The organism is Acidimicrobiales bacterium, from assembly GCA_036491125.1.
GTDB lineage: Bacteria > Actinomycetota > Acidimicrobiia > Acidimicrobiales > AC-9 > AC-9.
In genome coordinates this window covers 1-56,294 of sequence record DASXCO010000017.1, presented here as the reverse complement: position 1 = coordinate 56,294, position 56,294 = coordinate 1, and the positions used below count along the sequence as shown (strand labels likewise).

Annotated in this window: 56 protein-coding genes (1 of these 56 running past the window's edge); 31 read left to right on the top strand and 25 right to left on the bottom strand. The window is 70.4% G+C overall.

Annotated elements, in window-relative coordinates:
• The 5 genes from VGF64_01310 to ugpC form a co-directional block, all read left to right on the top strand.
• Positions 1-2,510, top strand: the 3' portion of a protein-coding gene (locus VGF64_01310; GenBank protein ID HEY1633368.1) for an error-prone DNA polymerase. 940 nt of this gene lie to the left of the window's left edge; 2,510 of the gene's 3,450 nt are visible here — the last part of the coding sequence; its start codon lies off the left edge, out of view; its stop codon occupies positions 2,508-2,510.
• 227 nt (positions 2,511-2,737) lie between these two features.
• Positions 2,738-4,015 (top strand): extracellular solute-binding protein, encoded by a 1,278-nt coding sequence (locus tag VGF64_01305; GenBank protein ID HEY1633367.1) that lies wholly within the window; start codon positions 2,738-2,740, stop codon positions 4,013-4,015.
• Positions 4,016-4,039: 24 nt separating this feature from the next.
• Positions 4,040-4,990 carry a sugar ABC transporter permease gene (locus VGF64_01300; GenBank protein HEY1633366.1) on the top strand — a complete coding sequence of 317 codons (951 nt, stop codon included), beginning with the start codon at positions 4,040-4,042 and terminating at the stop codon, positions 4,988-4,990.
• 18 nt (positions 4,991-5,008) lie between these two features.
• Positions 5,009-5,920 carry a carbohydrate ABC transporter permease gene (locus VGF64_01295; protein ID HEY1633365.1) on the top strand — a complete coding sequence of 304 codons (912 nt, stop codon included), beginning with the start codon at positions 5,009-5,011 and terminating at the stop codon, positions 5,918-5,920.
• Between the two features lie 37 nt (positions 5,921-5,957).
• On the top strand, positions 5,958-7,145 hold the full coding sequence (gene ugpC / locus VGF64_01290; GenBank protein HEY1633364.1) for a sn-glycerol-3-phosphate ABC transporter ATP-binding protein UgpC: 1,188 nt from the start codon (positions 5,958-5,960) through the stop codon (positions 7,143-7,145).
• Positions 7,146-7,193: 48 nt separating this feature from the next.
• Here ugpC and VGF64_01285 read toward each other — a convergent pair whose 3' ends face one another.
• From VGF64_01285 to VGF64_01265, 5 genes are all read right to left on the bottom strand, one after another.
• Positions 7,194-8,507 carry an ABC transporter substrate-binding protein gene (locus tag VGF64_01285; GenBank protein ID HEY1633363.1) on the bottom strand — a complete coding sequence of 438 codons (1,314 nt, stop codon included), beginning with the start codon at positions 8,505-8,507 and terminating at the stop codon, positions 7,194-7,196.
• Positions 8,508-8,593: 86 nt separating this feature from the next.
• The gene (locus VGF64_01280) at positions 8,594-9,655 is read right to left on the bottom strand and encodes a branched-chain amino acid ABC transporter permease (protein HEY1633362.1); all 1,062 of its coding nucleotides are present in this window, start codon (positions 9,653-9,655) and stop codon (positions 8,594-8,596) included.
• A 3-nt stretch (positions 9,656-9,658) separates the two neighbouring features.
• Positions 9,659-10,537: a branched-chain amino acid ABC transporter permease gene (locus VGF64_01275; protein HEY1633361.1), complete on the bottom strand. Its 879-nt coding sequence runs from the start codon at positions 10,535-10,537 to the stop codon at positions 9,659-9,661.
• A 48-nt stretch (positions 10,538-10,585) separates the two neighbouring features.
• A complete protein-coding gene (locus VGF64_01270) occupies positions 10,586-11,293 on the bottom strand; it encodes an ABC transporter ATP-binding protein (GenBank protein HEY1633360.1) in 708 nt (235 codons plus the stop codon).
• Positions 11,286-12,098 (bottom strand): ABC transporter ATP-binding protein, encoded by an 813-nt coding sequence (locus VGF64_01265; GenBank protein HEY1633359.1) that lies wholly within the window; start codon positions 12,096-12,098, stop codon positions 11,286-11,288. The genes VGF64_01270 and VGF64_01265 overlap by 8 nt, the downstream gene beginning before the upstream one ends.
• Positions 12,099-12,345: 247 nt before the next feature.
• Between VGF64_01265 and VGF64_01260 the strand changes: the two genes are divergently transcribed.
• The 6 genes from VGF64_01260 to VGF64_01235 all read left to right on the top strand — a co-directional run bounded on the left by VGF64_01260 (position 12,346) and on the right by VGF64_01235 (position 18,969).
• Entirely contained in the window at positions 12,346-15,171 is a 2,826-nt protein-coding gene (locus tag VGF64_01260) for an AAA family ATPase (protein HEY1633358.1), read from the top strand.
• Between the two features lie 92 nt (positions 15,172-15,263).
• The gene (locus tag VGF64_01255; protein HEY1633357.1) at positions 15,264-16,562 is read left to right on the top strand and encodes an acyl-CoA dehydrogenase family protein; all 1,299 of its coding nucleotides are present in this window, start codon (positions 15,264-15,266) and stop codon (positions 16,560-16,562) included.
• A 14-nt stretch (positions 16,563-16,576) separates the two neighbouring features.
• On the top strand, positions 16,577-16,846 hold the full coding sequence (locus VGF64_01250; GenBank protein ID HEY1633356.1) for an acylphosphatase: 270 nt from the start codon (positions 16,577-16,579) through the stop codon (positions 16,844-16,846).
• A gap of 51 nt (positions 16,847-16,897) precedes the next feature.
• A complete protein-coding gene (locus VGF64_01245; protein HEY1633355.1) occupies positions 16,898-17,179 on the top strand; it encodes a 4a-hydroxytetrahydrobiopterin dehydratase in 282 nt (93 codons plus the stop codon).
• Between the two features lie 3 nt (positions 17,180-17,182).
• Positions 17,183-18,187 (top strand): DUF6687 family protein, encoded by a 1,005-nt coding sequence (locus VGF64_01240; protein ID HEY1633354.1) that lies wholly within the window; start codon positions 17,183-17,185, stop codon positions 18,185-18,187.
• Positions 18,188-18,207: 20 nt separating this feature from the next.
• Positions 18,208-18,969 carry a gamma-glutamyl-gamma-aminobutyrate hydrolase family protein gene (locus tag VGF64_01235; GenBank protein ID HEY1633353.1) on the top strand — a complete coding sequence of 254 codons (762 nt, stop codon included), beginning with the start codon at positions 18,208-18,210 and terminating at the stop codon, positions 18,967-18,969.
• A gap of 58 nt (positions 18,970-19,027) precedes the next feature.
• Here the strand turns inward: VGF64_01235 and VGF64_01230 are convergent, their stop codons facing one another.
• The gene (locus tag VGF64_01230) at positions 19,028-19,816 is read right to left on the bottom strand and encodes a thioesterase family protein (protein ID HEY1633352.1); all 789 of its coding nucleotides are present in this window, start codon (positions 19,814-19,816) and stop codon (positions 19,028-19,030) included.
• Positions 19,817-19,874: 58 nt separating this feature from the next.
• On the opposite strand from VGF64_01230, the gene VGF64_01225 reads away from it, so the two are divergent.
• Both VGF64_01225 and VGF64_01220 read left to right on the top strand, forming a co-directional pair.
• Positions 19,875-21,119 carry an acyl-CoA dehydrogenase family protein gene (locus tag VGF64_01225; GenBank protein HEY1633351.1) on the top strand — a complete coding sequence of 415 codons (1,245 nt, stop codon included), beginning with the start codon at positions 19,875-19,877 and terminating at the stop codon, positions 21,117-21,119.
• Positions 21,120-21,264: 145 nt separating this feature from the next.
• The gene (locus VGF64_01220) at positions 21,265-21,669 is read left to right on the top strand and encodes an SHOCT domain-containing protein (protein HEY1633350.1); all 405 of its coding nucleotides are present in this window, start codon (positions 21,265-21,267) and stop codon (positions 21,667-21,669) included.
• Here the strand turns inward: VGF64_01220 and VGF64_01215 are convergent.
• The gene (locus tag VGF64_01215; protein ID HEY1633349.1) at positions 21,659-22,657 is read right to left on the bottom strand and encodes an alpha/beta hydrolase; all 999 of its coding nucleotides are present in this window, start codon (positions 22,655-22,657) and stop codon (positions 21,659-21,661) included. The two genes, VGF64_01220 and VGF64_01215, sit on opposite strands and share 11 nt — an antisense overlap.
• A 72-nt stretch (positions 22,658-22,729) precedes the next feature.
• The gene (locus tag VGF64_01210) at positions 22,730-24,670 is read right to left on the bottom strand and encodes a peptidoglycan-binding domain-containing protein (protein ID HEY1633348.1); all 1,941 of its coding nucleotides are present in this window, start codon (positions 24,668-24,670) and stop codon (positions 22,730-22,732) included.
• Positions 24,671-24,879: 209 nt separating this feature from the next.
• Between VGF64_01210 and VGF64_01205 the strand changes: the two genes are divergently transcribed.
• Both VGF64_01205 and VGF64_01200 read left to right on the top strand, forming a co-directional pair.
• On the top strand, positions 24,880-25,080 hold the full coding sequence (locus tag VGF64_01205; GenBank protein ID HEY1633347.1) for a DUF3185 family protein: 201 nt from the start codon (positions 24,880-24,882) through the stop codon (positions 25,078-25,080).
• An 83-nt stretch (positions 25,081-25,163) separates the two neighbouring features.
• Positions 25,164-25,352 carry a hypothetical protein gene (locus VGF64_01200; protein HEY1633346.1) on the top strand — a complete coding sequence of 63 codons (189 nt, stop codon included), beginning with the start codon at positions 25,164-25,166 and terminating at the stop codon, positions 25,350-25,352.
• A gap of 48 nt (positions 25,353-25,400) precedes the next feature.
• Here VGF64_01200 and VGF64_01195 read toward each other — a convergent pair whose 3' ends face one another.
• Positions 25,401-26,912, bottom strand: a complete 1,512-nt coding sequence (locus VGF64_01195) for an AMP-binding protein (protein HEY1633345.1) — start codon at positions 26,910-26,912, stop codon at positions 25,401-25,403.
• A 107-nt stretch (positions 26,913-27,019) separates the two neighbouring features.
• Between VGF64_01195 and mca the strand changes: the two genes are divergently transcribed.
• Positions 27,020-27,907: a mycothiol conjugate amidase Mca gene (mca, locus tag VGF64_01190; GenBank protein ID HEY1633344.1), complete on the top strand. Its 888-nt coding sequence runs from the start codon at positions 27,020-27,022 to the stop codon at positions 27,905-27,907.
• Positions 27,908-27,958: 51 nt separating this feature from the next.
• Entirely contained in the window at positions 27,959-28,345 is a 387-nt protein-coding gene (locus VGF64_01185) for an SCP2 sterol-binding domain-containing protein (GenBank protein ID HEY1633343.1), read from the top strand.
• 58 nt (positions 28,346-28,403) lie between these two features.
• On the opposite strand, the gene VGF64_01180 is transcribed toward VGF64_01185, so the two are convergent.
• Complete coding sequence (locus tag VGF64_01180) at positions 28,404-28,604, bottom strand: cupredoxin domain-containing protein (GenBank protein HEY1633342.1); 201 nt, start codon at positions 28,602-28,604, stop codon at positions 28,404-28,406.
• Here VGF64_01180 and VGF64_01175 point away from each other — a divergent pair.
• The 3 genes from VGF64_01175 to VGF64_01165 are packed head-to-tail and all read left to right on the top strand — an operon-like array spanning position 28,576 to position 30,301.
• Positions 28,576-28,965, top strand: a complete 390-nt coding sequence (locus VGF64_01175) for a hypothetical protein (GenBank protein HEY1633341.1) — start codon at positions 28,576-28,578, stop codon at positions 28,963-28,965. The two genes, VGF64_01180 and VGF64_01175, sit on opposite strands and share 29 nt — an antisense overlap.
• Positions 28,962-29,522 (top strand): sigma-70 family RNA polymerase sigma factor, encoded by a 561-nt coding sequence (locus tag VGF64_01170; protein ID HEY1633340.1) that lies wholly within the window; start codon positions 28,962-28,964, stop codon positions 29,520-29,522. The genes VGF64_01175 and VGF64_01170 overlap by 4 nt, the downstream gene beginning before the upstream one ends.
• On the top strand, positions 29,519-30,301 hold the full coding sequence (locus VGF64_01165; GenBank protein HEY1633339.1) for an anti-sigma factor: 783 nt from the start codon (positions 29,519-29,521) through the stop codon (positions 30,299-30,301). The genes VGF64_01170 and VGF64_01165 overlap by 4 nt, the downstream gene beginning before the upstream one ends.
• 29 nt (positions 30,302-30,330) lie before the next feature.
• On the opposite strand, the gene VGF64_01160 is transcribed toward VGF64_01165, so the two are convergent.
• The 3 genes from VGF64_01160 to VGF64_01150 form a co-directional block, all read right to left on the bottom strand.
• Positions 30,331-31,161, bottom strand: a complete 831-nt coding sequence (locus tag VGF64_01160) for a polysaccharide deacetylase family protein (protein HEY1633338.1) — start codon at positions 31,159-31,161, stop codon at positions 30,331-30,333.
• Between the two features lie 106 nt (positions 31,162-31,267).
• Positions 31,268-32,440, bottom strand: coding sequence for a steroid 3-ketoacyl-CoA thiolase (locus VGF64_01155; protein ID HEY1633337.1), 1,173 nt, complete (start codon positions 32,438-32,440; stop codon positions 31,268-31,270).
• A gap of 56 nt (positions 32,441-32,496) precedes the next feature.
• Positions 32,497-32,634 (bottom strand): hypothetical protein, encoded by a 138-nt coding sequence (locus VGF64_01150; GenBank protein ID HEY1633336.1) that lies wholly within the window; start codon positions 32,632-32,634, stop codon positions 32,497-32,499.
• Between the two features lie 37 nt (positions 32,635-32,671).
• On the opposite strand from VGF64_01150, the gene VGF64_01145 reads away from it, so the two are divergent.
• Genes VGF64_01145 through VGF64_01130 form a run of 4 tightly spaced genes read left to right on the top strand, consistent with a single transcriptional unit; the run spans position 32,672 to position 36,780 of the window.
• Positions 32,672-33,628: an LLM class F420-dependent oxidoreductase gene (locus tag VGF64_01145; GenBank protein HEY1633335.1), complete on the top strand. Its 957-nt coding sequence runs from the start codon at positions 32,672-32,674 to the stop codon at positions 33,626-33,628.
• A gap of 44 nt (positions 33,629-33,672) precedes the next feature.
• Positions 33,673-34,467: a slipin family protein gene (locus VGF64_01140; GenBank protein ID HEY1633334.1), complete on the top strand. Its 795-nt coding sequence runs from the start codon at positions 33,673-33,675 to the stop codon at positions 34,465-34,467.
• Between the two features lie 18 nt (positions 34,468-34,485).
• The gene (locus VGF64_01135) at positions 34,486-35,751 is read left to right on the top strand and encodes an MFS transporter (GenBank protein HEY1633333.1); all 1,266 of its coding nucleotides are present in this window, start codon (positions 34,486-34,488) and stop codon (positions 35,749-35,751) included.
• A 9-nt stretch (positions 35,752-35,760) separates the two neighbouring features.
• Positions 35,761-36,780: a PHP domain-containing protein gene (locus VGF64_01130; GenBank protein ID HEY1633332.1), complete on the top strand. Its 1,020-nt coding sequence runs from the start codon at positions 35,761-35,763 to the stop codon at positions 36,778-36,780.
• Here the strand turns inward: VGF64_01130 and VGF64_01125 are convergent.
• Entirely contained in the window at positions 36,769-37,512 is a 744-nt protein-coding gene (locus VGF64_01125) for a pyrimidine reductase family protein (protein HEY1633331.1), read from the bottom strand. The two genes, VGF64_01130 and VGF64_01125, sit on opposite strands and share 12 nt — an antisense overlap.
• A 15-nt stretch (positions 37,513-37,527) precedes the next feature.
• Positions 37,528-38,478, bottom strand: a complete 951-nt coding sequence (gene ligD, locus VGF64_01120; GenBank protein ID HEY1633330.1) for a non-homologous end-joining DNA ligase — start codon at positions 38,476-38,478, stop codon at positions 37,528-37,530.
• A gap of 41 nt (positions 38,479-38,519) precedes the next feature.
• On the opposite strand from ligD (VGF64_01120), the gene ligD (VGF64_01115) reads away from it, so the two are divergent.
• Positions 38,520-39,986, top strand: a complete 1,467-nt coding sequence (ligD, locus tag VGF64_01115; protein ID HEY1633329.1) for a non-homologous end-joining DNA ligase — start codon at positions 38,520-38,522, stop codon at positions 39,984-39,986.
• On the top strand, positions 39,983-40,630 hold the full coding sequence (locus VGF64_01110) for a hypothetical protein (protein ID HEY1633328.1): 648 nt from the start codon (positions 39,983-39,985) through the stop codon (positions 40,628-40,630). The genes ligD (VGF64_01115) and VGF64_01110 overlap by 4 nt, the downstream gene beginning before the upstream one ends.
• A 13-nt stretch (positions 40,631-40,643) precedes the next feature.
• Here the strand turns inward: VGF64_01110 and VGF64_01105 are convergent, their stop codons facing one another.
• The 6 genes from VGF64_01105 to VGF64_01080 form a co-directional block, all read right to left on the bottom strand.
• Positions 40,644-41,483, bottom strand: coding sequence for an SDR family oxidoreductase (locus VGF64_01105; GenBank protein HEY1633327.1), 840 nt, complete (start codon positions 41,481-41,483; stop codon positions 40,644-40,646).
• 73 nt (positions 41,484-41,556) lie between these two features.
• Positions 41,557-42,957 carry a wax ester/triacylglycerol synthase family O-acyltransferase gene (locus tag VGF64_01100; GenBank protein HEY1633326.1) on the bottom strand — a complete coding sequence of 467 codons (1,401 nt, stop codon included), beginning with the start codon at positions 42,955-42,957 and terminating at the stop codon, positions 41,557-41,559.
• A 45-nt stretch (positions 42,958-43,002) separates the two neighbouring features.
• On the bottom strand, positions 43,003-43,608 hold the full coding sequence (locus VGF64_01095) for a DsbA family protein (GenBank protein ID HEY1633325.1): 606 nt from the start codon (positions 43,606-43,608) through the stop codon (positions 43,003-43,005).
• Between the two features lie 7 nt (positions 43,609-43,615).
• Complete coding sequence (locus tag VGF64_01090) at positions 43,616-44,167, bottom strand: phosphatase PAP2 family protein (protein ID HEY1633324.1); 552 nt, start codon at positions 44,165-44,167, stop codon at positions 43,616-43,618.
• A 1-nt stretch (position 44,168) separates the two neighbouring features.
• Positions 44,169-44,978, bottom strand: a complete 810-nt coding sequence (locus tag VGF64_01085) for a PD-(D/E)XK nuclease family protein (GenBank protein ID HEY1633323.1) — start codon at positions 44,976-44,978, stop codon at positions 44,169-44,171.
• A gap of 42 nt (positions 44,979-45,020) precedes the next feature.
• Positions 45,021-45,878 (bottom strand): alpha/beta hydrolase, encoded by an 858-nt coding sequence (locus VGF64_01080; protein HEY1633322.1) that lies wholly within the window; start codon positions 45,876-45,878, stop codon positions 45,021-45,023.
• Positions 45,879-45,920: 42 nt separating this feature from the next.
• Between VGF64_01080 and malQ the strand changes: the two genes are divergently transcribed.
• Positions 45,921-47,789 (top strand): 4-alpha-glucanotransferase, encoded by a 1,869-nt coding sequence (malQ, locus tag VGF64_01075; GenBank protein HEY1633321.1) that lies wholly within the window; start codon positions 45,921-45,923, stop codon positions 47,787-47,789.
• On the opposite strand, the gene VGF64_01070 is transcribed toward malQ, so the two are convergent.
• The gene (locus VGF64_01070; GenBank protein HEY1633320.1) at positions 47,782-49,341 is read right to left on the bottom strand and encodes an AMP-binding protein; all 1,560 of its coding nucleotides are present in this window, start codon (positions 49,339-49,341) and stop codon (positions 47,782-47,784) included. The genes malQ and VGF64_01070 overlap by 8 nt on opposite strands.
• Before the next feature lie 415 nt (positions 49,342-49,756).
• Between VGF64_01070 and VGF64_01065 the strand changes: the two genes are divergently transcribed.
• The 3 genes from VGF64_01065 to VGF64_01055 all read left to right on the top strand — a co-directional run bounded on the left by VGF64_01065 (position 49,757) and on the right by VGF64_01055 (position 52,620).
• Complete coding sequence (locus VGF64_01065) at positions 49,757-50,575, top strand: hypothetical protein (GenBank protein ID HEY1633319.1); 819 nt, start codon at positions 49,757-49,759, stop codon at positions 50,573-50,575.
• A gap of 31 nt (positions 50,576-50,606) precedes the next feature.
• A complete protein-coding gene (locus VGF64_01060; GenBank protein HEY1633318.1) occupies positions 50,607-51,797 on the top strand; it encodes an FAD-binding oxidoreductase in 1,191 nt (396 codons plus the stop codon).
• A 67-nt stretch (positions 51,798-51,864) separates the two neighbouring features.
• Entirely contained in the window at positions 51,865-52,620 is a 756-nt protein-coding gene (locus tag VGF64_01055) for a class I SAM-dependent methyltransferase (GenBank protein ID HEY1633317.1), read from the top strand.
• Between the two features lie 14 nt (positions 52,621-52,634).
• Here the strand turns inward: VGF64_01055 and VGF64_01050 are convergent, their stop codons facing one another.
• The 3 genes from VGF64_01050 to VGF64_01040 form a co-directional block, all read right to left on the bottom strand.
• The gene (locus VGF64_01050) at positions 52,635-53,765 is read right to left on the bottom strand and encodes an HNH endonuclease (protein HEY1633316.1); all 1,131 of its coding nucleotides are present in this window, start codon (positions 53,763-53,765) and stop codon (positions 52,635-52,637) included.
• Positions 53,766-53,892: 127 nt separating this feature from the next.
• Positions 53,893-55,185, bottom strand: a complete 1,293-nt coding sequence (locus VGF64_01045) for a sigma-70 family RNA polymerase sigma factor (GenBank protein HEY1633315.1) — start codon at positions 55,183-55,185, stop codon at positions 53,893-53,895.
• Complete coding sequence (locus VGF64_01040; protein ID HEY1633314.1) at positions 55,160-55,522, bottom strand: YciI family protein; 363 nt, start codon at positions 55,520-55,522, stop codon at positions 55,160-55,162. The genes VGF64_01045 and VGF64_01040 overlap by 26 nt, the downstream gene beginning before the upstream one ends.
• A 176-nt stretch (positions 55,523-55,698) precedes the next feature.
• Here VGF64_01040 and VGF64_01035 point away from each other — a divergent pair, with 176 nt between their 5' ends.
• Positions 55,699-55,983: a YciI family protein gene (locus VGF64_01035; protein HEY1633313.1), complete on the top strand. Its 285-nt coding sequence runs from the start codon at positions 55,699-55,701 to the stop codon at positions 55,981-55,983.
• Positions 55,984-56,294 lie beyond the last annotated feature (311 nt).

The window sequence follows — 56,294 nt, the reverse complement described above, 5'->3', positions numbered from 1 at the left end:
TGCGGGCCCGGCGATCGCTGGACGAGATCGAGGGATGGCTGCCGGCGGCAGCCGGCGCCCACCTGCGCTCGGGGAGGGAGCAGGCCCGGCGGTTCGCCCGCTATCCCGGCGTGGTGGAGCGGGCCGCCGAGCTGGGAAGGGAGTGCGCGTTCGACCTGCGGCTGGTCGCCCCCCGATTGCCCGACTTCCCGGTGCCGCCGGGTCATTCCGAGATGAGCTGGCTGGTCGAGCTGACCGAGCGGGGAGCGGCGCGTCGTTACGGTCCTCGGGGCGCCGAGCGGGTGCCGGGTGCCTACGCGCAGCTGGATCGCGAGCTGTCGGTCATCGAGGGGCTGGGTTTTCCCGGCTACTTCCTCGTGGTGTGGGACATCGTGGAGTTCTGCCGGCGGCGGGGCATCCTCTGTCAAGGGCGGGGGTCGGCTGCCAACTCGGCGGTCTGCTACGCCCTCGGCATCACCAACGCCGACGCCGTCTCGCTGGGCCTGCTGTTCGAGCGCTTCCTCTCCCCCGAACGCGACGGTCCTCCGGACATCGACATCGACATCGAGAGCGATCGGCGCGAGGAGGCCATCCAGCACGTGTACGAGCGCTACGGCCGCCACAACGCCGCCCAGGTCGCCAACGTCATCACCTACCGGGCCCGCTCGGCCGTGCGCGACATGGGCAAGGCCCTTGGCCACGCGTCCGGCCAGCTGGACGCCTGGTCCAAGCAGATCGAACGGTGGGGTCCACTCGAGGCCACGGCCGGCGCCGTGGGTCCGGACGGCCGGTCGGCCCACGACATCCCCGAGCCGGTCATGGGGCTGGCTGCTCAGGTGGAGAACTTCCCCCGCCACCTCGGCATCCACTCGGGCGGCATGGTCATCTGCGACCGGCCCGTGGTCGAGGTGTGCCCGGTGGAATGGGCGCGCATGGAAGGCCGCAGCGTCCTGCAGTGGGACAAGGACGACTGCGCCGCCGTCGGCCTGGTGAAGTTCGACCTGCTGGGTCTGGGGATGCTCAACGCCATCCACCGGGCCATCGACCTGGTCCGCGACCACCACGGGGTGGAGGTCGACCTGGCCGAGCTCCCCCAGGAGGACGCGGTCTACGACATGCTGTGCCGGGCCGACACCGTGGGTGTCTTCCAGGTCGAGAGTCGGGCCCAGATGGCCACCCTGCCCAGGCTCAAGCCCCGCCACTTCTACGACCTCGTGGTGGAGGTGGCCCTCATCAGGCCGGGTCCCATCCAGGGTGGATCGGTTCATCCCTATATCCGCCGGCGCAACGGGCTCGAGCCGGCGACCTACCTGCATCCGCTGCTCGAGCCGTCGTTGGAGAAGACCCTCGGGGTGCCCCTGTTCCAGGAGCAGCTCATGCAGATGGCCATCGACGTGGCCGGTTTCACCGGCGCCGAGTCGGACCAGCTGCGCCAGGCCATGGGCTCGAAGCGCTCCGGCGAGCGCATGGAACGGCTGCGGGCCCGACTCTACGAGGGGATGGCGGCGCGGGGCATCACCGGAGACGTCGCCGACGCCATCTACGAGAAGCTGGCCGCCTTCGCCAACTTCGGCTTCCCCGAGAGCCACTCGGTGTCCTTCGCCTACCTGGTCTATGCCAGCGCGTGGATCAAGCACCACTTTCCGGCAGCCTTTTGTGCCGCCTTGCTCAATGCCCAGCCCATGGGCTTCTGGTCGCCCAAGACGTTGGTGGCCGACGCCCGCCGCCACGGCGTGGAGGTGCGGCGGGCCGATGTCAACGCCAGCCCGGCCCAGGCCACGTTGGAGCCGGCCCGGGAGGCGGGCTTGGGGACGGAGCGGCTTGCTGTCGAGCCGGATCGACCGGCCGTGCGGCTCGGTCTCGAGTACGTGCGCACCATCGGGCTGGAGATGGCGGAGCGCATCGCCGCCGGCCGGCCCTATGCCGACATGGAGGACCTGGTGCGGCGCACGGGCGTGTCCCGGGCGCAGCTGGAGGCGTTGGCGACTGCGGGTGCCCTCCCCGATCGAACGCGCCGGGAGGGGCTGTGGGCCGCGGGGGCCGTGTCTCAGGCCACCCCCGATCGCCTTGATGGGGTGGTGGTCGGAGCCCGGGCTCCCGCCCTGCCCGACATGACGACGGCGGAGGAGATGGCCGCCGACCTGTGGGCCACGGGGATGTCACCCACCGGCGATCCCATCGAGCTCGTCCGCGACCAGCTCGACGCGTGGGGCGCGACGACGGCAGCGGGGCTCGCCCGTGCCGAGCCCGACAGCCGGGTCCTGGTCGGCGGCGTGGTCACCCACCGCCAACGCCCGGCGACGGCCGGGGGCACGACCTTCTTGAACCTGGAGGACGAGACCGGTCTCATCAACGTCGTCTGCTCGAAAGGCGCCTGGAGCCGTTACCGCCAGGCGGCCCGGTCGGCGCCCGCCCTGCTCGTCCGTGGCCGCCTGGAGCGTGTCGAAGGGGTCGTCAACGTGGTCGCCGACCGCATCTCCCCTCTGTCGCTCATCGTCGGCTCGTCGACCCCGTCACGGGATTTTCGTTGACGGCGGGCGACGGCGCCCCGGGCCCCGGTGGCATAGTGCGAGACGCCACGGGGTAGTTATCCGGCGTTCACCATACGGACCGCGTCCTCCAGGGGCAGCGGGAGACAAGTGAGTGGCGAGATGGGACAGGCCGACGACGGCCGGACCTGTGATCGCAACTCGATCGAAAAACAAGGATCCGCGGTGTCTGGGGGAAGAGCACGGCGGTGCTCAACAAGGGGGTTGAGATGAACGCATCTCCCGCGCCAGCTCGCCGAGCACGGCGGTGGCGGCTCGGCGGGGCAGTGGCCGGACTAGCCCTCGTGGCCGCTGCCTGCGGCAGTGGAAGCTCCAGCGGCGCGCAGAGCCCGGCGAACGCGAACCAGACCGTGGTGTTCGCCTCTGCGGGATTGGGGACCGAAGGACAGGCCACACAGGCCGCCGCCAACGACTTCCAGAAGCTCCACCCCAACATCCACATCCAGCTCCTGGCCCTGTCTTCCAATTCGACGCAGTTCCTACAGCAGATCCAGCAGCGCTTCATCGCCGGGTCGAGCACCCCTGACGTGATCGAGTCCGACGTCACCTACCCGGCTACCTTCGCCAAGGCGGGTTGGATCGCCCCTCTCGACAAGTACGGGACGGACCTGTCCGCCTTCTTTCCCGGCCAGGTCAAGGCGGGCCAGTACCAGGGCAAGACCTACGCCATCCCCTGGTTCATCAATCCCGAGGGCCTCTTCTACCGCACCGATCTGATACCGACGCCCCCGACCACGCCCGCCCAGCTCGTTCAGATGGCTCAGGCGGCCACACAGAGAGACCCCTCGCTCAAGGAGGGACTGGCCTTCCCGGCCGACAAGTTCGAAGGCGCGATCACCGCATACATGGTGTTCCAGGGCGGCTTCGGCGGCCAGCTCAACCCCAGCAACCTCAACACCCCGCAGAACCAGCAGGCCCTGCAGTTCGAGCACGACACGATCTACTCCAGCAAGATCGCCCCTCAGGCGGTGACGGGCTGGCAGGAGGGCGAAGTCCAGCAGGCCTTCACCTCGGGGCAGACGCCCTTCGCCATCAACTACCCGTTCGTCTTCGGGGCCGCCGCCAAGGCCGGCTCAGCAGTACCGGTCAGCAAGATCGGCTTCACGGCCTTCCCCTCCTCGACGGGGACCCAGCAGGCGGCACTCGGCGGCGAGATGCTGGCCCTCAACGCCAAGAGCTCGCACCAGGCGGCGGCGTGGCAGTTCATCCAGTACCTCGAGAGCCCCCAGGTCCAGCAACAGCGGGCCATCTCGACTGGTGACCCACCCGCCCTGCAGGCCTCGTACAACCAGGCCCTGTTCAGCCAGGCGCCGTACTTCCAGCAGGTCCAGACGCTCGCGAAGGTGGTCGTCCCCCGCCCCGTCACGCCCAACTACCCGCAGATCTCCACCAACCTCCAGACGATGATCTCCTCCGTGGTGTCGAACCTGACCTCGCCCAGCAGCGCCTTGTCCACGGCAGCAGGCCAGGTCAAGCCGCTGGCCTGACGATCCGTCGATGACGCTCGACTCATGACGACAACCGCAGCGCCATCACTGGGAAAACGGCTCAGGCTGACGTGGGCCCCCGGGGGCGGATCGGATCGAGCCAGGGCCGACAGGCGGCTCGGGTATCTCCTCGTGGCCCCCGCGGTGCTGTCGCTGCTGGCGGTGACCGGATACCCCCTCGTCTACAACCTCTGGAACTCCTTCCACCATGAGAACCTGACCAACGCGGCTCAGGCCCACTCCTTCAGTGGGCTGAGCAATTACAGCAAGCTGTTCTCCTCATCGTCGGACTTCCTGGGCTCGCTGACGCGGACCGTCGGGTTCATGGTGGTGTCGGTCGCGTTCGAGACAGTCGTCGCAATCGGCCTCGCCCTCGTGCTGCACAAAGCGTTCCGGGGCCGGGGACTGGTGCGGGCGGCGGTCCTGATTCCGTGGGCGGTCCCGACCGTGGTGTCGGCCCTGCTGTGGAAGACGATGTTCGATCAACGCAACGGCTTCGTCGACTACCTGCTCGGCATCTTCCATCTCCCGGGCGCCCACACGACGTGGCTGGCGGGCGAGTGGACGTCGTGGGCGGCGATCCTGGTGGCTGACGCCTGGAAGAACGTGCCGTTCATGGCCATCATCCTGCTGGCCGGACTCCAGGTGATCCCCGAGGACATCTACGAGGCGGCCCGGATCGACGGAGCCAGCGCCTGGCAGTCCTTCCGAAGGCTCACACTGCCTCTCCTGAAGCCTGCCCTGGTGGTGGCCCTTGTCTTCCGCGCCATCCAGGCGTTTCTGATCTTCGACGTGATCTTCATCATGACCGGCGGTGGACCCGGCAACACGACCGAGACTCTCTCGTACCTCAACTATCACGCGTTCCTGGTCGATACCGACTTCGGTTTCGGCGGCGCCATCTCGATCAGCCTGGTGGTGCTCTCGCTCGTGATCGCCGGCATCCTCACGCGCCTGGTCCGGCCGAGCACATGAGGAGGGAGCGGGCGCGCCATGGCTGAGACAGAAGTCCTCGAGCGCCCCGAACCGGGTCCTCCCGAATCGGCGGAGGGGCCCCTCCGCCACCGACGACGACGGCGGCCGAGCTTGGTCCAGGTCGGGTTCTGGCTCGCGGTGCTCATCGTGCTGGCCGTGTCGCTCTTCCCGTTCTACTGGATCGTACGGACCTCGCTCGAGACGTCGGCCGAGTTCTCGAGCGGGACCACCAGCCTGCTGCCGTCCCACCTGACCTTCTCCAACTACACCCAGGCCTTCACGCAGGCGGACTTCGCCCGCCCGCTGCTGAACAGCGCCATCGTGGCCCTCGCCACCACGGCGGTCTCGGTCGTCTTCGGGTCGCTGGCCGGCTACGCCCTCGCCCGGCTGCGCATCCCCAGCGGTCCCATCCTCGCCTTCATCCTCGCCGCCGCGTTCTTCCCCGTCCTGGCCATGGTCGGTCCGCTCTTCCTCCTGTACCGCCATCTCGGCTTTCTCGACTCGATCTATCCGCTCATCCTCACCTACCTCGTGTACACGCTCCCCATCGCCACCTGGCTGCTGAAGAACTTCTTCGCCCAGATCCCGCCCGACCTCGAGGAGGCCGCCCTCGTCGACGGGGCCACCCGGCTCAAGGCCCTCTGGAGGGTCGTCGTGCCCGTCGCCGTCCCCGGGGTGTTCACCGCCGCCATCCTGTCGTTCATCCTCGCCTGGAACGACTTCGCATTTGCTTTGTCCTTTCTGCAGACGCCGAGCAAGTTCACCGCCCCGCTGGCCATCGTGAACCTGGGCCAGACCCAGAACGCATTCCAGGTCATGTACAACAGAATCGACGCAGCGGTGGTCATCGTCACCGTTCCCATCGCTCTCCTCGTGCTGTTCGCCCAACGACGAATCGTCTCGGGCCTGACGGCAGGAGCGCTCAGGTGAGCCCGCGACAGCCCGTGTCAGCCAGGAGGTCCGCGACATGAGCGTGGTGCAGTTGGATCGCGTGTCGAAGGTGTACCCGAATGGCACACACGCCGTCTCCGATCTCAGTCTCTCGATCGAGGACGGCGAGTTCATGGTCCTGGTCGGTCCGTCCGGATGCGGCAAGACCACGGCTCTACGGATGGTCGCCGGCTTGGAGGAGGTCACCTCGGGCGCCATCCGGATCGGGGACAGGACCGTCACCGAGCTGGCTCCGAAGGACCGTGACATCGCCATGGTCTTTCAGAACTATGCCCTCTACCCGCACATGACGGTGGGCGCGAATATCGGGTTCCCCCTACAGCTCCACCATGTGCCGAAGGAAGAGATCCACCGGCGGGTGAGCGAGGCTGGGAAGCTCCTGGGCCTGGAGCAGCTGCTCGACCGCAAGCCGAGCCAGTTGTCGGGTGGGCAGCGGCAGCGGGTCGCCATGGGCCGCGCCATCGTGCGCGAACCGAGCGTGTTCCTCATGGACGAGCCGCTCTCGAACCTCGACGCCAAGCTCAGGGTGCAGATGCGGGCCGAGGTGGCCCGGCTGCAGCGCAGGGTGGGCGTCACGACCTGCTATGTCACACACGACCAGACCGAGGCAATGACGATGGGCGACCGGGTGGCGGTCATGCGGGCCGGCCTCCTCGAGCAGGTCGACAGCCCTCAGGCCCTCTACGACGATCCGGACAGCCTCTTCGTCGGCGCCTTCATCGGATCGCCCTCGATGAACCTCTACGAAGGGAGCCTCGTCACGTCGGGAGACGGTCAGGCCTCGATCGACCTCGGTGGTCAGGTCCTGGACCTGCCCGCCACGGCCCTGCCGGAGCGTCCGGGCTTGCGGGCCTACAAGGACCGGCGCGTCGTCGTGGGCATTCGCCCCGAGGACCTGAGTGAGGAGGATGGAGCGTCAGGGTCGGAGGGTGATCGCCTGAAGGCCGACGTGCTGCTGGTCGAGTCGCTCGGTAGCGAATCACTCGTCCACTTCGACCTCGGCCTTCCAATCTTCGAGGTCGAGGGGACGAGGTCGGCGGTCGAGGACGCGAGCGACATCGCCCCACACCTCGCGGGCGTCGGTGGCACGGCACGCTTTGGGCCCCGCACCGCTGTGGAGGTCGGGACGACGATCTCGATGCGGGTCGCGAGCGAACGCCTTCATTTCTTTGACCCAACTGACGGACGAGCTATTCGTCGCTGAGGTGACCGGCCCGCACAGATCGGGAGCAGCGAAGACGCAGCTGCTTGGCTACAGGTTGGGTGGCGGGGCGGGCTGGGCGCCGTTGAAGGTCCCGATCGGCCCGTTGTCGGTTGCCGTGTAGCGGGGGCCGCTCAAGGTCAGCTGGCCCCCGTGGATGCTGCCCATCTGCACTCCCGTGTAGCCCGATGCGGAGGAGTAGTTGAGCGGGACGAGGCCGGGGCCGGCCAGGTTGGCGGTCTTCAGGGCGCTGATGACGCTCTGGCGGGTCGGGTTGGTGCCGGCCTGCTGCATGAGCTTCACGAATGTGTACGCCACCCCCATCCCGAAGAGCGTGTTGCCGTCGAAGGGCAGGTTGGGGACGTACTGGTCGTGGATCCGCTTGAAGGTCTGGACCCAGGGGTTGGACGTGTCCGATGTCGAGGGCAGGTACGAGCTCGTGACGAGCCCCTCGAGCATCGACGAGCCCTTCAGCAGCCCGCTCAGCGTGGTCGGGTCGGCGCTCACGCTCGATGTCACCCACTGCGGGTGGTACCCGATCTTCGCCGCCGCCGCGAGGGTGAGGGCGGTGAAGGGAGGAACGGTGTAGAGCACGGCCACCTCGGCACCGGAAGACTGGAGGGCGGCCACCTGGGGTCCGACGTCGAGGTTGGTCGGCACGTAGTTCTGGCGGCTCACGACCGACGACTTGGGGATCTGCTGATCGAGGCCCTGGACCCCGCCCTGGCCGAAGTCATCGTTCTGGTAGAGGTAGCCGACCTTCTTCCCGGCGAAGTTGTTCTTGATGTACTGGCCGGTGATCTTGCCCTCGACGGTGTAGTCGGTCTGGTAACCGGAGGTGTAGGGGAACTTGCTCGGGTTGTTCCAGCAGTCGCAACCCGAGGCCACGAACAGGTCGGGCACCCGTTCGGTGTTGAGGAACTGCTGCACGGCGAGGTGGGTCGGCGTGCCCAGCCCGTTGAAGATGCCGAAGACGTTGTCCTGGAGGACGAGACTGCGCACGACCGTGGCGGTCTGGGTCGGGTTGTAGGCGTCGTCCTGGTAGGTGTACGTGATCTTGCGGCCGTTCACGCCGCCGTGGGCGTTCACGTCGTCGAACAGCGCCTTCGAGGACGGCGCGATCTCGTCGTAGCCGGGGGCGGCCACCCCGGTGAGGGGCTGGTGGCTGCCGATGGTGATGTTGGTGGCGGTGATCCCCGTGGCCGAGGCGGTGTTGGCGCCGCCGCCACCCGAGGAGGACGTAGAGGAGTTCGATGACCCGCCCCCGCAGGCCGCGGCGACGAGGGCGATGACACACGCCACCACCACTGGTGCCATCGCTCGCCTGAACCCGACTCGAACACGACCCTGACCGGTCTGGCTCATGGCCCCTTCTTTCACCAGCGAGACCCGTCGGCGCTGCGCACCGGCAAGTGGCAGTTTGTCACTGGCACCTGATCGTAATATCACCGTTACTGTCTCGTTACTAACCTCACCAGCCGGCGAACTCCCCCCTGGATCCCGTCGGGGAAGACCAGCATCACCGCGATCAGCAGCACCCCGTAGGCGAGCAGGGCCCCGTTGGCGCCTGCCGCAGCCGAGACGTGGAAGTGCTTGGCCAGGTCGGTGGCCTCCTGGTTCAGGTACACGAGCAGGATGCCGCCCCACACGGCGCCCACGAGGCTCCCGATCCCGCCCACGACGATGCCCGTCACCAGGGCGATCGACAGCGTCAGCGGGAATCCGGCGGGCGCGACGAGCTGCACGTTGAAGGCGAAGAAGGCTCCGGCCACCCCGGCGCAGGCGGCGCTGACGACGAAGGCGAGCACCTGGGTCCGGGCGACGTGCACCCCCGCCAGGGACGCAGCGATCTCGTCGTCCCGCACCGCCCGGAATGAACGTCCGACCCGGCTCCGCAGAAGATTGGCGAGCAGCACGAGCACGATCAGGGCCGCCAACAGGGCGAGCCAGGCGACCCAGCGCTCCGGTGGGAAGGCCAGGCCGAGCGAGGTCGGAGGGGCCAGGGGATTCACGGTGATGCCCTGCTCGCCACCGAATATCGACGACCACTTGATGGCCACCGACGGGAGCGCGACGGCCAGGGCCAGCGTGGCGCCCGCCAGGTAGGGACCTCGCAGGCGGGCTGCGGCGATCCCGACGATGGCGCCGGCGACCGCCGTCACGCCCATGGCGGCGAGGATCACGACGATGATGGGCAGGGAGGTGTGCTCGAGGATCAGCCCGGTGCTGTAGGCGCCGATGGCGATGAAGGCACCGTGGCCGAGCGAGAGCTGGCCGTTGTGCCCCGTCAGCACGGTGAGCCCCGCCAGGGCGATGGCGTAGGCGGCCACGTTGCTGAGCTGGAGGTCGGTGAAGGCGCCGACGTTGTCGCTGAGCCAGAACAGCAACAGGCCCACGACGACGGCGAGCAGGAGGTGGCGGAGAAGCGTCTGACGCGGCAGCCGCAGCCAGTCGGGTGGCCGTCGGTTCACCGGCGTCGGGGCGGCGGCGCGGCGGTCCGTGGGTGTCGTCATGGCTCACACCCTCCTCGGGTTGACGCGGGTGAACAGGCCGCCGGGCCGGACCATCAGGACGACGATCAGGATCACGAAGGCGCCGATCGACTCGGTGTCGGAGCCCAGGTAGCCGCCGACGTAGCTCAGCGAGAGCCCGATGACGAGCCCACCCACCAGGGCGCCGACGGGGCTGTCGAGGCCGCCCAGGATGGCGGCCGTGAACCCGAAGACGAGGACGGCGTCCATGTTGTTGGGATAGAGGAACAGCTTGGGCGCCACCAGGAGGCCGGCCAGCGAGCCGGCCAGGGCCGCCAGGGCCCAGCCCAGGGTGAGCACCCGTCCGACGCGCACCCCGAGGAGTCGGGCCACCTCGGGCTCGAAGGCGGCCGCCCGCATGCGCAGTCCCACCGCCGTTCGATGGAAGAGCACGAGCAAGCCGACCATGACGACGACCACGGCAGCGATGGTGAAGATGTCGAACGGCGACAGCGCGATCTGGCTTCGTCCCACCTTGAGCCCGACGATAGAGAACGGAGCCGGGAACGACCGGAACCGTCCGCCCCAGATCAACCCCGCACCCGCCTCCAAGGCGACGAGCAGGCCCAGGGTGACGATGATGTGGACGAGGGGCGACTTGTTCTCCACGGGACGGATGAGCGTCCTCTCCACCAGGGCCCCGAGCACCAGCCCGGCGACGAGCGCCACCGTGAAGGCGAACCAGTAGGAGACGTGCCGGTCGACGAGGCTGACGGCCACGTAGGTCGTCACCATGGCCATCGCCCCCTGGGCGAAGTTGACGATCCGGGTGGCCCGCCAGATCAGCACCAGGGCCATGGCGACGGCGGCGTAGATCATGCCGTTCGTGATCCCGTCGAGGGTGAAGGACACGAAACGGTGCATGTCAGCCTCCAGTCACTGGCGCGGGTCGGTCGTCTTCTTTATCCCCCCTCAGAAGCCGAGGTAGTGATGACGGAGCTCGGCGTTCCCGGCGACGGCGCTGGCCTGGTCGAGGAGCACGACTCGGCCGAGGGACAGCACCACGGCCTGGTCGGCGATCGACAGGGCGCTGCGGGCGTTCTGCTCGACGAGCAGGATGGTCATCTCGGTCCCCTGGGTCAGCTGGCGGAGGCGGCCCATGATCTGGGCGGTCACCAGCGGCGCCAGCCCCAGTGACGGCTCGTCCAGGAGGAGTGCCCGCGGTCTGGCCATGAGGGCCCGGCCGAGGGCCAGCATCTGGCGCTCGCCGCCCGAGAGTGTGAACGCCGATTGACTCCGGCGCCCCGCCAGCGGCGGGAAGAGCTCGTAGACCTCGTCGAGGGCGCGGTACCGGTCACCCCGGTCGCGTCTCCACAGGGATCCGAGTCGCAGGTTCTCCTCGACGGTCAGCTCCTGGATCACGCCCCTTCCCTCGGGGACGTGGGCGATGCCGAGGCGCACGATGTCCTCGACGCTCATGCGGGTGAGGTCGCGGCCCCCGTAGGTCACCGACCCTTCTTTCGGGCGTACCAGGCCGCTGATGGTGCGGAGCAGCGTCGTCTTTCCCGCCCCGTTGGCCCCCAGGACGGCGGTGATGGTGCCGTCTGCGACGTCGAACGACACTTTGTCGAGGGCCAGGACGGGGCCGTAGGCCGTCGACAGATCGCGGATCTCAAGCATGCTCGTCGGACCTGGTGGCGGTGTCGGACGCGCTGTCGTCGCTGATCTCCTCGCCGAGGTAGGCCTCGGTGACGGCCGGGTCGGATCGGATCCGCTCGGGGCTGCCCGTGGCGATGACCCGGCCGAAGTCGAGCACCACGATGCGGTCGCACACCGACATGACGAGATCCATGTGGTGCTCGACGAGGAGAACGCCCATGCGTTGGCCGAGAGCCCGCAGACGATCGCCCAATGTCTTCATCTCGGCATCGGAGAGGCCGCTCGCCGGCTCGTCGAGCAACAGCAGTGTGGGCTCGGTCATCAGGGCTCGCGCCAGTGCCACCCGTTTCTGGACGGCATAGGCGAGCGCACCCGGATACCGGTCTGCTGTCTCAGCGATCCCGAGCTCGTCCAAGAGCTCCATCGCCCTAGCGCGGACGGCGCGGTCGCGGTGATCCGAAGGCGGGAGTCCGAGCAGGGAAGAGGCGAAGCCCCCCCACCGTCCCCCCGAGCTCCCGACCATGACGTTCTCGATGACGCTCAACCCCTGCCAGAGGCCGACGCTCTGAAGGGTCCGGGCGATGCCGAGGGTGCGCAGTCGGGACGGGCGGGGGCGGATCCGCTGGCCGCGATACTCGAGGTGTCCGTGGCTCGGTCGCACAAAGCCGCAAATCACGTTGAAAAGGGTCGTCTTGCCCGCCCCGTTGGGGCCGATGACCCCGACGACCTCGCCCGTCTCAACTTCGAGAGACACGGCGTCCAGGGCGGTGAGGCCGCCGAACTGGACGGTCACCTCCAGTACGGACAGGCCGACTCCAGAGGCCATCGGGCGATTCTCTCACGCCGCGGGAGAGGCCCTGACCAGGTGGCTAGGGGGAGGCGGGGGATGACACGCGTCGGATTTTATCCCCCGCCCGATTGGTCCACTCCGCCCCGAAGCGTGGGGAAACCGTCGGTTGCAGAAGTTACAGCACCGGCATAACAATGAGTGCTGGAGGGAGGACGCGGAGATCAGGGCCAAATGGACGGCGGCGCCGCCAATTGGAATCAACCTGGATCTCCACGGGGGGGAGGTGGAATCCACGCAATACATCGGTGACCACCTGGGGGCGGCATCACAAGACGAACGAGCCCCCGGGATCTGGGAGCGGGACGGAGCCACGGCGGCGATCGCCCACCTGCTCGAGGAGGCGAGGAAGGGCCGCGGCGACTCGCTCTTCATCGTCGGTGAGGCCGGGTTGGGCAAGAGCGCCCTCCTGGACCTGGCCCGTGAGAACGCCGGGCATGACGTCCGGATCGGTGCGAGGGTCGGAGAGCCAGGCGAGGCCGTCGAGCCCTTCGGCTTCGTACGGGGCGCGATGGACGAGATCGATGACGCGCGGCCGGGAGATACCGCCTCACCTGATCGAGTGTCGCAGGTCCACCAGGCCATTCGTTGGCTCGAGCGGCTGGAACAGCCGTCGTTGCTGCTGCTCGACGATTGCCACTGGGCCGATGGGGACTCCCTCGATCTGCTCGGGTTCATCTGCCGTCGCATCGCCACCGCGCCGTTGGGGGTGATCGCTGCGCTCCGACCGTGGCCACCCGCGGCGAAGGAGGCGTGCGTGGGCCTGGTGCGCGCCGGCCATGGGAGCTACCGGTGGCTGGAGCCGCTCGGCGAGCGAGGGGCTCAGGCTCTGGTCGCTGAGCGGGCGGGGCGAGAGGTGCCGGTGCCGGTTGCCACCGCCGCGGTCCGCCAGTGCGCCGGCAACCCGTTTCTCCTCGACCGGCTGGGGCGGACGATCGGACAAGGGTCGGATGACAACGGAGGTGTCGCGGTCATATCCGATCATGATGACAGAACGATCACCCCGTATCGCTTTGCCGGCGTGGATCGTGTCGCGCTCCATTTGCTCGAGGTCGCGAGCATCTTTGGTGAGCGCTTCCGACCATCCATGGCCGCAGAGGTGGCTGGCATCGACGACCGCGAATCCGAGCGCTGCTTCGAGGCGCTGTGGAACTCCGGGCTGGCCATCGACGCCGGCGAAGGGCTGGCCCAGCTGACCCACCCGCTCTTTCGACAGGCGCTGTACGACGGCATGGCGCCCCCGGTGCGGGCCCAGCTTCACGCACGGGCGTTTCGCGCCCTGTCGCGGCGGGGCCTGTACGAGCCGGGGATCTCCGAGCAGGCCATCAGGGGGCAGCTGTTCGGTGACCCCGAAGCGATCGCCCTGTTCGAGCGGCTGGGCCGTTCGGCGCTGGCGACGGGCGCGGCGTCCACGGCCGTCGAGCACCTCGGCGCCGCGGTCAACCTGGCCGCGGGTAACGCCGAGGTGTCACTGCGGCTCACGCTCGCCGAGGCGTTGCTTATCGTCGGGCAGCCACGCGAGGCGATTGCGGTCCTCGAAGGTGTCATGTCCGAGGCGAGCGCGATGACCGACCACTTCCAATCGCGGGCGCTGCGCCTCATCGGCTGGGCGCACTTCAGCATGGGCGCCCATGCGCGGGCGGAGGCCAGCTTCCGAGAAGCCTCCGCGACCGGCGAGGAGGGGGATCCCGAGCTGGCGGTCGAGACGCTGCTCGATCGAGCCGTTGCCTGTTGGGCGACCGATAGTCCCCAGCGGGCCCTCGATCTCACGGTCCAGGCCCGTCACCTCGTGAGCGGGGTCAACGACGAGCTCCGCGACCGCGTCGAGGCGGCATGGGGCTTCGCCGGCCTGCGTTCAGGCAACGGATCCGGCGTGAGCGCCCTCGAGCAGCAGGTCCGGATCGTCGAGAACACCGCGCTCAGCGGTCCGAGGAGTCGGCGCTGGAGAAACTTCGTGCTGTCCTCGTATGCCGGCGTGGCCACCTGGACCGAGCGCTTCTCCGAGGCCGAGCGGGTCGTCGAGGTGGCTCGTTCGAATGCGGAGCAGACCGGTGACGGGCCCGCCCTGGCCGCTCTCGGCATCATCCACTCCGACAGCCTGACTCGCTTGGGGCGCCTGCATGAGGCCCGCGTTGCCGTCGGGGGCGGCGAACGCGCGGGGGACAAACCGATCAACACCCCGTTCGCTCTCGCCCGCCGCGCGTACATCCTGCTGCAGCTGGGTCGGCTCGAGGACGCCGACGCCTGCTGCGCGCAGGCCGAGCCCGCAGCGATCGCCGGGGGAGAGCAACACGCGCTGTTGTGGTTGTGGCACGTGCGAGGCGCGCGGCACCTCGGGGAGGGCGACATCGAGGAGGCATGTCAGCTCTACGGCAGGGTCGAGGAGCTCTCGACCGCCATGGGCATCGGTGAGCCGTGCATCGTCCCGTGGGCGCGCGACGCGCTGGCGAGCTACGCCCTCTGTGGCAGGGTGAAAGACGCCCGGCGCCTGATCCGCTGGCTGGAGCGCGCCGCCAGCACCCTCCCGTGCCGGTGGCCCCTCCTTGCCGCTGCCACGGGTCGGGCCGCACTGCTCACGAGCACGGGCCGCATCGATGAGGCCGAGGCTCAGTACGAAGCCGCCCTCGCCCTGCACGAAGGACTCCCCATGCCCATCGAGCGGGCCCGGACCCTGCTCGACTACGGCAGCTTCCTGCGTCACCACGGTCAGCCGGCTCGAGCCAGGCCGGTGCTCGCCGAAGCGGTCGAACGCGCCGAAGCCCTCAACGCCGGGTGGCTGGCGGCGGGAGCCAGGGGCGAGCTGGGAGCGGCCGGAGGCCGTAGGCGCCGCCCCGTCGGTGGGCGTCGGGCCCTCACGCCGTCGGAGGAGCGGGTGGCGCGACTGGCCACCGGAGGCGCCAGCAACGAGACCATCGCCAAGCAGCTGTCGATCTCGGTGAGGACCGTCGAGACGCATCTTCAGCACGCCTACGCCAAGCTGGGGATCCGCTCCCGGCGCCAGCTGATGACGACAACGCGACCCTCAGTCGAGGGCTCACGCCGAGTCGGCTGAGCGAGGACCACAGCCGAGGGACCGTGCGCTGCCGACCCCCTGAGTAGGCTGCTCGACGCAGGAGACCTCGACGCCTGCGAGGGAGGAGAACGATGGCCTGGGACTTCTCGACCGAGCCGGAGTTCGAGCGGCAGCTCGACTGGATGCGCACGTTCGTGCGCGACGAGATCTTTCCCTTCGAGACGATCAGCCTCGATCACGACGCCTTCATCGAGGCGGTGCGGCCCCTCCAGGCGCAGGTGAAGGAGCGAGGCCTGTGGGCTTCGCACCTGCCCCCCGAGCTCGGTGGTGGTGGTTTCGGCCAGGTGAAGCTGGGCCTCATGCACGAGATCCTCGGACAGTCGCCCTTCGCTCCCTTCGTGTTCGGCAACAACGCCCCGGACTCGGGCAACGCCGAGCTGCTGGCTGTCGGCATCGAGTCCAGCGGACGGGAGGAACAGCGCGACCGGTGGCTCAAACCGCTGCTCGACGGGGCCCTCCACAGCTCCTTCTCCATGACCGAGCCCGGTGCGGGCGCCGATCCGACGCTGCTGCGGACCTCGGCCGTGCGCGACGGCGACGAGTGGGTGATCAACGGCCACAAGTGGTTCAGCTCCAACGCCTCGGTCGCCGACTTCCTCATCGTCATGGCCGTCACCAATCCGGACGTCCATCCGTACCAGGGCAGCTCCATGATCCTCGTCCCCGCCGACACGCCCGGAGTGGACATCGTGCGGGACATCCCGACGATGGAGCACCCCGAGGAGAGCTTCGGTCTCTACGGCGGGCACGCCGAGGTCCTCTACCGCGACGTACGGGTCCCGGCGGAGAACCTGGTCGGCAACGAGGGCGAGGGCTTCGTGCTGGCCCAGAAGCGCCTCGGGCCAGGACGCATCCACCACTGCATGCGGTGGCTCGGGCAGTCCCGCCGGGCCTTCGACATGATGTGCGAGCGGGCGGTGTCGCGCTACACCCACGGTTCGCACCTGTCGGAGAAGCAGACGATCCAGAACTGGGTGGCCGACTCCCTCGCGGAGATGACCGCCGCCCGCCTCATGACGCTGCACGCGGCCTGGAAGATGGATGCATCGGGACCGGCGGCCGCCCGGGTCGAGATCGCCATGATCAAGTACTACGGGGCCCAGGTGCTCTACAACGTGATCGACCGCGCCATCCAGGTCCACGGCTCGCTGGGGTTCTCGACCGACCTCCCGCTCGAGCACATGTACCGGGCCGCCCGAGCTGCTCGCATCTACGACGGACCCGACGAGGTGCATCGGGTGACCGTCGCCCGACAGGTGCTCAAGGGCTACAAGCCCGTCGACGTGCCGACCGAGCACGTGCCCACCCGCCGGGAGGACGCGACCCGCCGGTTCGCCAAGTACCTGGACCGGGCGACCGCCGACCTGTAGCACACCGCGCGCCGGTGAGGGTCAGGCGCCGGGTCCTGGTGTCCGGAACAGTCCAGGGAGTGTTTTTTCGCGACGACTGTCGGCGCGAGGCGGTCGGCGCCGGCGTGGCCGGCTGGGTGCGCAACCGGCCCGACGGACGGGTGGAGGCGGTGTTCGAGGGCGAGCCGGACGCGGTCGCCGGGCTCGTGTCATGGTGCCGGACGGGCCCGCCGTCGGCACGGGTCACGGGCATCGAGGTCCTCGACGAGGAGCCCGGCGGGGAGGCGGGCTTCAGCATCGTCTGATCGACGCGCCGCCGGCAGGGATCGGCGAGACCCGGCGATAGCCTGTCGGCCATGTCCCTCCTCGATGATGACGCCATCTCGGCAGCGCTGGCCGGCCTGCAGTGGGAACGTGAGGGTGACGAGCTGGTGAAGGAGCACAAGAGCCGCGACTTCGCCGCCGCCATGGTGTTCGTCAACGCCGTGGCCGCGCGGGCCGAGGCGGCCAACCATCACCCCGACATCGACATCCGCTGGAACACGGTGACCCTTCGTCTGTCGACCCATTCCGCCGGCGGGCTGACGCAAGCCGACCTCGACATGGCGCGGGAGATCGACGGCTTGGCGGCTGAGTAGCCGTTGCGCTTCACCCCCGCCGACCTGCTCGCCGAACGGCCGCACGTGATCGCCGACGGCGCAGCCCTGCCGAACACCGTGCTCACGTTGTCCCACTGGCCGGCGAGCCCTACGCCTCCCGCTCTGGCCGAGGACACCTCGGCGCGCATCGCCTTCCGCTTCCTGGACAGCCTCGATGACTGGCCGGCCCCGGAGGCGGTCTCCAACGACCACTTCGACCAGGACGGGCTCGTCTCGGTCTACGCCCTGGTGGCGCCGGACGAGGCCCGCGCCCGTCGAGCCGTCCTGGAGGACGTCGCCGCCGCCGGCGACTTCGCCACCTTCGCCGATCGCGACGCGGGGCGGGTCAGCTTCGCCCTGGCGGCACTGGCCGATCCCGAACGATCGCCGCTCGGGGCTCGCCTGTTCGAGGCGCCCTACCCCGATCTCTGCGCCGGGCTCTACGAGGAGCTGCTGGGAAGGCTGCCCGAGCTGGTGGACGACGTCGAGGCCCACCGGCCGCTCTGGGAGGAGGAGGACGCTGCGCTGACCTCAGCCGAGGACGCCCTGTCGGCCGGCGACGTCACCATCGACGAGGTCCCAGAGCTCGATCTGGCCGTGGTGCGGGTGCCGACCGACCGGCGGGCCGCCCTGGCCACCCGGTTCAGCTCCCGACAGGACACGGCCTTCCATCCGGCGGCGATCAACAACGCGACGAGGGCGCTGCGCATCCTCATGATCCACGGCCGCCGTCACGAGCTCGTGTTCCGCTACGAGTCGTGGGTGAAGTACGTGTCCCGCCGTCCACTGCCGCGAGTCGATCTCGGTCCTTTGGCCGAGGAGCTCCAGGGCGCGGAGCGAAATGGAGCACGTTGGTCCTTCGACGGCGTGGCTGCCCTGGTGCCCTCCCTGCGGCTCGCCGAGGGGCACGAGAGTGACATCGATCCGACCCGCCTGCGGGCGATGGTGGAGCGCTTCCTGGCCACCGCCGCGCCTGCGTGGGACCCCTACGCCTCCCGGCCCGGCTGAGGACGACGGAGCTCGACACCGTGCCGAGGCCGCTCGTCGCTGTTCCCGCCGTCCGGCTCGCTGCCGGGCGGGTACGGGGATGGGCCGACGCCAGTCACGCCGTTCCCGACCAGTATCTGGGCGCCCTGTCGCGAGCGGGTGCCCGTCCCGTGGCGCTGGCGGCTCCGGACGGGGCGCCACCCTCGGAGATCCTGGCTCCGTTCGACGCCCTCCTCCTCATCGGCGGGGGCGACATCGAGGCCCACCGCTACGGGCGCCAACCCCATCCCGCCGACTACCTCGAGCCCGATCGTGACGAGCTCGAGCTCTCGCTCGCCGAGGAGGCGCTCCGCACCGGGCTGCCCACCCTGGCTATCTGCCGCGGGGTCCAGGTCCTCAACGTGGCCCTGGGCGGAACGCTCCATCAGCACCTCCCCGACGTGGCTTCGATGGCCGAGCACGGGCAGGCGCCCGTCGGCGACCCCGTCGACCATCCCGTGCGCGTCGCCGCGGGGACGACGCTGGCCGGGATCTGCGGTCCTGCTCTCGCCGCCTGCAACTCCCAGCATCATCAGGGCATCGACCGACTCGGAGCCGGCCTGGCCGCAGTGGGTTGGAGCGCGGACGGGTTGGTCGAAGCCGTCGAGGCCGTCGGGCAGGCGACCGACGACGGCGGGCGTCCGCGGTGGGCGCTCGGCGTGCAGTGGCACCCCGAACGGACGGCGGCCACGGATCCGACCCAGCAGGCGCTCTTCGACGCCGTGGTCGACCGGGCCAGGGCCGATCTGCGCCATCAGGCGTGAGCCGCGCCGGGCGTCGAGTGGGCGCGGGCCGTGTTGACGTCCCGGCTCCGATTCCGCCTCAGCCCGGCGGCACGAAGCGGGCGAGTTGTCGGCTCTGCGCCACCAACCGGCCATCCTGACCCCACAGCTCGCCGTCCTCCTCCACGTAGCCGCCGGCGAGCACGCTCGAGGTGAAGCTGGCGAGGTGCCAGGTGGTCTGGGGGCGGGCTCGCCAGTAGACGGTCAGCTCGATGGTCGGGGCACCGCCACCGAGGAAGGTGGAGAAGATGGCCGGCGGCCACGAGTCCATCACGAGCGGCACCGCCAAGGCGTCGAGGTCTCGGTCCACCAGCTTGATCCAGCCCCCCGAGCGCGCCGGCCCCGGAGCCGACCTCTGGCCGAATCGATCTTCGGGCGAGGCCACCCGGTACCGGAAGCGGTCCAACAGCGACATGTCCGGTGCCGACGGTTGGTCCAACTCCCCACAGACCTCCGGATCGGGTGCGTCCGGCATCGGGGGTTGGAAGTCGACCGGTGTCGGTGCCCGCAAGTGCCCGAAGGTGGCCAGGGCGGCGGCCACAGCGACCGAGCCCTGCTCGAGACGGGCGGTCACCGTCGCGTGCGTCCGACCGACATGGACGACCTCGGTCGTGATCACCGCGGGACCCGGCACCGGACGCTGCACGTAGTGAACGGTCATGGTGAGCGGATCGGGAGCGGGAGACTCGGCCCGCAGCGCGCTGAGGACGAAGCTCGCAAGGTAGCCCCCGTTGATCCCGATCCCGATGTTCCACCGGTCGCTCAGCCGGCCATGCCAGCGACCAGGGTCGGCGGGTTCGAGGCTGACGTCGTCGTCCAGGGCTCCCACGGCGCCACCGTACTGTCGGCCTGTGCTACTTGACCACACGGTCAAGTAGGGTGGAGGTATGGCTGTCACCGAGCTCGCCCGCACCGACGAAGAGGTCCGACAGGCCGTAGTGGAGTGGCTCAGGCAGAACCTGCCTCCCCAGTGGGTCGAGGCCATCGACACCGGCGACGCAGCCAAGCTCCATCGGGCCCGCTCGCTCGTCGACTACGACGAGTGGTGCGCCCGCCTCGGTGAAGCCGGCTGGGCCACGCCGACCTGGCCCCGCGAGTACAGCGGTGCCGGGCTGGAGTCGGGGCAGGCGAGGATCGTGAACGAGGAGCTGACGCGCTTCAAGGTCCCCCGGTCGTTCAACGTCATCGGCATCGGCATGGGCGGACCGACGATCATGCAGTGGGGCACCGAGGAGCAGCGTCAGCGGTACCTCGCCCCCATGGCCCAGCACCGCGAGATCTGGTGCCAGCTGTTCAGCGAGCCCAGCGCCGGCTCCGACGTGGCCGGACTGTCCACGCGGGCGGTACGGGACGGCGACGAGTGGGTCGTCACCGGACAGAAGGTGTGGACGACCCTCGCCCACATCGCCTCGTTCGGCATGCTGGTGGCCCGCAGCGACCCTGATCAGCCCAAGCACAAGGGCCTCACCTACTTCATCGTCGACATGAAGGCGCCCGGGGTGGAGGTACGACCCCTCCGGCAGATGACCGGCGACGCCGAGTTCAACGAGGTCTTCTTCTCCGAGGTCCGCATACCTGACACGGCGCGCGTGGGGCCCGTGGGCGAGGGATGGGCGGTGGCCACGACGACGCTCATGAACGAGCGTGTCGCCCTCTCGGGCGCGGGCAGCGCCAGCGGGGAGAGCGTCGGAGGCGGACCCGTCGACGGCCTCGTGGGCGTGGCCCGTACGCAGGGCCGTTGGGACGACCCGATTCTCCGTCAGCGCCTCATGCAGGCGGTCATCGAGAGCCGGGTGGTGAAGATGACGAACTTCCGGGCGGCGGCGGCCCGCCGTGCGGGCCGCCAGCCCGGGCCCGAGGGCTCGATCACCAAGCTCTTCGCCGCTGAGCACAACCAGCGGGTGCAGGATCTCGCCGTCGAGATCCTGGGCGCCAGGGCGATGGCGTGGCCGCTCTCGGACGAGCAGGCGGGGTCGACAGTGCGGGGCTTCCTCCGGTCGCGCGCCAACACCATCGAGGGCGGGACCTCGGAGATCATGCGCAACATCCTCGGCGAGCGGGTGCTCGGCCTGCCCAAGGAGCCGTCGGTCGACCGGGACCTGCCCTGGAAGGACATCCCCAGGTCGAAGTAGGGGAGAAACAGACCCGGCGGCTGGTGATCTCGGAGAAGCCTGAGCGGGCCGTCTGTCCCCGTGTCACACTGCATCCGGGTTGGTCTTCGCCTTGCCCTGACCACGGGGCAAACCGACCCGGCGGCAATATTCAAGGGGGATCCCGGTGCTGGCAACTTTCGGTGACGGCCAGGTGTTCTGGTCATTCCTGGTCTTCTTTTTCTGGATCATCTGGATCTGGTTGGCCATCACGGTGTTCGTCGACATCTTTCGCAGCAAGGACCTCACGGGCGTCGGCAAGATGGTGTGGGTCCTGTTGGTGGTGCTCATTCCGTACCTCGGTGTCTTCGCCTACCTGTTGCTCCGCGGCGGGAAGATGCACGAGCGCGCCGTCGAGGCCGCCCAGTCTCAGGACCAGGCGTTCCGTCAGTACGTGCAGCAGGCTGCCGGCACCAGCGGCAACGGTCGGTCGACCGCCGACGAGCTGAGCCGCCTGGCCGACCTCAAGGACCGCGGCGTGATCTCGGACGAGGAGTTCGAGCGGCTGAAGGCCAAGGCCGTCAGCCAGTAACGCGGCGCCCCCAGCGACGAGCTGGGGCAGAGCGCCGGAGCCTCCAGCGGCGACGGGTGGCCGCCAGCCAGCGCGCCACCGGTGACAGGACGACCGCACCTCTGCGCCCGCGAGCCTGTGGGCGCTTGGCGGCCCGGGCGGCGACCTGGCGACTGGCATCGGCGAGCGTCGCTGCGAACCCGTCGGGGTCGGTGCCGGCCGCGAGGTGGGTGCCGTCGACCACGTGCATGACGGCTGTCGGAATCGAAGACGCCAGCTTCACCTGCCGTCTCGGCGGGACCAGGCGGTCCTGGGAGGTGACGACGACGGACACGGGCACGTCGACGTCGACGATCCAGTCCCTGGAGCTGAAGCGGCCCAGGGTCTCCGCCGCTTCCAGCACGCAGCGGACGTCGTGGCGGCGCAGCTCGTCGAGGGCCCAGCGCCGGCTGGCGACGTCGGCCAGCTCTTCGGGGAGTTGCTCGGCCAGTCGCTCCAGGGCGGGCAGGGGAGCGAGCCGAAGGCCGGTCACCACCAGCCCGAGGCCGGCGAACTGCAACCGCTCGTGCCAGCGGCCCCGAAAGTCCCGGCTCGTCGCGCACAGCACCAGGCCGTCGACCCGCTCTGGGTGTCGTCGCCAGACGAGCTGGGCGATCGGCCCGCCCATCGAGTACCCGACCGGGATGAAGGTGTCGATGCCCAGCTGGTCGGCCACGGCCACGACGTCGTCGGCGCAGTCGTCCAGGCTGAACGGCGCCGGAGATCGCAGGCCGCGCCCGTGCCCCCGGTGGTCGATGGCCACGACCCGGAACTGCTGAGCGAGAGGACCAAAGGCGGCGAACCAATTGAGGCCGCCAGTCGCCGCCAGGCCATGCAGCAGGATCACGGTGGGTGCTCGTCGGGGCCCGATGACCTCACGGACGAACGTCGTCCCCCGACCGGGTAGCTCGAGCTCTCTACCCGTGGGCACCATCCATTTCCCGTCCTGGTCCCCAAGCCGCCACGCCACGGAACCTGTTCTACCCGGGGTCGAGCGCCGGAGACGGTGACGCTCGCCACCGCGACGCCAGGCCGAATGGGATCAGTGGGCGGGTGCCGTCGTCGTCGTGCCCATGCCCTGCGAGCCAGAGAGGAACGGGAGGAGCGGGTTGGGCGGCAGTGGCGGGGTCGGTGCGGGTGCGGGCGCAGGTGCGGGGGCCGGTGCGGGTGGGGGCGCCGGTGCCGGCGCTGGTGGGGGCTGGATGGGTGGAGGGAACGGGGTGAGGATGACGGCCTTCGTCGCATCGTCCACCACCCCGGTGACGGGCAGGTGGGCGGCGCGCTGATAGTTGGAGACGGCCGTCACGCTCGACTGGTCCCACACCCCGGTGGGAGGGGTGGGAAAGCCCAGGCTGTTGACCAGCACCTGCCAGGTGCGGATCTGGCCCTGGGTCATCGGCGCGGGCGCGGTGGGCAGGCTGAACTGCGGGGCGCCGCGGATGGCATCCCATTCCTCCGGCGTGGTGTCCTGCCAGGACCAGAACGACACCCCTACCGCGCCGGTCTGCTCGGCCACCTGCATGAAGCGCAGGATGGCGGCGGCTGAGGGGTTGCCAGGCACGCCCTCCTCCGCCCCGTTGTAGGCCTGACCGATGGGGATCATGGGCACGCTCAGGCCGCCCAGGTTGGCGTCGGCTCCGGCGATGTCGGCTCCGGGCTCGCGATCGAGCCAGTAGTCCATCACGGCGACGGCGTCGAAGTGCGACATGACCGCGCTGAACGGATATCCGGTGCCGTTCGGACGGGGCACCACGCCGATGAGCGGATAGGCGGGACCCACCGCGGCGCGCAGGCCCGACGAGTAGGCACCGGCCGTGGCGGCCGAGAGGTTGACGCCCGGCTCCGGCTCGATGTCGCCGGCAAAGCCGTCGATCCGGTCACCGCTCGGCGTCCGGTAGTTGATCTCGGCCACCGCCCGGCTCACGTCGGCCTGGGGAGGGGTGAAGTACGGGAAGTCCCATCCGTAGACGCGGATGTGGGCGGCGTGGGCCGCTGGCAGGAGCTGATCGAGGAAGCCCTGGCCGAAGAAGCCCCCGGTGCTCGAACCCACATGGACGTAGAGGTAGTGGAGTCCCGTGGCCACGGACTTGGCCACGATGGCGGACACGTTGCCACCCTCGACCTTCTCGGGCTCGAAGAGCCACATGCCCTTGCCCGGTGGCAGCCCGCCCCGCAGGGTCGGGACAACGGGGGGGCCGGTGGGAACTGGCGCAGTGGTCGGAGGGATGGTCCCGGTGACCGGGCCGCGCCCAGCGCTGCTCGCAACCGCCCCGTGACCTGGAGCGGCCTTGCCGGCCACCTCCGGGTGGGCCCCGGCGAGGGTGGCGCCCGAAGTCCCGGGGAGGGCCGAGCGCACCTGGCCGGCGATGCCTCCCGCCCCACCACTGGAGTGGGCTGCGGCCGCGGCGCTGCCACCGAGGATCGTGAGGGTCATCGAGCTGGCCAGCGCCAGCTTGGCCAGCGTGACCGGTGCCCGCCTGGCCTCCGCCAGAGCGACGGGCAGGCGCCGCAGGGTGGCGACGCCTGCGGTGACGGGATGGCGAGGCACGAGCGAGCGGGCGGGCCAGGTCAGATCGGCGAGGACGGCCGAGGCCGTGGCCGGGGTTCCGAGCACCCGGGCTCGGGACCTGAGGCGCTCGACGACCTCCGGCGCACCTCGAGGGGTCGGGACCGGCTGTGGTCCGAGGGGTTCGGGAGGTACCGACTCGGGCGCCGCCGCTGGCGCTCGAGGGGTCGAGACGAAGCGGGCCAGTCCGCGTTGGGGGAGCGTGACCGGCAGAGCCAGGAGCGTCGCCAGCCGCCCCACAGTGCGGCCGGCCCGTCGCGCCCGCCGCCTGGTCGGCAGGAGGCCGGCATCGACAGCGAGGAGGGCTCGGGCCACAGCCCGCACGAAGAAGAGCGGAGAGGATGTCGCCCGCTCGATCGCCTCCGCCCGCCGCACCGACCGGGGCGCGGCGCAGTCCTCGAAGCGGAGATCCGTCACCGGGGTCCACCCGCGGAGGCGTCGCCCGAAGGGAACCCCCTGGCAGATCTCCTGGTGCGCAACGGAGCCCCCTGGATCCAGTCACCGACGACAACCAGACCAGAGATTCGCCGTCAGGGGTTTAGTCCCTGCGTACTAGTACTTTTCGGACAATCGACGTCCGGACGGCTTTCACCGGGGGTCCGCAGCGGGTCTAGAGTCCGCCTCCTATGAAGCACATCCTCCTGGGTATCGTCCTCATCGTCGTGGGCGTCGGGCTGGCCTTCGCCCGGGTGGCCCGATCGAGCGTCGCCTCCCGCCGCGGTTCGGCCGCCGTCTCGACGACCACGTCCGAGATGACATGGGTTTTCCCGGTTGCGGGCGTCGTGCTCGTCTTGCTGGGGATCCTGTTGGCGACGCGGGTGTTCTGATCCCGCCTCGGGTCTAGACCGAGTCGACCACCTCCCGACACCGGCCGGCCTGGCTGGTGCCTCGGCCGGCTACCTTCGCCGCCATGGCGTACGCGGATGACGATGACAGAGCCGCAGCGGTGAAAGCGGCGGAGAAGGCGTTGCTCGCCCAGATCACCGGGTGGGCGGAGAACGCGGGCAGCCCAAGGTCGCTGCTGCAGTTGGCCGAGGCTTACGCCTGGGTGGTCAACCCGAGCCAGGGCCACGGCATCGCGGCCACGGCCCCCGACTGAGCACCGCGAGGCCGCGCTTCGCCAGCTGCCCGCCGAGACGGGCGGGGCTCAGTCGCGTGTCAGCTCGTCCCGCTGGACCTTCCCTAGGGCGTTCCTCGGGAGGGAGTCGACGAATCGCAGCACCCGGGGGCGCTTGAAGGGGGCCAGGCGCTCGGCCGCCAGCTCGAGGACCTCCTCGGTGCCGGGTCTGGGGTGACCGGCCACGACATACGCGGTCACGACCTCGCCCCATTCTTCCGACGGCGTGCCGACGACGGCGGCCTCGGCGACACCCGGGTGCAGGAGGAGCACCTCCTCGACCTCGCGGGGGTAGACGTTGAAGCCGCCGGTGATGATCAGCTCCCGGCTCCGTCCGACGATCTGCAGGTAGCCCGTCTCGTCGAGCTCGCCGACGTCGCCGGTGTGGAACCAGCCGTGGTCGTCGAACACGGCGGCCGTCGCCGCCTCGGACCGCCAGTAACCGCTGAAGACGTTGGGGCCCTTGACGAGGATCTCGCCCCGCGGGTGAGCGGCCAGGCGCACGTCGACGGCGGGCAGAGGAAAGCCCACGGTGCCGGGTCGGCGCTCCCCGTCGTAGGGGTTCGAGACGTTCATCAGGGTCTCGGTCATGCCGTAGCGTTCGAGCACCCGCTGGCCAGACCCCGCAGCCACCCGTTCGAAGACGGTGGGCGACAGTGGCGCCGAGCCCGACACGCACAGCCGCAGCCGGCCCAGCTCCCCGAGCCGCGCCGAGGCCGCCAGCCGGGAGTACATGGTCGGTACGCCGAAGAACAGGGTGGCCTGATGCCGGAGGCTGGCGTCGAGCACCGTGTCGACCTCGAAGCGGGGGAGGAGGATCGCCGACGCGCCGGCCAACAAGGTCCCGTGGAGCCCCACGCCGAGCCCGTGCAGGTGAAACAGCGGGAGGGCCAGGACGAGGCGATCCTGCTCGGTCCACCGCCACGCCAGCCGGAGCCCCTCGGCGCTGGCCAGGAGGTTGCCATGGCGCAAGAGGGCGCCTTTCGGCGCACCGGTCGTACCCGACGTGTAGCAGACCAGGGCGGGGTCGTCGGGGCCAACGGCGTCGAGATCGGGCACCGGGCCATCGGGCAGGTCGACGTCCGGAGCGACCACGATCACGTCGCCGGCCGCCTGGCGGATCCATGCGGCCCGCTCGGGGTCGTCCACCACCGCAGCCCGTGGTTCGGCGTCGAGCGCGATGTGGGCGACCTCGCGCTGGCGGTAGGCCGTGTTGAGCGGGACCACGGCCGCGCCGAGCCGAAGGGCACCGAGATAGGCCTCGACGAGGGCCGTAGAGGCCGGCGCGCTCAGGAGGACCCGGTCACCGGGGCGGAGGCCGGCGCGGTGCAGGCGGGTGGCGGCCAGGCGGCTCGACCGCTCCAGCTGGCCCGCCGTGCGCCACCCGCGCTGATCGTCCCAGAGCGTGGGCCGATCAGGGTCCTCGGTCCATCGCCGGGTCCAGGCCCGGACCAGGCTCCCATCTCCGAACAGGTCGACCTGGGTCGGGTCCAGCCCTACCGGAAGGTGCGCGGCCCATGGCGGGGGGCCAGAGTCGGCCACGGGGTGCTCCACCGGCCGATCGTCGCGCAGCGAGAACCGGCTCGGAAGCCGCCGCCCGCCGGCCCGATGCGACCGGCACCGGGAGTCGAGCCGAATAGCGTACGCACATGGATGCGCCGCTGTGCCTGCTGACCGTGCACGCCCATCCCGACGACGAGGCCTCGAAGGGCGCGGGGACGGTCGCCCTGTACCACCAGGAGGGCGCCCGCACGGTGCTGGTGTGCTGCACCGGTGGTGAGTCGGGCGACATCCTCAATCCGGCCATGGATCGGCCCGAGGTGCGCGACCGCCTGCCGGAGATCCGCATGGAGGAGCTGCGCAAGTCGACGGAGATCATCGGCTACGACGAGGTCGTCCTCCTGGGTTACCGGGACTCGGGCATGCCTGGCACACCCGAGAACGAAGATCCCCGATCGTTCGTGCAGGCGCCGTTCGACGAGGCGGTCGGGCGTCTGGTGGCGGTGATCCGCCGGGTTCGTCCCCAGGTCGTGGTGACCTACGGTGACGATCACCGGGGCTATCCCCACCCCGACCACATCCGGGTCCACGACATCAGCGTGGCCGCCTTCGAGGCAGCCGCTGACCCCGAGGCCTACCCGGGCCCCGACCCGGCGTGGCAAGCGCTCAAGCTCTATTACACGGTCTGGTCCCGGGCCCGCGTCCTGGCCACCCACGAGAAGTTCCTGGAGCTGGGCCTCGAATCGCCCTTCCCGAAGGAGTGGACGGACGGAGAACGCCCGGAGCAGCACATCACCACCAGCATCGACGTCTCCGAGCAGGCCGACGTGCGTCCCGAGGCGCTCCTGGCCCACGCCACCCAGGTAGATCCGACCTCCCCGTTCTGGTTCGGCCTGCCGCCCGAGGTGGCCCGGACCATACATCCCTTCGATGAATACGTCCTGGCTCGCTCGCTCGTCGACGGAGACAACGGCGGATCCCCGGCCGAGGCCGAGGACGACCTGTTCGCCGGGATCAGGGATCGCGTCAGCCGGTAGCATCCGGTCGTCTATAGCGCGATACAACCAGAGCGAGGGGAAGCGATCATCATGTCGAAGTGGCTGAGCCAGGAGTGGCTCGATGAGACGCGCAAGCTGGCCGAGAGCCAGCCCGAGCGACCGGGTGCGTCTGCCCGCATGCAGTACGTCGTCACGGGCGGACCCGACGGCGACGTCCACTACTACTGGCTGCTCGAGAACGGCAAGCTCAAGGAGAGCAAGGTCGGCGATCTCCCCGACGCCGAGGTGACCCTGACCCAGACCTATGAGGACGCCCAGAAGATCCAGAAGGGCGAGCTGGACGCCAACGCTGCGTTCATGCAGGGCCGGGTCAAGGTGACGGGCAACATGGCCAAGCTCATGTCGCTGCTGCCGCTTACCAACGCTCCGGAGTACAAGCAGCTCCAGACCCAGATCGAGGGCATCACCGACTTTTAAGCCAAACCTGATCCGGACATAGAAGGGGCGCCCTCTCAGGGCGCCCCTTCTGCCGTTCCTAGCTTGTCACGGTGAGCGTCCCGTGCATGAACGGGTGGATCGAGCAGTGGTACGGGAACGAGCCCGGGTTGCTGGGCGCGGTGAAGGTCTTGGTCCCGCTGGCGCTGATATCGCCGGTGTTGAAGGCATTGTTGTCGGCCGTGACGGTGTGAGCCACGCTGTCACTGTTCTTGACTGTGATCCTGGCGCCCGCCTTCACGGTCGTGCTGGCGGGCTGGAAGGCGAAGTTCTGGATGTTGATCGACGTCGCGGACGCTCCGCCGCCGCCCGTTGTGGCTGTGGTGCTCGAGCTGGTCGTGCTCGTGCTGGCCGCGCTCGTTGTGCTGGTGGTCGTGCTGCTCGACGTGCTGCTGCCGCCGCCGCAGGCGCTCAGCCCTGCAGCCAGCCCGATGACCGCCGCGCTGGTTGCCTTCGTGAAATGTCGCACCGTCCGCTCCTTTCCTTCCGCCCGGTCGCTACGACCTTTGACGTCCGTTCTAGACCACGGGGGCCCGGCGCCACCAGTGTCATCCGTGTCGACCGTCAGCCTCGAACAACGATCACGAAGCCGTACGACATGAACGAGGCCAGCGACGCCACGCTCGTCGTCGCCATCGGGAGGTGGCGCGAGGACGCCCTCGCCGAGGCCTATCGACGCCATGCCGGCGCCGTCTTCGCCCTGGCCCGACGAGTCCTGGGGGAGGTGAGCGCGGCCGAGGAGGTTATCCAGGAGGTGTTCCTCCGCCTGTGGCACCGACCCGAGAAGTTCGATCCCGAGCGAGGGTCACTGCGCTCGTTCCTGCTCGCCCAGGCCCACGGCCGCGCCGTCGACCTGCTGCGGGCAGAGTCGTCGCGCCGTCGGCGAGAGGAGCGGGAGGCGAGGCGAACGGCCACCGCGGGCTATGACCTCGAGCACGAGGTGTGGGACCTGTCGGTCGCCGACCACGTCAAGGAGGCGATGTCGGACCTCCCCGAGGACGAGCGCCGGGCGATAGAGCTGGCCTACTTCGGGGGCCACACCTACCGGGAGGTCGCCGTCCTGCTCGATCAGCCCGAGGGAACGGTCAAGAGTCGCATCCGCGCCGGCCTCAAGCGGATGCGCTCCGGTCTGGCCGACAGCGGTGTGGCCGGCTCATGAGCACACCGGAGGGCGACGTGCCCCGCCACCTCAGCCACGCCGAGCTGGAAGCCCTGCTCGGGTCCTACGCCCTCGATGCCGTCGACGGACCCGAGGCCGAGGCGATCGAGCTCCACCTGCTCGAGTGCCCGCGGTGCCGGGCCGAGGTCGCCGAGCACCGGGAGGTGGCCGCCCTGCTCGGCAACGTCGGGACCCAGGCGCCGGAGCGGCTCTGGGATCGGATCGCAGCCAACCTGGAAGAGGCGCCCCCGGACCTGGGCCTCGCCCCTGTCTCCGAGCTGTCTCCACCGCGGCGGACGGTCCGACGACGCCTGGCGGCGGGCCTGGCTGCGGTCGCCGCCGTCGCGGCCGTCGTCATCGGCCTGCTCGCCTTCCAAGTGAATCGGCTGGACAACCGGGTCAACAGCCTGGCCCAGGCCAATCCGGGCCACGGGCTCTCGCAGGCGGCGACGGCAGCCGTGCTCGATCCCCAGGCCCGGCGCCTCGACCTACGCGCCACCCAGGGCAACCAGTCGGTACAGGGCGTGGTCCTACCCAGCGGCACCGGCTACCTGGTGAGGGTGGACCTCCGCCCACTGTCGTCAGGTCAGACCTACCAGCTGTGGGCGGTCACGGGGACCCGCCAGGTCTCCCTCGGGGTCCTGGGCGCCGACCCGCAACAGGCGGCATTCAGCCTTGGCTCGCCGAGCGGGGGGTCGACCCTGGTCGTCACCGTCGAGCCGTTCGGCGGGGTGACGTCGACGACCAACCCTGCGGTCGTGTCGGGCACCCTGAGCTAGCGCGCCGGCGTCCCGGGCCAGCTCTCAGCTCAGCTGCGCATCAGCTGGTGCAGGGCCCGATACCCGATCAGGGTGGCTCCCGCCCGGGCGGCCAGGGCCGGCAGCGAGTGGTCGTTGGTCAGCAGGTCGTGGTCGTCGACCCGGCCCGACCAGTCGGGGCTGAGGGCCCGCAGCTCTCCGGTGTCCACCGCCGGATGGGCGTAGACCTCGGTGACGCCCGGGGGAAGATCGAGCAGGGCCCGCTCGAGGGCCCGACGGCTCCCCACCGCGTTGACCACGACGAGGTGGTCGGGAAAGACGACGCCCTCCTCGGCCGCCAGCCGCCGGAACGGGAACCCGATGTGCCCCTCGCTAGACGCTCCCGACAGCCGGATGGGGAGCGAGAAGTCGACCGCCAGCTCCAGATAGACGTCGAAGAACTCGGGCCGCAGCTGCAGCGTGCCCATGTGCGAGTCGAGATGGCTGACGTCGAAACCCCAGTAGATGGCCCGCTCGACCTGAGCCCGGCACTCACGTCGCACCTCGTCCAGGTCTGCGTGGTCCCAGACGTCGGTCACCGTGCGCGGGAAGCCGCCGTCGCCGTCGAGCAGCGACGGCGCGTGGGTGATGGGGCCCCAGCGGTAGAGGTCGTGCTCCGCATTGAGCGTCAGGTGGACGCCCACGTCCTCGCCCCGATACCGGGCCGCCGCCTCCCGCGCCCACGGGCAGGGCACCATGAGGCTTGCGCTGGTGGCCACTCCCGAGCGGACGGCCTCGTAGACCCCCACGTTGGCGGCGTGGCTCGACCCCAGGTCGTCGCAGTTGATGATCAGAAGCTTCGCGTCGGGGGCGTACCCGAGCCGCTCGACGAGACTGGCCACGGCGTCGACGGTACCTGCTGCTCGCGGGCGGTGAGTGACCGGCACCCCTCGGCTGGGCCCCCGTTCTTGTGAAAACGAGGAGCCAGTCGTCTTCGGCGATCGACGGTCAGCTGCGCTCGATGAGGGTGCCCGTGCCCAATCCGCCGCCGCAGCACATGGTGACCAGCGCCCGGGTGCCGTCGGTCCGCTCGAGGTGGTGGAGGGCGGTCGTGATCAGCCGGGCGCCGGTGGCCCCGACGGGATGGCCCAGGGCGATAGCGCCACCGCCGGGGTTCACCCGCTCCATGTCGGGATGCAGCTCGCGCTCCCACGCCAGCACGACCGAGGCGAACGCCTCGTTGATCTCCACCACGTCGATGTCGTGGAGCGACAGGGCGGACCGGTCGAGGATGCGCTGGGTGGCATCGATCGGGCCGGTGAGCATGAGGACCGGGTCCACGCCAACGAGGCACTGGTGGGTGATCCGGGCTCGGGTCGGAAGGCCCAGGGCGGCGGCCTTGGCGGGGGACGCCAGCAGCACGGCAGCAGCGCCGTCGGAGATCTGCGAGGACGTGCCGGCGGTGTGGATCCCGTCCTCCCGGGCCACCGGCTTGAGGGTGGCCAGCTTCTCCAGGGACGTCTCCCGGGGACCCTCGTCGGCGGCGATCAGATGGGTCGACCCCGTGGGCTTGCCGTCCTCGTCGACGTCAGGAGCGTGGATGGCGAAGCTCTCGGCCTCGAACCAGCCCTCGTCACGGGCCCGGCCGGCGCGCCGCTGCGAAGTGAGACCGAACTGGTCAGCGTCCGAGCGGGTCACGCCCCACTTGTCGGCGATGCGCTCGGCGCCCTCGAACTGGGACGCGAACTCGTAGCGGGCGAAGTAGGACTTGGGGATGGCCCGCCCGGGACCGGCCTTGGTGTTGGCGCCGAGCGGCACCCGGCTCATCGACTCCACGCCGCAGGCCAGCACCAGATCGGCCGCCCCCGACGCGATGAGACCAGCAGCCAGGTTGGTGGCCTGCTGCGACGAGCCGCACTGGCTGTCGACGGTCGTGGCCGCAACGGTCAGCGGCAACCCGGCCGCCAGCCATGCCGTCCGGGCGATGTTGTAGGACTGCTCGCCCACCGCCGTCACACAGCCGGCCACGACCTGGTCGACCTCGGCCGGGTCGATGCCGGCCCGGCTGACCGCCTCGGCCTGTACGGCCCCGAGGAGATCTGCAGGGTGCACCGTCGACAGGCCGCCACCCCGGCGACCGATCGGGCTGCGGACGGCTTCGGTTATCACGACATCGGCCATGGGCTCAGCCTATCGGCGCCCGGATCGTGGCCGAGGGGGTCGATGCCGGCCACGGCTCAGGCGGCCTTGTGCCGAAGCGCCTCCCGGAGGGCGACCCGCGCCGCGGCCACACCCTCCCGCCCCACCTGCCGGGTGCGCTCGTCGAGACGCCAATCGGACTCGTTGTTCTCGATGAGGACGAGCTGTCGTTCCATGCGGCCATGGTGGCGTGAGGGTGTAACACTCGGGCCCATGCCCCGCTACGGAATGACCATCCCCTTCGACGGCCTGCCGCTCCACGAACAGCGCTCGTGGATCGAGGAGCTGGTCGACCTCGGCTACACCGACGCCTGGTCCAGCGAGGCCGGAGGCACCGACGCCTTCACGCCACTGGCTCTCGCCGCGGCGTGGGCGCCTTCGCTGCGATTGGGAACGGCGATCGTCCCCGCCTTCACGAGGGGACCAGGGCTCATGGCCATGAGCGTGGCCAGCATGGCCGAGGCGGCGCCCGGCCGTTTCGCCCTGGGCATCGGCACGTCCTCCGATGTGATCGTGGAGGCCTGGAACGACATCCCCTTCGAGGAGCCCTACAAGCGGACCCGGGACATGGTCCGCTTCCTGCGACAGGCCATGACGGGCGAGAAGGTCAGCCATGAGTTCGAGACCTTCCGGGTGCGGGGGTTCCGTCTGGGGCGGCGCATTGCCGAGCCGCCCCCCATCCTCGTCGCCGCCCTCCGCCCGGGCATGCTGCACCTGGCCGGCCGGGAGGGCGACGGCGCCATCATCAACTGGCTGTCCGCGGAGGATGTCGCCCGCGTGGTGCCCGAGGTCGGGCCGGGCAAGGAGATCGTGGCCCGCATCTTCGTATGCCCGTCGGAGGACGCCGACACGGTGCGCTCGATGGGTCGCTTCGCCCTGGCCGCCTACCTCAACGTCGGGGTGTACGCCGCCTTCCACCAGTGGCTGGGCCGGGGGCCGCAGCTCGAGCCCATGTGGAAGGCATGGCAGGCGGGAGATCGCAAAGCGGCCACGGCCGCCATCCCCGACGAGGTGGTCGACGACCTCATCGTCCACGGCTCTCCCGAGGCGTGCCGGGCCCACATCCAGCGCTACGTCGCCAACGGCGTCACCACCACGGCGCTGGCGATCCTGCCCTTCGGCGTCGACACCCGCCAGGCCGTCCGGGACCTCGCACCAGCAGCCGGGTGAGACCCGCGGCGCACCGCTGATCCCAGGGTGGGAAACTGTGGAGCATGGTTGCGCCTGTTGTTGCCGACGCCAACGTCGGCGCGATCGTCGGCGGCTCCGTCGCTGGCGTCGTCGTCGTCTTCCTCTTCGTACTCGCCATCTCGGTCAAAGTCGTGACCGAGTACGAGCGGGCCGTGTTCTTCCGGTTCGGCCGCATCAAGAGCGCGGCCAAGGGACCGGGGATCATCACCCGCATCCCGGGCGTGGACCGGGTGGTGAAGGTGAACCTCCGTGTCGAGGTCATCGACATCCCGCCTCAGTCGGTCATCACCGCAGACAACGTCACCGTCCAGGTCGACGCCGTGGCCTACTTCCAGGTCATCGATCCGGTGAAGGCCATCATCGGAGTCGACAGCTTCCGTTTCGCCAGTCAGCGGGTGGCCATGACCAGCCTGCGCTCGATCATCGGCCGTCACCACCTCGACGACCTGCTCGCCCACCGGGAGCAGGTCAACGACGAGCTGCGGGCGACCATCGCCTCCTCCACCGGCGGCTGGGGCGTCGAGGTGCGCCAGGTCCAGGTGCGCGACATCACCCTTCCCCAGGAGCTGCTGCGGGCGATGGCCCGCCAGGCCGAGGCCGAGCGCGAACGACGGGCCAAGGTGATCGCCGCCACCGGTGAGCTGGAGGCCAGCCGGGAGCTGTCCGAGGCCGCCGACCGGATGTACGAAAGCCCCGGCGCGCTCCAGCTGCGCACCCTCCAGACCCTCGCCGAGGTGGCGACGGAGCGGAACTCGACCCTCGTGTTCCCCATCCCGGTCGAGATGCTGGCGGCGTTCCGCGACGCCGGAAGGCACTAACGCTTTAACCTCCCCGGTGTGCCCCCGGCCTCGCTGCGCCCGCTGCGCCACAGGGACTTCGCCCTGGTCTGGTCGGCGGCGCTGGTGTCCAACGTGGGCTCGTGGATGCAGACGATCGCCGTGGGGGTGCTGGTAACCATTCACACCGGACAGGCGCGGTGGACGGGCCTGGTGGCCGCCGCCGCCTTCCTCCCGATGGGGCTGCTGTCCCCGGTCGGAGGCGCCATGGCCGACCGGCACGACCGGCGCCGCTGGCTGCTCCTGACCACCGTGGGCGAGACGGTCTTCGCGGGGATCCTCACGGCCCTCGCCGCCACAGGGAACGCCAGCCCGGTGTGGGTCACCCTGATCGTGCTCGGTGGGGGCGCAATGACGGCCATCGGCTTGCCCGCCTACCAGGCCATGCTCCCCGACCTGGTGGGACCTGACGACCTGCTGGGCGCCATCTCGTTGTCGTCGGCCCAGTGGAACCTGGGGCGGGTGATCGGGCCCGCGCTGGCCGGCGTCGCCATCGCCGTGGGCTCCTACACCTGGGCCTTCGGCATCAACGCGGCCTCGTTCGGGGCGGTGCTGATCGCCCTGCTCCTGGTGCGGTTCCGTCCTGGCGCCCGGCCGCGGGAGCAGGGCCGCCTCCTGGCCCGGATCGCCAGCGGGGCCCGGGCGGCGGCGGCCGAGCCCGGCTGTCGCGCCGCCATCGGCCTCATCGCGGTCGTCGCCCTCCTGGCCTCTCCCTTCATCGCCCTGGTCCCGGCCGTGGCGATCAAGCTCTTCCACCACCAGGCGAGCGGCACGGCGGTGCTGATCACCGCCCAGGGGATCGGCGCGGTCATCGGCGCCCTCGCTCTGACGCCGGTGGCCGGGCGCATCGGGCGCCGCCGGCTCCTGCTCGTCGACCTCGGCCTGCTGCCCGTCCTCCTGATCCTCTACGGGTTGGCGACCTCGCTGGCGCTGGCGGCGGTCGCCCTGCTGGCGGTGGGGGCGGCCTACATCGGGGTGCTTGCCGGCCTCAACACGGTGGTGCAGCTGCGGGCGCCGGAAGCCTTGCGGGGCCGCATACTCAGCCTCTACATGCTGGCCCTGGGCGTCATCTATCCCATCGGTGCCATCATCCAGGGGGCAGTCGCCGACAGGGTCGGTCTACGAACCGTCGTCGTCGGCACGGCTGTGCTGCTCCTCGCCGTGCTGGTGGCGTTCTACTTCCGCCGCCCGCACCTGGCGGAATCGCTCGACGACCCGCGACGGGTCCCGACGACTCTGGACGCCATCACGTCCAGTGCGGCATAGGAGAGAACCATGGGACCGGTCGAGACCCTCGAGCGGATCGCCTTCTTGCTGGAGCGGGAGGGCGAGCGCGCCTATCGGGTGCGGGCCTTTCGGACGGCAGCCGCGACGTTGTCAGCCATCAGTCCTGAAGAGCTCGCCGAGCGTGATCGGACCGGGCGGCTGCAGGAGCTGCCCGGCGTCGGCGACACGACGGCGCGCGTGGTGCACGAGGCGCTGGCCGGGGAAGTGCCGGGGTACCTGGCCCGCCTCGAGGCAGCGCCAGCGCCCGATCCAGGCCCGGGGGCGGGGATCCGGTCCCAGCTGCGCGGCGACTGTCACACCCACTCCGACTGGTCCGACGGCGGAAGTCCCATCGAGACCATGGCCCGCACCGCGGCCGCCCTGGGCCACGACTACGTCGTGCTCACCGACCACTCGCCGTCGCTCACGGTGGCCCACGGCCTGACGGCCGAGCGTCTCGAGCGCCAGCTGGAGGTGGTCGAGGAGGTCAATGCCAAGCTGGCCCCATTTCGCATCCTGACCGGCGTCGAGGTGGACATCCTCGAGGACGGCGCGCTCGATCAGGACGAGGCCCTGCTGGCCCGCCTCGACGTCGTGGTGGGAAGCGTCCACTCCAAGCTGCGAATGGATGCGGTGGGCATGACCCGCCGCATGGTGGCCGCCTTGAGCAGCCCACACGTGGACATCCTCGGGCACTGCACGGGACGGATGGTCGTCGGTCGCGGGCGGCCGGAGTCGAGCTTCGACGCCGACGAGGTGTTCGGCGCCGCTGTCACCTTCGACAAGGCGGTGGAGATCAACTGCCGCCCCGAGCGCCTCGACCCTCCCAAACGCCTGCTCCGTCAGGTGGTCGACACCGGCTGCAAGCTGTCGATCGACAGTGACGCCCACGCGCCGGGGCAGCTGGAGTGGCAGCCCTTCGGCTGCGAGCGGGCGGCGGACTGCGGGGTGCAGATCGACTCGATCGTCAACAGCTGGCCCGCCGAGCGCCTGCTCGAGTGGGCGGCGTCACACGCGTCAGACCGCTGAGCGCGGGTCCACCTGGTAGCGGAGAAACAGCATTCCGTCGGCGGCGAGGACGTGGGCCAGCTCGAGACGCGCCGGCTCGTCCAGTGCGGGGCCGCCGATGATACGCAGGCGTTCGGGACCGGCGATCACCGGGGACAGGCTGAGGCAGAGCTCGTCGAGGCGGCCGGTGGTGACGAGCTGGTCCAGCATGTGGGGACCACCTTCGCACAGCACGCGCGTGAGACCTCGCTCGACGAGTGCCTGCACGGCCGAGGCCAGGTCCACCGCGGTGTCGCCGCAGACGGCCACGTCGGCCGCCTGGGCGGCCCGGCGTCGGAGGTCGGCGGGGGCGGCGTCGGTCGTGAGGATCACCGGGGGGGTCGCGGCGTCGGTGAAGAAGGCGCTCTCGAGGTCGAGGTCGATCCGAGAGGTGACCACTGCGATGGGGGGCACGGCGGCGAGGCCGTGCGCCTGTCGCCGGGCGCGACGCTCCTCGCTCGGCCGGGCCGGTCCGTAGCGCTCCTGGCGCACGGTGCCCGCTCCGACCAGGACCACGTCACACAGGCCCCGGAGCACCGAGAAGACCCGATGGTCGGCGTCCGAGGACAAGCCGCCGGAGCGACCCCCCACCTCGGCGGCGCCGTCGACGCTCGTCACGAAGTTGGCCCGCACGTGGAGTCGGGCCGGCCCCGGGAGGGCGTAGGCCTCGTCGAGATCGACGTCGCCGGCCGGGTCGGGCAGCAATCGGCGCACGACGGGCTGGTTTCCTCAGCCGATCTGGGGGAGGCGCTGCTCGAGCTCGAGGACAGGCGCGAACAGGTCCCCCGACCGATCAAGCCGCTCCAACACCTCATCGGCCTCGAAATGGAGCTGCGACGCGCCGTCCGCGTCGCGCCCGCTCTCGACCTCCTGCCACGAGATCGGTGTCGAGACCGTGGGCTGCGGCCGGGCCCGCAGGGAGTAGGCGCAGATGGTCGTCTTGGTGATGTGGTTCTGGCTCCAGTCGATGAGCACCTTGCCCCGCCGCAGGCTCTTGTCCATCTTCTCGAGGGCGTGGTCGGGGTGGTGCTTCTCCAACAGTCGGGCGATGGCGTGGGCAAAGGGCTTGGTCTCGTCGTAGGTGTGCGGAGTATTGAGGGGGACGTAGACCTGGAGGCCCTTGGAGCCTGAGGTCTTCGGGAAGGATGCGAGGCCCAGGTCGTCCAGGACCTCCCGCAGCCAGCACGCCACCTGGGCGCAGGTCACCACGTCGGCCGGCGGTCCCGGGTCGAGGTCGAAGACGACCATGGTGGGCCGGTTCACGGCGTCGCGCGACGACTCGTCATCGGCTCCATCGGCCCGCGCAAGCAGGGGGTGCAGCTCGATGGCGGCCAGGTTGGCGAGCCAGGCCAGGGTGGGCAGGTCGTCGGCCGTGCAGTAGTTCACCGCCTTCCCCTTGGTGCGCTCGCTCGGGATCTCGACCGTCTGGACCCAGTCAGGGCGGTGCGACGGGCACTGCTTCTCGTAGAAGAACCCGGCGTCCACGCCGTTGGGGTAGCGCTTCAGGGTGAGGGGCCGGCGGCGGAGGTGGGGGAGCAGCGCCGAGGCGACCCGCATGTAGTAGTCGATCACCTGGCCTTTCGCGAACCCGGACTCGGGGTAGAGGACCTTGTCGAGGTTCGAGAGCTTGAGCCGGCGCCCCTCGAGCTCGACCTCGACGCTGCCTGAGGAGGATGCCATCGAGGGCATGATTGCAGGCGACGGGTCGTCTGGAGACGCAGATGAGCGACAAGCTCGACAGTTACAAGGCCAAGCGGGACTTCTCGGCCACGCCCGAGCCGGATACCGAGCGACGCCCGCGTCCCGACGAGGCAGCACCCGGGGCCGGGGATCTGCCCCGCTTCGTGGTCCAGGAGCACCACGCCCGGCGGCTCCACTGGGACCTGCGGCTCGAGCGAGACGGCGTCCTCGCCTCGTGGGCGCTGCCCAAGGGCGTGCCCCCGGACCCGAAGGTGAACCACCTCGCCGTTCCGACCGAGGACCACCCGCTGTCGTATCTCGACTTCACGGGGGACATCCCGACCGGCAGCTACGGGGCCGGCACCATGATGATCTGGGACCGGGGCACCTACGACTGTCACAAATGGGACGGCCGCGAGGTGATCGTCACGCTGCACGGGGAGCGGGTCGACGGGCGCTACGCCCTGTTCCGGACGGGAGAGGGCCGCTGGATGATCCACCGGATGGATCCTCCTCAGGACCCGGAGCGGGAGCCGATGCCCGAGCATCTGGCCCCGATGCTGGCCAGCTCGTCCGAGATCCTGCCGACCGACGACGGGCGTTGGGGCTACGAGATCAAGTGGGACGGCGTGCGGATGATCGCCTTCGTGGCCGGCGGCACGGTGAAGTTGCAGGGTCGGCGGCTGCTGGACGCAACGACGCGCTACCCGGAGCTGCGAGGCCTGGGAGACGTCGTCTCCTCGCACGAGGTCGTCCTCGACGGCGAGGTCGTGGCCCTCGATGACGAGGGCCGGCCCGACTTCGGGAAGCTTCAGCAGCGCATGAACGTGGCCGAGGGCTCGGCGCTGCGGCGCGTGCTCCGTGAGGTACCGGTCGTCTACATGCTCTTCGACGTGCTGTACCTCGACGGCCACCTGACCATCGCCCTGCCGTACACCGAGCGCCGCCGACTGCTCGAGGGCCTGTCACTCTCCGATTCGTCGTGGCAGACGCCGACCTATCACGTGGGGGACGGGGCCGCGCTGCTGGACGCGACTCGCGCCCGCGGGCTCGAGGGGCTCGTGGCCAAGCGTCTCGACAGCGTGTATCGGCCGGGCCGCCGCTCGCCGTCCTGGGTGAAGGTCAAGAACGTGAACCGCCAGGACCTGGTGGTCGGCGGCTGGCTGAGCGGACAGGGCAACAGGTCCGGCCGACTCGGTGCCCTCCTCGTCGGGTACCACGATGGCGGCGAGCTGCGCTACGCCGGCCGAGTGGGCAGCGGCTTCACCGACCAGGAGCTGGAACGCCTGGACGGCCTGCTGGCGCCGCTCGCCCGCGCCACGAGCCCGTTCACACCACCGCCACCGCTGCCGGCCGAGGTGACCAGGCAGGGCCACTTCGTCGAGCCCACCCTGGTGGCCGAGGTGGCCTTCAGCGAGTGGACCCACCTGGGCACGCTGCGGGCCCCCCGCTACAAGGGCATGCGCACCGACGTCGACCCGCGCGCCGTGGCGCGAGACGACGTGTGAGCCCCGAGCTCAAGCTGGGCGAGCACCGGTGGCCGGCCATCGCCACCGTCGCCGCCGCGCTCGGCATGTACTTCGCCCTCCCGGGCAAGTTCGTGCTGGGACCGAAGTGGATCCTGCCCGCCCTGGAGGCGGCCCTGATCATCCCGCTCCTCATCGCCAACCCGGTCCGTCTGACGAGGGAGACGCAGGCGACCCGCGCCGCCTCGGTGACGCTGATCGCGCTCATCTCGCTGTTCAACGCCTTCTCCACCGGGCTGCTGGTGCACGGGCTGCTCCACGGGATCAAGCTCGGCGGTCGGTCGCTGATCCTGTCCGCCATCGAGATCTGGATCACCAACGTCCTCGTCTTCACGCTGTGGTACTGGGAGCTCGACCGGGGTGGTCCCGTGGCGCGTGCGTTCGGCGAGCGCCGGCGTCCGGACTTCCTCTTTCCCCAGATGTCGACGCCCGATGTTGCCGTGCAGGACTGGATGCCGGGCTTCGTCGACTACCTGTACACGTCATTCACCAACTGCACAGCGTTCAGCCCGACGGACACGATGCCGCTCAGTCCGTGGAGCAAGCTGCTGATGCTCCTGCAGGCTTCGGTGTCGTTGGTGACCGTGGCGGTGGTCGCCGCCCGGGCGGTCAACATCCTGACCTGATCCGCCGATCTGATCATTCGGGGGCAATCAGCCGCTGCTGGAGCCGCCGCATGCCTCGAAGCCAGCGGTCGTAATCACCGGCCTTGTGGCGGAAGTACTCGCCCACCTCCGGATGGGGGAGGATGAGAAAGGTCTCCTCCCGCAGTCCGTCGACCACGGCCTCGGCGACGTCCTCCGGCTCCAGCACGTCGCCGGACGCCACCACCACCTGACCAGCGGGGAACGACTGGTCGCCACCCTCGTCATGTGCAGGATCGAGGCCGCCCTCGAGCATCGACGTGCGCACGCCCTGAGGGCACAGGCACGAGACCTTGATCCCCGCGTCGCCGTGGGTGATGGCGAGCCACTCGGCCAGGCCGACGGCCGCGTGCTTGGTGACCGAGTAGGGGGCGGCGCCGAGGTTGGTGAGCAGTCCCGCCGCCGATGCCGTGTTCAGCAGGTAGCCCTCACCCCGGGCGAGCATGCCCGGTAGTACGGCCCGGGCGGCGTAGACGTGGGCCATGACGTTGACGTGCCAGATCGTCTCCCACGACTCGTCGGGCACCTCGGCCCCACCACCGATGGCGATCCCGGCGTTCGAGCAGAACAGATCGACGGGACCGAAGGTCTGCTCCGTCTGCTCCACCAGCGCGACGATGTCGCCCTCGCGGGTGACGTCGGTCGGGACGGCCAGCGCCCGCGTCGTCGCGCCGTTCTCGTCCTGCAACTCGGCGGCGGTGGCTCGGGCGCCATCCGCGGCGATGTCGGCCACCACGACGGCCCGAGCCCCCTCGGCGGCGAAGCGCCGGCACAGGGCCCGACCGATGCCGCTGGCGCCGCCTGTGACCACCACCACCCGGTCGTCGAGCTCCATGGCGCCGATCCTAGGCCGGCCCGGGAGGCCGGCCCGAGGGTCAAGCCGCAGGCGCGCAGTGCCTAGGTTCGCGTCAGGGTGCCGCCGCCATGATCTCGGCGAGGGACTCGGCGATGCAGTGACGAAGGAGGACCGGGTCGTCGATGGCGGCCGAGTCGCTGTTGATGCCCATGTCGAGCTGGGAGCGGTACGACAGCACGCTCGCGTTGAAGGCGGTGCCACCAGTGGGGCCCATCGGATGGTTGGACAGGACGAGCGCCCCGGCCACGAAGATGTCGACCGGTGCGCCGCGCACGTTGGATGCGGCCAGGTCCACCGTTTCCACCTGCTGGCGGACCAGCCGGGTGAGCAGCGGACCGGGCAGGCCGGTCAGCACGCCGGTCAGCGCGTCGGCCAGGCCCAGCGCCCGCTCGGCCTTGACGCTGGCGAGGCGGTCGTGGACGGCCCGGAACCGCTCGACGGGGTCGAGGATCCCGGCCGGCACGAGCACCCGAGCCGGGGTGAACGAGTTGCCGCCCGCCGAGCGATCGTGGCGGGTGCTCACGGGCATCGAGATCCGCAGCTCGTCCGCGTCGACCCCGCGGGCCCGATGATAGGCGGCGGCGCCTCCAGCGACGCCGGTCACGAACACGTCGTTGACGGTGCCCCCGAGGGCACCGGCGGTCCGCTTCGCCTCGTCGAGGTCGATGCTCAGCACCTCGAAGTGACGGGCGGTCGACCGCCGTCCGGCCCACAGCGGCGAACGGGCGCCGTCGGTCACCAGCGCCTGGCGCACCATCGACCGGGCGCTCTCCATCACGTCCGCCGTATCGCGACCGAGAGACTGGGGGTGCGACGCGATCTCGACGGCGCCGGTCCACATGCCGGTGACAGCGTGCGGGACCCGGCCGAGCTGGCGGCGCATCTCGGTCATCAGCCGGACCGGTCCGCTGTCGAACGGTCGGGGGGCGCCGTCACCGCTCACGGGCTCCGGGCCGGGGGCGTCGCGGGACAGGTCGATGAAGCTGGTCGACAAGCGGACGCCTCCCACGCCATCGGTCACGGCGTGGTGGAGCTTGGCCAGGAGCGCGGCCCGGCCACCCGACAAGCCCTCGACGACCCTCATCTGCCAGAGGGGCCGGCGCTGGTCGAAGGGGTCCTGCAACCACATGGCGCCGAGATCGAGCAGCTGACGGTCCGTCCCCGGTTCTGGGAGCGCGATCCGACGAAGGTGGTAACCGAGGTCGAACTCAGGGTCGTCCACCCACTCCGGCGGTGCCAACGGCAACGGGGCCAGCTCGACCCGCTGGCGAAGCCGGGGCAGGCCCCGGACGGCGTTGGCCATGCGGGCGTAGAAGCGGTCGTAGTCGGGGGCCCGATCGAGCAGCGTCAGGTTGAGGAAGGACGACCGCAACACCGGATCTCGCTCGACGGTCCACATCAGGGCCTCGGGGCCGGTGAGCGGCACCGAGCCCGGCTGTGCGTCCTGTGACATCGCCGTCAGGGTAGTGCGGCGACCTGATGCGACGCCTCGCCGGACTCAGCGGGAGATGCTGGTGTGCTTGAACTCGTTGAGCTCCGGTCGGCTCTGGGCCAGGGTGACGACGTGCTCGATGGTCGTGCGGGCGAGCTCGGCGTCACCCTGCGGACGGGTCATGAGCCGGACGAAGACGGCCTGACCGTCGACCATGAATGTCGGCACGCCGAAGGCCCGGTGGTCGTTGACCGCGCTCTCGTGGGCCTTGCGGAACGTCTCGAGCGGCCATCCGTCCGCGATCTCGGCGAGCACCGCGTCGGGGTCCACGCCGTGGTCGGCCAGCACCTGGCGCACCTCGGCCTCCTCGCGGAGGTCCTTGCTCTCGTCGTGACGGGCTCGGAACAGGCCCATGTGCACGTCGTAGAACTTGTCCGGGTAGCGGTCCCGCACGACGATGCCCGCCTGCATGGCGAGGAGGTGCGAGGCCTTCTCGGGGTCGTCCCAGACAGCGGGCTCACCCTCCTCCGCGTGGATCTGGCTGAGCGAGAAGGGCACGAAGCCCACTTCCCAGTCGGCGCCGCCGGCGAGGGCCGCTACCAGGTGCTCGTGGGCGTTGCGGGCAAAGGGACAGCGATAGTCCCAGTTGACGTCGAACGACAGGCTGGTCATGAACAGCTCAACGCCTCGGGCGCGGCCGAGATTCCGCGCTCCGCTCTGGGAGTGGAGCGAGCCGCCGTCCGATGCGTCCGAGCAGGACGCCGATCGCCGCTCCGGCCAGCACGTCCGATGCGTGATGGATGCGGACGTGGATCCTGCTCGAGGCCACCACCACGGCCAGGCCGTAGTAGAGCGGCCACAGTGGGTCGTCCTCTGACAGCAGCCCGGCGGCGCAGAAGGCCGAGGTGGCGTGGCCGCTCGGGAAGCTGCTCGTGAGGGGCTGGCGCAGGGGGAGGGGGCGAGGGCCCGACGATGGCGGGCGCCGGCGTCGAACGAGCGACTTGACGCCCACGTTCACCAGCACCGACTCGACGCCCAGGGCGGCGGCCATGCGCAACGCCGACCGCCGGCGGCGGTCGGAGCCCAGGCCCCGTGCGGCCCCCACGATCAGCCAGATGAGGCTGTGGTCGCCGACCGCCGAGGCCCCGTACCACACCCGGTCGGCGACCCGATTGCCCCGAAGGCGGTCGAAGGCGGCGTCGACACGCTCGTCGAAGGCCGCTACACGCACCTCAGACCAGCGTCGGTTGGCTCGCGCCGGCGCGGGCCGGGTCACCGCCGAACGCAGGGCAGAACTCCTGCCAGTTGCAGTACCCGCATAGGGCGGAGGGCTTGGGCCGGAAGTCCTCGTCCCGGCACGCCCGCTCGATCGCCGCCCAGATCGCCGAGGTCCGGCGGCGAAGCCCCTGCACGGACTGGTCGGACGGGATGGTCGAGATGCTCAGCGGCTCGCGCAGGTAGAGCAGCTGCACCCGAGCGGGCCGCTCCCCCAGCACCTGCTCGCACAGGAAGGCGTAGAAGTGGACGCCGGCCAGACGCAGCTGCTCCTGAGCCTGACCCGGGACCCGCCCCGTCTTGTAGTCAGTGACCACGAGCCGCCCGTCCCGATCGACGTCGAGGCGGTCGATGATGCCCCTGAGCCGGAGGTCACCCAGGTCGGCCTCGAGTGCGAGCTCCATGCCCACCGCAGTCACCTCGTTCGGGTCCTCGAGCTCGAAGTAGCCCCGGACCAGCCGCTCGGTGTCGGCACGAAGCTCGTCGGTCTCGGTCGGCGTGAGCCCGAGGGCAGCCAGCTCGGGCTCCTCCTCGGGGGACTCCCAGGCCCGGTCGAGCTGCTCGAGTCCCACCGCGATGGTGCGCTCTCCGGCGGGGACCTGCCAGAACAGGTGCTCCAGGGCGCGGTGGACGAGGTTGCCCTTGACCGTCCACGGGGAGGGGGGCTCGGGCAGCCGATCGATCGCCGAGAAGCGGAACGCCAGCGCGCAATCCTTGAACGACGACACCTTCGAGGGGGACAGGGCGCTCGGAAGCGGTAAGGACATCGCCCCCAGGCTAGAGGCGGGGTGTATCACCCGGGGGGGACCTCAGGCGGGCGGCTGCCCCTCGGCGGCGAAGGCCGACCGAATCGAGCTGGCCAGGAGGGCTGGGTCCTCGAGGGGTCCGAAATGGCCGACGCCGGGCACGACCTCGGCGCGGGCCCGCGGGAGACGATCGACGATGGCCTCGACCAGGTCGGTGCCGTAGGTGTCCGACGTAGCGCCGCAGGCGACCGTCACCGGGCATCGGACCTCGGCCAGGTGGTCGTAGGCGTCGTGGCGCCAGCTCTGCTCGTAGACCAGGGCTTCTGTCTCCCCCCGGCACTTGAGTTGGACGCGGCCGTCGTCGAGATCGGCGAATCCATGATCGACGTAGGCGCGCAGGGCCTCGGGGGCCACTCGGTCGAACGGCGGCTTGGAGGCGTAGTTGTCGAAGGCTTCCTGGCGGGAGTCGAAGATCTCCCGCCGGCGGCGGGCCGCCTCCGAGAGGGGATTGTCGCCCGCGCCGGTGGGGAACGGGCCGTTCGGGGGGAACACGATGGGCTCGAAGAGGTAGAGCGCCCGGAACGTTCCCGGGCGGGCCTGCTCGGCCAGCAGCAGGCCGGCGCCGCCACCTGAGTGGCCGACTCCGAACGGCCGCGTCAGCCCCAGACCGTCGACGGTGGCCAGGACATCGCGCCCGAAGCCGTGCCAGTCGAAGTCCATCCCCAGCGGCAATCCAGAGTCGCCGTGACCCCGCAAGTCGAGGGCGACGCCGTGAAACTGCCCACTCAGCAGGTGGGCGAGGGGGGCGAAGACGAGGCCATGGAACCCCGTCGCGTGGGCGAACAGCATCGGCGGTCCGTCTCCGCCGAGGTCGTGGACGGCGATCTCGACGCCATCGCTGGTCGTCACGGCGGGCGGCACCGACGTGACGATAGTGGTGCTCGCGGACACTAACCTCACCCGGTGCACGCCCGCCGCCGCGTCCCGGATCTGCGGGAGTGGGGTGTCGAGCCCGCGTACCGCGGCGACGACGGTCGTTGGCACCAGGCGCCGCCGTCGACCATCGAGGCGATCGGCGATGCCCTCGGCATTGCAGAAGCGGCGCACGCTGGGCCGCACGGGCCACCAGGTGTGCGGGTCGTTCGCCACGACGACGACGTGTCGCTGCCGGGGCCGTGGGAGCTGACCCTGGAGGACGGGACGTCCATGACGGCGCACGGCCGGCTGCCGCCCGGGGTACCGTGCGGTTACCATCAGCTGCGGCGCGCGACCGACGGCCAGACGATGCGACTGATCGTGAGCCCAGGGCGCTGTCGATTGCCGAGCGGGCAGCGGGCCTGGGGTTGGGCGGTGCAGCTTCCCGCACTGCGGTCGCGGCGCAGCTGGGGCATCGGCGACCTGGCCGACCTGAGAAGCCTGGCCCAGTGGTCCGCTGGCCAGGGGGCATCGACCGTTCTGGTCAGCCCGCTTCACGCCAGCCGACCCGCCGTGCCGCAGCAGGCCAGCCCCTACTTTCCGAGCAGCCGGTGCTGGCGCAACCCGCTCTACCTGCGGATCGAGGAGGTGCCGGGGGCCGGTGGCGCGGAGCTGCATCGGCTGGCGGCCGCCGGGCAGGCACTGAACGAACAGCGACTCGTCCAGCGCCCTCGGGTCTGGGAGCTCAAGCTCGGCGCTCTCGAGCGGCTCTGGGACCGGTTCGGCGGCGACCCCGATTTCGACCATTACTGCGACGCGGAGGGACCGTTGCTCACTCGCTACGCCGCCTTCTGCGCGCTGTCGGAGGTGCACCTCGGGGCGTGGCCGCAGTGGCCAGCGGAGGTGCGCCATCCGGAGGGCGCGGGCGTGTCGGCGTTCGTGTCCCGACATCGACACCGGGTCCTCTTCCACCAGTGGTTGCAGTGGCTGCTCGACCGTCAGGTGGCGAGGGCGGGCGTCGACGTCGACCTGGTGCAGGACCTGGCCGTGGGCGTCGACCCGAACGGGGCCGACGCCTGGATGTGGCAGGACGTGCTCGCGCCCGGGATGGCCGTCGGTGCTCCCCCCGACGGTTTCAACCGGCTCGGGCAGGACTGGGGCCTGCCGCCATTCGACCCCTGGAAGCTGCGCGCCGCCGGCTACGAGCCCTTCGCCCGGACCCTCCGAGCCAACCTTCGTGACGGGGGCGGGCTGCGGGTGGACCACGTCATGGGGCTCTTTCGCCAGTACTGGGTCCCCCTCGGGACAGATCCGCGACAGGGTGCCTACGTCCGGTACCCCTCGAACGACCTCCTCGGCGTGCTGGCCCTGGAGAGCGATCGGGCCCGGGCATTCATCGTGGGCGAGGACCTCGGCACCGTCGAGCCCTTCGTGAGGGAGGAGCTGGCCCGCCGGAACGTGCTGTCGTCCCGAGTGCTCTGGTTCGAGGACGGCAGCCCCCGCGACTTCCCGGCCCGGTCCATGGCGTCGATCAGCACCCATGACCTGCCAACCGTCGCCGGCTTGTGGACCGGCGCCGACTTGTCCGACCAGCAGCGGCTGGCCCTCGAGCCCGACGCCGCCGCGGTCGACGCAGTTCGGTCACGGTTGCGGGACCTGTTGGGGCTTGCGGACAACGCCCCGCTGGACGAGGTGATCGTCGCCGCCCACCGACTGCTGGCCGAGGCGGCCAGCGCGGTGGTCACTGCGTCCCTGGAGGACGCCCTCGGGGTCCTGGAGCGACCGAACATGCCCGGCACCACCGACGGCTGGCCGAACTGGTCGCTGGCCCTCCCCGTCCCGCTCGAGCGGGCGCTGTCGGATCCCCGAGTCGTCGCCGTGGCCGACACGCTGCGACGGGGTCGCGCCTCTAGCTGATGGCGGTCGCCCGGCCTTCCCAGTAGGGCTTGCGCAGCTCCCGCTTGAGCGGCTTCATCGCCCCTGACAGCGGAATCGGCTCGGAGCGGAACTCCACCGACTTGGGGACCTTGTACCCGGCGATGCTGTCGTGGGCGTGCTTGATCAGCTCCTCGGCAGTGGCCGAGGCCCCCTTCTTGAGCACGACGATGGCGTGCACCTGCTCGCCCCACGTCTCATTGGGGATGCCGATGACCGCGACCTGGTCGACCGCCGGGTGGCTGCCGATCGCTTCCTCCACCTCGACCGAGTAGACGTTCTCGCCTCCGGTGACGATCATGTCCTTCACCCGGTCGACGAGGAAGAGGTAGCCCTCGGCGTCGATCCTGCCCATGTCGCCCGAGTGGTACCAGCCCCCGCGGAAGGCCTCCTCGGTCTCCTTGGGCCGGTTCCAGTAGTGGTCCATGAGGTTGCCGGCCCGGGCGCAGACCTCGCCCTGCTCGCCGGTCGCGAGGGTGTGGCCATCGGCGTCCTGGATGGTCACGTCGACTCCCCACATCGGACGGCCCGCCGAGCGCGTGATCTCTCCGCCGTGGCGGTGGTCCTTCTCGTCGAGCCAGGTGAGGACCGACGATGACTCGGTCATGCCGTAGCCCTGGGTGAGGTTGACCTCCGGTAGCTCGTCGAAGACCCGTTGCAGAAGGGTGGCCGGCATCGGTGAGGCGCCGTAGGTCAGGAACTTGAGGCTGGCGAGGCGCTCGGACGAGAAGTTGGGGTCGTTGAGCAGCATGGCGATCATCGTCGGGACCATCACGGTCTGGTTGACCTGGTATCGCTCGATCACGTCGAGCACATGATCGGGCTTGAAGAGCGGTACGAAGACCGAGACGCCGCCTCCTGCTGGGATGCCCATGATGGCGGCCGTGGACGCAGCGTGGAACATCGGGGTCTGGTGCAGGTAGATGCGGTCCTCTCCGAGCCCGACGGCGATGGCGGCGTGGTAGAGGTTGAGCATCTCGGCCCGCTGGCTGAGCACCACGCCCTTCGGAAGGCCCGTCGTTCCCCCGGTGTACATGAGCACGGCGGGATCGACCTCCTCCGGCTCGGGGGGCACTGCGGGCTTTCCCGCCTCGATCAGGTCCTCGTACGACAGGTCGTGGGGCACGTCGCCGTCGCCCAGGAGGACCACCTGGCGCAGGTGCTCGAGCTCGGGCCGGGCCTGCTCGAGCAGACCGGAGAAGAGCCAGTCGGTGAAGACCACCTCGGTGCCCGAGTCATTGAGGATGAAGGCCAGCTCCTTGGCCGCCAGGCGGAGGTTGAGCGGGTTGATCACCCCGGCTCCCAGGAGGCCTGCGTGGAAGAGCTCGAGGTAGCGGTGGCTGTTGACCGCCAAGACGCCGAACCGGTCACCCGGGCGTAGTCCCAGCTCGTTGCGCATGGCGCTGGCCAGACGGAGGACCCGCTCGCCATGGGTCTCCCACGTGGCGTGGTAGTCCTCGTCGTGGAAGCCGACCCGATCGGCGTGGCGGCTCAGGGCCGGCAGGAGTACGCGGGGATAGATGAGCTCCTTCACGCCTAGAGGCTACAACTGCCTTCCCGAGAAGGCGCAGCTGCCGGTCTGCGGCGTCTCGGCGGCTCAGCCGTCGCCCGGGAGTCGTCGTTCCCGCGATCGTCACGCATGGGCACGAACAGCAGCCCGTGAGGGTTTGTGAAGGTGGTGCCCAGCGGCGTGATCACCCCGGTGGCCAGGTCCAGCGTTCCCACGAGCGGCGTCTTGGTGTCGCTGGCCTCTGCGGCGAACACTGCCCGCTGGTAGGCCCGCGGTGGAGAGTGCCGAAAACGTACCGGCGCTCGGGTCGGTGACGAAGAGCGCGCCCTGGTCCGCGGTGGCAACGGCGATGTCATCGACGGGAGGATGCGACGACGGCGCAGCGGTTCACCGGCGTCGATGATCCCGCGATGGTCGGGGCACGCTACGTTCGCGTTCCATGACCGCAGTGCTGGGCGTGACCGTCGCGGTTGGTCTGGCGGCTGTCGTGTTGCTGATTCTCCTTGTCCGGCGCTCGAGTGCGGCGGCCGACGAGCGGTCTCGATCGGAGCGACTCGAGAGGGAGCTCGGCGAGACCGCAGAGCAGCTCCGCGCGGTAGAGGTGCGGGCCGAGGAAGAGGCGCGGCGGCGAACCGAGGCGGCCGATGCGGCCACCGCGGCCGATGCGGTCCTCGTTCAAGCCCGCGCCGACACGTCGGCGGCCGAGCGCCGGGCCGACGAGTCGCAGCGTCGCGCCGAGGACGCGGAGCGACGCGCCGCCACACGTGAGCTGAGTGGCTCCGGGGTGGGAACCGTCGCCGATGTTGCCGATGCCCTGTGGGAGCTCGAGCGGCTTCGCCTCGAGCGAGAGTGGAACGCGATCGGTGGTCTGGCCCTGCCCATGCCGGCCGGTTGGGACGGGGCGGACGGCACGGACCTGTGCGCCGCGGTCGCGGTCGAGCTGGAGGTGATACGGGAGGTCGTGGGGACGCCGGGCCGGATCGCGACCCCCACCCAGCCCGTCACCGCCGACCCGGCCACCGCCATCATCGTCACCAGGCTCGCTGGGGAGCTGCTGCGCACGCTGGCCCGAGGGGGGCTCGAGCTGAGCGTGAGCATCGAGGCGGAGGACGATTTGGCGGTCGCCGTCGCCACCCCCGCGGCGGAGACGGCCGACGATCTCTCGCGACTGGCCATCGCTGCGTCTCGCGCTGGGGGCAGTCTCGATGTGCAACCGGTCGACGACGGCGTGCGGGTCGAGGTGCGCCTTCCGCGATGATGTTGATGACGGGCTGACGGGACGAGATGCGATGGTGGCCGCCCTCTATCCGCTGTGGCGAGACCTGCTCGACGAGCACGAGGAAGCGGCGCTCGACCCCGGCCTGCCCGACCGGCTTCCCCGCACGCCGGACGTGCTCGTGGTGGGTGGCGGGATCCTCGGGGTGGCTACCGCACTGGCCTGCCAGCGGGCAGGTCTGGGGACCGTCGCCCTTGTCGAGCGCTCGGCCCTCGGGGCCGGTGCCACGGCGGGCGCCGGCGGGCTCCTCGTCCCTGAGGCCCAGCATGACAGCGACGGGCTCGGCACCGGCGCCGGTGACGGCGAGGCTGACCATGAGGACGTGGCCGGGAGTGACCGGGCCAGCATCGTCGCCCGGGGCCGCGAGAGCCTGACCCTGTGGCGCGACCTCGACGACCTGGTGCCGGAGGGCGTCGGGCTGGTGTCCATGGACTGGCTGGGGCTCGATCCGCAACCGGGTCTCTCGGCCGATCTGCCGCCCGGGGCGGAGGTGCTCGACGCCGACGACGTCGCCCGCCTGGTGCCACAGCTGGCCCGACCCGTCGGCGGTGTGCTGGTCCGGGACCAGGCCCGGGTCAACCCTCTCGGTGCCCTCGCCCGTTTGGCCGGCGGGATTCGTCACCTGGCCACTGATGTGGGCGTCACCGGTGTCGAGACGAGCGACGCTCGGGTGATACGGGTCTCGACGACGGCGGGATCGGTGAGCCCGGGAACGGTCGTCTTCGCCACCGGCGGACCGCCCGACGCCGCCGACCTGGCGCTGTCAGTGCCGGCTTCGCTGGTGAAGGGGCACCTCATCGCCACCGAGCCGATCACGTTGGACCTGCCGGTCAGCGTGCTGCCCACGGTGACCCAGGTCGACGACGGCCGACTCCTCGCCGGCGGGACGCTCGACACCGACGATCATTCCCCCGACGTGGACGACCGGGTGGTGGCGAACATTCGACACGACCTGGAGGCGGCGCTTCCCAGTATCGGACAGGTGCCCATCTCCCACGCCTGGTGCTGTTTCCGCCCTGCCCATCCCGACGAGCTCCCACTCGTGGACCGCGTCCCCAACCTGGCCAACGCCTGGATGACGTCGGGTCATTTCCGCACCGGCATCCTCATGGCGCCGGTGACCGGTCGGGCCCTGGCCCGGTGGATCGACTCGGGCCGGCGGCCGGCCGAGGTCGGCGGCCTCGAGCTGGCGCGCTTCGGCTGACCAAGGGCTGTCCAGCCCGGTCCTGACGTGCAATTCTCGGATCGCGAGCCAGCGACACCGACAGGGGGTGAGCTGCACGGGGCAGCGCTACGACGACATCGGGCGCTCGTACGCCCGCCACCGTCGTCCTGATCCTCGTATCGCTCGGCAGATCAACGACGCCCTGGGCGACGCCGACCGGGTCGTCGACGTCGGGGCTGGCACCGGCTCGTACGAACCGTCCAACCGACGCGTGGTCGCGGTCGATCCGTCGCCCGTCATGATCGCCCAGCGCTCGACGGGCGCCGGCCCGGTCGTTCGTGGTGTCGCCGAGGACCTGCCCTTCCCCGCCGGCTCCTTCGACGCGGCGCTGGCGATCCTGAGCCTCCACCACTGGTCGGACAAGGCACGTGGCCTGGCCCAGCTGCGCCGAGTGGCGAAGCGGCGAGTCGTGCTCTGCTTCGATGCCGCGCTCGAGCACACGTTCTGGCTCGTGCGCGACTACCTCCCCGAGATCGCCGCGCTCGACTACGGGCCCGACCTCTCGCCCGAGCAGGTGGCCGACGCCCTCGACGCCGACCGCGTCGACGTCGTGCCCGTCCCCTGGGACTGTCGCGACGGATTCCTCTGCGCCTATTGGCGACGCCCCGATGCCTACCTTGATGCCTCGGTGCGCTCGTGCATCTCCGGCCTCGCCCGACTCGACCCCTCCGTTGCTCGTCGCGGCATCGACCGTCTGCGTACGGACCTCCGCACGGGACGCTGGGCGACGCGTCACGCCAACCTGCTCGAGCGTTCCGACATGGATCTCGGCTACCGCCTCGTCATCGCGACCGGCGGGTAGGGCCGCCTCCCCGCTCACGGCGGCTCCCTCCCGTTGCCGCCCAGCAGTCCCGCCTGGCGGTCCCGCTCGGTCTTGAGCTCGTGGCAGTCCCAGCACCTGCCGCTCAGGTTGGCCCGGGTGGTGGGGCCTCCGTTGGCGACCGGGTCGACGTGGTCGTACTGGATGTGGTGGCGCGTGCCGCAGTCCACACAGATGACCCCGTCGAAGTCGGGGGGACCACCGAGGTCGAGGGCGGTGCGCAGCTCGGCGGGGATGTGGCGCCCGAAGTGCTTGACCGTCTCGATGCGCACCCCGTCGTGGATCAGGGTCTTCACGAAGGCCCGCTCGGCCAGGCGCCTGGCTACACCCACCGGGACCGGGCCCCCGCCCAGGAGGTGGGCCGTCCCCTCCCCGCCGTCGCCCGGGCGCTGCCAGACCACGACCAGGTCGGCCTGGGTGGTTGCCCTGGCCTTTCCCGCCAGCAGGGCCACCAGGGCGTCGGCGGCGTGCGCGGCGCGGGGCTCGGTGGCCCCCGCTGTCCGGGCCGTGGTGTGGATGCGGTCGGTCTCGGCCTCCAGGCGATTGACGAGGGGAATTCCCACGGTTGGGGGAAGGGCGCCGGCCAGGCGCACCATGCCGAGGTCGTCGCGCCAGGCCCGGACCTCCCGGGCGGCCTGCTGGGCGGCGTGCAGGCCCTCGGCGTCGGTGGCCCCGAGGCGGCGGCTGCGGGCGTTGTCGCGCAGCACCGCCAGGCTCGAGGCCTTGGCCAGGGCCACCAGCTCGGCCTCGGTCCCCGGACAGGCCGCCTCGGTCCTGGTGATCTCCTCGGCCTGGGCAAGCGACAGCTCGCCTGTCACCACCGCCTCCTTGGTCGCCGGACAGTCCTCGACGGCACCGGCGGTGCCCAGGGCGGCGCGGGCCTGGCCGGCGCTGGAGCCGGCGGTGCGGGCCAGCCACTCCACGGGATTGGCGTAGCCCCGCCGGCGATGGGCCCCGGCCTCGGCCGCCCGGGCGGCCAGGCGGGCCCTGGCCGCGGCGCAGGTCTTCTCGGTGCGGGCCAGGTCCTCGGCCATGGCGGCGCAGTCGTCGCCGGTGAACGCCTCGGGCTGCAGGCCCCTCAGCGCCTCCCGCAGGGCCCGGCTCGCCACCGTGGGGCTCTCGGGCATGCCACTCCTCGCTCGTGGGGCGCGCACTGTGGGCGCGCTCGGCTGATCAGAGGAGGGCGGTGACTGCCTCGCCCACGAAGGCACCGCTCACGCTACCCGAACGTATGTTCGATGTCAAGAAGAAAACTCAGCCGTCCCGAAGCGTCCGGAGCCGTCGCTCGAGCTCGGCGCGCTCGACCGCGTTGGTGCTCAAGGCGATCGCCTTCTCGTAGGCACGCGCCGCGCCGGCAGGGTCGCCGGAGCGCCTGAGCAGGTCGGCGTGGGTGGCGTGCATGGGCTGGTAGGCCGCGAGCGCGGAGTCGCCGAGCAAGGGTCGGAGCAGGGCGAGACCGGCTTCGGGGCCCGCCGCGAACCCGACGGCGGCAGCGCGGTTGAGCTCGACGACCGGCGAGGGTCTGACCTCCGCCAATGCTCCATACAGCTCGGCGATCTGCTCCCAATCGGTCGCGCCGGCGTCGGCGCCCCGAACATGGAGAGCGGTGATGGCGGCCTGCAGCTGATACTCACCCGGCCGCCGCAACCGTGCCGCGTGCGCGAGCGCCTGGAGGCCATCGTCGATCTGCTGCCGGTCCCAAGCCGAGCGGTCCTGCTCGTCGAGGGTGACGTAGCGTCCCTGGTCGTCGACCCGTGTCGCGCGACGCGCGTCGTGAAGCAGCATCAGCGCCAGCAGCCCCCACACCTCAGCCTCGTCGGGCATCAGCTGGGACAGGAGCTGGCCGAGTCGGATCGCCTCGCTGCACAGCTCACCTCGTACCAGACGATCGCCCTCGCTGGCCGAATAGCCCTCGTTGAAGATCAGGTACGCCACCCGCAGCACGCCGAGGAGACGGTCGGGCAGGTCGGCATCGGAGGGAACCCGGTATGGGATGTGCGCATCGGCGATCTTGCGCTTGGCCCGCACGATTCGCTTTCCCATGGTCGGCTCCGACACGAGGAAGGCGCGCCCGATCTCGCCGGTCGTCAGACCACCGAGCGTGCGCAGCGTCAGCGCCACCCGGGCCTGGAGATCGAGCGCCGGGTGGCAGGACGTGAAGATCAGCCGCAGCCGATCGTCGACAACGGCGCTCTCCTCGCTCACCGAGGGGTGCTCCTGTTGATCCAGGCGGACCAGCTCGGCCAGGCGCTCGGCCCGATCGGAGACGGAGCGATCCCGACGGAGGCGATCGATCGCCCGCCGCCGCGCCGTGACCGTGATCCAGGCCCCGGGGTTCTTGGGAACGCCGTCGCGGCGCCAGGCCGTGATCGCAGCCGCGAAGGCGTCCTGCACGGCGTCCTCCGCGACCTGAAAGTCCCCGACGTGGCGGATGAGAGTGGCAAGCACGGACGCACGCTCGTCGCGAAACGCCCGCGCCACCACCGCCGCTGTCGGATCGTCACCATCGGACGGCGGTCGGTCAGGGAGTGGTGACCGAGTCGACATCCATCATCGGCCGCACCTCGACCGACCCATAGCGGGAGAGCGGCAACCGGGCAGCATGCTCGAGCGCCTCGTCGAGGTCCGCGCAGTCCAGCAGGTAGTAGCCGCCGAGCACCTCCTTGGTCACGGCGAATGGCCCGTCGGTGAGATCGGCCTCGCCGTCGCGCACTCGGACCGTGGTCGCTCTGGCCACCGGATGCAGTCGGCCGACGGAGACGAGCAGTCCGGCGTCACGGAGGCTCTGGGTCACCTCGTTCCAAAGCGGCATCTCGGCGTCCCTTTCCGCCTGCTGGGTCGCCTCCACCTCGGGTGCGTACAGCAACAACATGTAACCGGGCATGGTTCCTCCTGCTCCGACGCGCCGCACGATACACGGCTCTCCTCTGTACGACGCAGGTCACCCAGGGATTTGGACAGGCCCGCCTGTGTCCAAACTGTCTCTGGTGCTGCGTCGGATAGGTGAGGCCACCGAGCGGCGGCCTGCCGGCTCCCAGCCGGCCGAAAAGGAGGACCATCATGTCCACGTTCGTGTTCATCTACCGAGCGCCCAAGAACTACACGCCGACTCCCGACGCCGTGGACCAGTGGAGCGCCTGGTTCGAGACTATGGGCGACCGAGTCGTCGCTCGCGGCGACCGGGTCGTCGCCACCAGCACGCTCGGACGCGGCGCGCCGGACACGGTGCTGGGCGGTTACTCGCTGGTCAGCGCAGACGACCTCGAGGGGGCCATCACTCTGGCCAAGGGCTGCCCGATCCTCGAGCGAGACGGCGGTGTCGAGGTCGGCGAGGTCATGTCCTGAACGGCGGAGCCCCGCTCGATCGGTAGCGGCTCTGCCTGAGGACAGGCCAACCGGCATGCGTTGAGCGCTGGCCCCGCGAGCCCCAAGGAGCGACGCGGGGCCGGCGCTCAGCCAAGGAGCGCCGCCCGAACCCCGTCCGGTCACCCTCGGCACCAAGTCGGCTGTCGTACTCTCGTCGCCATGTTCGACACGCGCCGGCACAGCACTGCGAGACGCGCTCTTCTCGGACGGCTCGCAGGGCCGAACGACCGGTCGCAGTGGGTGGTGTTGCTCCAGGACGACGCGTCGTCACCACTCGAGTTCTTCGTCGT

Coding starts and splice junctions, on each gene's coding strand:
- VGF64_01305 (HEY1633367.1), top strand. CDS start 2,738: ATGAACGCATCTCCCGCGCCAGCTCGCCGAGCACGGCGGTGGCGGCTC.
- VGF64_01300 (HEY1633366.1), top strand. CDS start 4,040: ATGACGACAACCGCAGCGCCATCACTGGGAAAACGGCTCAGGCTGACG.
- VGF64_01295 (HEY1633365.1), top strand. CDS start 5,009: ATGGCTGAGACAGAAGTCCTCGAGCGCCCCGAACCGGGTCCTCCCGAA.
- ugpC (HEY1633364.1), top strand. CDS start 5,958: ATGAGCGTGGTGCAGTTGGATCGCGTGTCGAAGGTGTACCCGAATGGC.
- VGF64_01285 (HEY1633363.1), bottom strand. CDS start 8,507: ATGAGCCAGACCGGTCAGGGTCGTGTTCGAGTCGGGTTCAGGCGAGCG.
- VGF64_01280 (HEY1633362.1), bottom strand. CDS start 9,655: ATGACGACACCCACGGACCGCCGCGCCGCCGCCCCGACGCCGGTGAAC.
- VGF64_01275 (HEY1633361.1), bottom strand. CDS start 10,537: ATGCACCGTTTCGTGTCCTTCACCCTCGACGGGATCACGAACGGCATG.
- VGF64_01270 (HEY1633360.1), bottom strand. CDS start 11,293: ATGCTTGAGATCCGCGATCTGTCGACGGCCTACGGCCCCGTCCTGGCC.
- VGF64_01265 (HEY1633359.1), bottom strand. CDS start 12,098: ATGGCCTCTGGAGTCGGCCTGTCCGTACTGGAGGTGACCGTCCAGTTC.
- VGF64_01255 (HEY1633357.1), top strand. CDS start 15,264: ATGGCCTGGGACTTCTCGACCGAGCCGGAGTTCGAGCGGCAGCTCGAC.
- VGF64_01245 (HEY1633355.1), top strand. CDS start 16,898: ATGTCCCTCCTCGATGATGACGCCATCTCGGCAGCGCTGGCCGGCCTG.
- VGF64_01225 (HEY1633351.1), top strand. CDS start 19,875: ATGGCTGTCACCGAGCTCGCCCGCACCGACGAAGAGGTCCGACAGGCC.
- VGF64_01205 (HEY1633347.1), top strand. CDS start 24,880: ATGAAGCACATCCTCCTGGGTATCGTCCTCATCGTCGTGGGCGTCGGG.
- VGF64_01200 (HEY1633346.1), top strand. CDS start 25,164: ATGGCGTACGCGGATGACGATGACAGAGCCGCAGCGGTGAAAGCGGCG.
- mca (HEY1633344.1), top strand. CDS start 27,020: ATGGATGCGCCGCTGTGCCTGCTGACCGTGCACGCCCATCCCGACGAC.
- VGF64_01185 (HEY1633343.1), top strand. CDS start 27,959: ATGTCGAAGTGGCTGAGCCAGGAGTGGCTCGATGAGACGCGCAAGCTG.
- VGF64_01170 (HEY1633340.1), top strand. CDS start 28,962: ATGAACGAGGCCAGCGACGCCACGCTCGTCGTCGCCATCGGGAGGTGG.
- VGF64_01165 (HEY1633339.1), top strand. CDS start 29,519: ATGAGCACACCGGAGGGCGACGTGCCCCGCCACCTCAGCCACGCCGAG.
- VGF64_01155 (HEY1633337.1), bottom strand. CDS start 32,440: ATGGCCGATGTCGTGATAACCGAAGCCGTCCGCAGCCCGATCGGTCGC.
- VGF64_01150 (HEY1633336.1), bottom strand. CDS start 32,634: ATGGAACGACAGCTCGTCCTCATCGAGAACAACGAGTCCGATTGGCGT.
- VGF64_01145 (HEY1633335.1), top strand. CDS start 32,672: ATGCCCCGCTACGGAATGACCATCCCCTTCGACGGCCTGCCGCTCCAC.
- VGF64_01140 (HEY1633334.1), top strand. CDS start 33,673: ATGGTTGCGCCTGTTGTTGCCGACGCCAACGTCGGCGCGATCGTCGGC.
- VGF64_01130 (HEY1633332.1), top strand. CDS start 35,761: ATGGGACCGGTCGAGACCCTCGAGCGGATCGCCTTCTTGCTGGAGCGG.
- ligD (HEY1633330.1), bottom strand. CDS start 38,478: ATGGCATCCTCCTCAGGCAGCGTCGAGGTCGAGCTCGAGGGGCGCCGG.
- ligD (HEY1633329.1), top strand. CDS start 38,520: ATGAGCGACAAGCTCGACAGTTACAAGGCCAAGCGGGACTTCTCGGCC.
- VGF64_01105 (HEY1633327.1), bottom strand. CDS start 41,483: ATGGAGCTCGACGACCGGGTGGTGGTGGTCACAGGCGGCGCCAGCGGC.
- VGF64_01100 (HEY1633326.1), bottom strand. CDS start 42,957: ATGTCACAGGACGCACAGCCGGGCTCGGTGCCGCTCACCGGCCCCGAG.
- VGF64_01095 (HEY1633325.1), bottom strand. CDS start 43,608: ATGACCAGCCTGTCGTTCGACGTCAACTGGGACTATCGCTGTCCCTTT.
- VGF64_01085 (HEY1633323.1), bottom strand. CDS start 44,978: ATGTCCTTACCGCTTCCGAGCGCCCTGTCCCCCTCGAAGGTGTCGTCG.
- VGF64_01065 (HEY1633319.1), top strand. CDS start 49,757: ATGACCGCAGTGCTGGGCGTGACCGTCGCGGTTGGTCTGGCGGCTGTC.
- VGF64_01060 (HEY1633318.1), top strand. CDS start 50,607: ATGGTGGCCGCCCTCTATCCGCTGTGGCGAGACCTGCTCGACGAGCAC.
- VGF64_01050 (HEY1633316.1), bottom strand. CDS start 53,765: ATGCCCGAGAGCCCCACGGTGGCGAGCCGGGCCCTGCGGGAGGCGCTG.
- VGF64_01045 (HEY1633315.1), bottom strand. CDS start 55,185: ATGTCGACTCGGTCACCACTCCCTGACCGACCGCCGTCCGATGGTGAC.
- VGF64_01040 (HEY1633314.1), bottom strand. CDS start 55,522: ATGCCCGGTTACATGTTGTTGCTGTACGCACCCGAGGTGGAGGCGACC.
- VGF64_01035 (HEY1633313.1), top strand. CDS start 55,699: ATGTCCACGTTCGTGTTCATCTACCGAGCGCCCAAGAACTACACGCCG.